The sequence below is a fragment of the Paenibacillus camerounensis genome, from assembly GCF_000723885.1.
In the GTDB taxonomy this organism is placed as follows: domain Bacteria; phylum Bacillota; class Bacilli; order Paenibacillales; family Paenibacillaceae; genus Paenibacillus_AQ; species Paenibacillus_AQ camerounensis.
Genome location: NZ_CCDG010000078.1, coordinates 1 through 57,671 on the forward strand (window position 1 = coordinate 1; position 57,671 = coordinate 57,671).

Below are 57,671 nucleotides of genomic sequence, written 5' to 3' on the forward strand. Positions count from 1 at the left end.
TGTCTGCCAGCTCCTCGATAATCCGCATCATCACGTACTTGAACAGGGAGAGATCCTTAGGATGAAACGTCTGGGACAATGCGCTATAACGGTCAATGCTGACCATCCCCATCACGAATGCCGCCTTCGGCCGGTGCCAATCCACAAAATCACAGGTGCTGTTCAGCTTGGAGAGGGACTGCACGGCGCCGGAGCGGATATCGAGGATAAGCTGCTTGCGCAGCAGCGGCTGGCTGTCCTGCAGATGCTTGCGCTCTTCAATGGAGAGCAGCATTTTTTCCCGGTCGGCTTCAATTTCTTTGCGGGCCTGGTCGAGAATCTCCAGCAGCTCCTGGTAACCTGAGGTTACCTTCAGCAGATAGCCCAGCGCCCCAAGCATAACCGCCTTACGGGCAAATTCAAACTCCTGAAAGCTCGACAAAATAATTACCTTAACCCGCGGCATCAGCCGCTTCAGCTCCTCCGTCAGCTCCAGCCCGTTCATCCGGGGCATTACGACATCCGTAATAACAATGTCAGGACTAAGCTGTCTGCACAGCTCCAGCGCTTCCTCACCATCCTCAGCCTCGCCAACGATCTCAAACCCATGCTCCTCCAGCGGAAAAGCATAACGGAACCGTTCGCGGATCAGCGCTTCATCATCCACAACGACACAGCGTATTTTATCCAGTACCACCGAATTAGTGCCCATCTGCGGGTGCTCCTTTCACTGCCGGGAATGAAATGATAATTGTCGTGCCGGCCCCCTCTGTGGTTTCAATCTTGAGGCCGTATGCATCGCCGAACTGCAGCTGCAGACGTTCATGGACATTGCGCAGACCCATCGATGAATAGCGGGGAAGCCCTGCGTCAGCGTCAGCATCAGAATCGGAATCAGTAGTGGAAGGGTCCAGCAGGCCGGCAAGACGGTCCGGAGCGATACCGGTACCATTATCCGCTACATACAGCTGCACGAGCCGGGAATTTATCTGCTTTCCGCCGACAATGATCTGCCCGTCACCGCGCCGTTTCTCTTTTATTCCGTGAAAAATCGCATTTTCCACTATCGGCTGCAGCGTCAGCTTTAATAGGCTATAGTCCAGAAGCTCATCGTCAACGTTATAATGAACCTCAAACTTGTTCTGATAGCGGATCTGCTGCAAAAACACATAATACTTCAGTCCTTGCAGCTCATTGCGCAAACTGGTCAGCGCCTCACCTTTGCCCATCGAATAATCCAGCAGATTAACGAGTGCATGCAGCACCTTGGCGATTTCATCCGTCCGCTTCAGATCGACCAGGGCATTGATGGAATTGAGCGTATTGTAGAGAAAATGCGGGTTAATCTGAGCCTGCAGCGCGCGGAACTCGTATTGCTTTTTCATCTTCTCTATTCTCAGCTTGTCGTCAATCAGCTCTCCGATATGGTCCAGCATCACATTAAAGGAATCGGCGAGGGTACGAAATTCATCCTTGCGCTTTAACTGGACACGCAGCCCCAGATTGCCTTTCTGGATGCGGCGCATCTGCAGAATCAGGCCTGAGATCGGACCGTCGATGTATCGGGCAAGAAAGAAGGAGATCACCAGCGACAGCAGGATGAAAAATAATACAAGATAGATAGCATAAGCTCTCAGTTGAGTGACCGGTGCGAGAATATCCTGCTTGCCGACAAAGCTGGCCAGACGCCAATCCTGCGAGTTAGGGCTGCCGAACAGAGCCACGAATTCTCCGCCGTTCTCCGCATAAAGCGGGTGGAAGCCCCCGGCATCCTGCTGCAGGTAATGTTGAATCTGGGGAAAAAGCCCGCTGTATTCATCCTGCCGTACCTTAACAGAGCTGAGTATTGGCTGGATTTCCGGGTTGAACAGTAAAATAGAGGTAGTAGGGGAGGGGTTCATGCCGGCAATCAGCTCATTGAGGGCCAGCAGATCAATATCCGCCGCAAGGATACCCTGAATCTCCATCCCCCTGTAAACGGTTACGGCCATGGTCAGGACAAGGCCTTTATTCTCCGACTGGTAAGGTCCGGCGGTCTGCAGAGAGGTCCAGCTGGTCCGGGCTCCGTTAAACAGCTTTTCCATAAAGGGCTCCGGCAGCACGGTGGTCTGCACCGTTTCGTAAATCGAATGATCAGGGGCAATGAAATACATGCCTCTTGAAAAAGGATACACGGAATACTGATACATGCGCAGAACACTGGTTACGCCTTCACGCGACTGGTCTGTTTCCGACAGCTTACCGGCCAGCTGGCCGAGCGGGGCTTTGATGTCCGAAAGAATCCGTTCCAGCTGCTCGGATTGACGGTCAGAATAGGATTTCATCTGGCTCATCTGTTTTTCGGTTAACAGGTCTGTAATATACCGGTAGGCGATCAGGCTGATCGACAGCGCAACCGTCAGCATGCAGGCGAGGATGATCACGAACATTTTGAAGCGGATTTTGTGCATAAAAAGCAGCAGCTTTCTCATAGCCGGCGTTCCTCCGCATGTTTGACCTGTAGGTCCAGTTTAACGACCCGTTTTCTCTGCTGTCAATGCACGAGGTAAAGTGGATAGATTTCTCCACCTTTTTGTAGCTGTGTGGGATATGAACCAGACTCCGGTCTAGTTCATGGTATCATCTATTAGTCTATTGATATTGTAACGCTGGGGGGCACCTTTTATTATCAGTTTACCCCCAATAAAGCCCCTTTTTATAATCTAAAAATCCTTAAAGCATTTGCTATGGCGTTAGACCGTGAACTAATCGGCGGCATTCCCGCCTATGGTTTAATTCCATACGGTGTGCTGGGAGCGAAGCTGGATTACCGCTCGGAGGTTAGTGATGAAGGCTACATCAGCGAGGATATTGCCCAGGCCAAAAGATTGCTGCAGGAAGGACTTAAAGAAGGGGGGCATACGAAGCTCCCAAGCTTTAAGATTAGCCTCAATGAAGGCTAAGATCATACTCAGGCGGCCAGAACACATACCGTTGAAAAGTGATCGCCACCCCGCCGCTCATTATCTAAACAACAAGACCAGCCTCCATATCCGGGGCTGGTCTTGTTTGTGGAGGCTTAAGGTGGGGGGGATCAACGGCAAAAATGCCTCTGATTTCAGCCGAAGCGGCTTGATTCGCGAAATGAAAGGCAAAAGTGCCTCTGATTTCACCGAAAGCGGCTAGATGCGCGAAATGAGAGGCAAGAATGCCTTTGATCGATGGCCCATCCAAACCCGCCTAAACCCCGGAACTCTTTTTAACGATGCCCGCTACTATCTCACCTGACTCCAGCATCATCCAGCCGGATCTCGGCCACCTCGCCGCTGCTGTTAACACACCAGAACTCCAGAGTCAGCTTTTGTTCCCGGTCAATATAGCCGATGATGTCTGCACCCTGTTCACCTGATTTGTAATATTTATTTCCGTAGAGCGCCAGTACTTTTTCTTTGGAGTCACCGGTATGTATGCCTTTCGCAGTCTGCAGAGGGTTATCCGGGCCGGAGATGATCAGCCGCATGATGGTACCCTTTTGTGAACCACTGTTAATGGAAGCAGTACTTAAGCCGCCTTCCCATCCATAGTAGTCGTACATTTCATTATTTTGTTTGTCCAGCGGCTGCTGATACATATCGGTAAAAGAACTGTTGCTGATGTTATCCCGTACCTTAACGCCGCCGATTGACTCCGCTGATAGGTCAGTAGACCGCGCCAGCAGCTGTGGCCTGATTAAGAAACAACTAATCAATAGTACTGCAATTAGTCCGGTAGCCGCACTCCACATCATTTTTTTAGTATGCATAATCCCTCCAACTTCAGAAATGTACATATAATGGAATAGTTTATAATGTCTATGTAAGCTTATCATAGATAAGTAATATGAAAAAGTTTACAGAAATCAATCGTTTTGTACACGCACGGCGTCTTACATATAGATACACGATATAGGGGGCCCCTATAAAGAAGCTGTATTCCTAAAGGAGAGGGGGAGCAGAATAGGATGGAGCATACCATGCATGAGATCCGTCAGGCGGATATTGCCTTATTAGATGAAGAGGCTTTTTTCAAACGGCTGTATGTCGAGCACCGCAAATTGTATGCCATTGCCTACAGTTATATGCGGAATGAAGCGGACGCGCTGGAAGCGGTGCAGGAGGCATCCTGCCGGGCTTGGATCAAGCGCAAAAAGCTGAAGGACGGGCAGTCCTTCACACCCTGGCTGATCCGGATTACCATTAACTGCTGTATGGACGAGCTGAGGCGCAAAAAACGGGTATTCCCGGCGGAAAGGCTGTCAGAGGAAGCGGCTCAGGAGATGCAGAGCAACGAGCGGATTGATCTGGAGCGGGCGATACACCGGCTGAAGCCGAAATACCGGCATACGATTGTGCTTAAGTATTACCAGGACATGACGGTGCCGCAAATTGCAGAGGTGCTGAAGAAACCGGAGGGTACGGTCAAAACCTGGCTCCGCGACGGGCTGAAGCAAATGCGTGCCTATCTGCAGAAATAAAGGAGGCGAAACAATGAAGGAATTAGAAGAGCAGCTTCTGCAGCAGAATGCAGATGAAGTGAAGCAGCTGACGGAGGCTATGCCGGAGATGAAGATTTATCAGGCGATGCAAAGCGGCGTCAGGACTGGAAAGCAGTTATCCCGGAGAAAAAGGCTGATGTCGGGTCTAAAAGTCACAGTGGCCGCTGCTGCGGTTGTTGTACTGCTGTTTGCTTTTCTGAAAATCCCTGATAAAGCTGTGGAATATACGGTCCAAACGGAAAATACGGCTAACACCGGGATGAATTTCAGCCAGATTGATGCTTCACTTATCAGGAATAAGCCCCTGCTTAATGCACTCAATCAGAATCTGCTCCAGCCGGTAAATAAAGGAGTGGAAAAAGCAGGCCTTAAGGTGGAAATTACAGGTGCAGTAAGTGACGGACGGCAGGTATACATTTTGTACAGTGTGCAGAATCAAACGAAACAGACGGTTACCCACGCCGAGTTCGGGCTGGAGCTTGGTGCCTTAAAGGCGGCTAACCTCGGTGCAAGCCTTGAGATGCTGGGTAATGACAGCCAGATACGCGCAGGAGAAACCCTGTACTTTGTCTATTCCAATATTCTTTCACCTGAAACAGATTATCCGGAGGAAGCAAAATACAACGTCGTCCTGACCCAAACCTCGGATATAGCATTAAGCTCCAGCAGCAATAAATACCGTACAAGTCTGGAGGTCTCCTTTAAGCTGGATACGGATATGCTTCAGGACCGCAACCGGTCATGGACTGCCAGGCAGGATCTGACTGTTGCCGGACAAAAGCTTACAGTCAACCAGGTGCTGTTTACCCCATTAAGCACATACGTGGATATTAAGGCGGATGAGCGTAACACCAGTCAGGTGTATGGACTGATTAATCCTGTTCTGATAGGCAGAAGCGGAGAAAAGATTATTAAGTCGTATTATCCGACCCTTATTACAGCGGACAATTCAGAGCTCTGGAATGACCGGTCCCGGTTCACGCTTGTGTATAACAGTAAAGAGTACCTTGCGCTGGATAGCCTGTCTCTCAAAACCTTCGGCATCGCAGCGGCCGATAAGAATAAGCTGAAGCTCGTTATTGATCTGAACAGGCGTCAGTTAATTGAGGCGCCAGACGGACTTTCAGTAAAAAGTCAGTCTGAATCAGCAAAATCAGGTGTGATTACCTTCCAGAACAAACGGGAATCCGTTGAGACGCAGGGCAGTTTCATAATGCGACTGGCAGAGAATTATACGGATGCAGACGGAAAAGTGTACACGAGACCGGGAGGGGAAGGGTTCTTTACACAATCAGTGTCCCGGGGTGCTAAAACCTTTGACGAGGAGTATGATTACAACTTTGGATTGCAGGCTATTGATTATCCGCAGCCGTTGACTGTTGAAATCGAGCGCTACTGGAATCCGGTGATGGATACGCAGTCGGTAAACCTGGTTCCTGAACATAAATAAATGTACTTTGCTGCAAGATATAAACAAGCCGATCCTGTTTAATAACAGAATCGGCTTGTTTGCCGTAGCAGTATTGTTATGCCTGACGGTTTAACGGAAATTGCTGAACCATCCCCAGTTGAAGCCCGAGGCTTGATCCTGCGAAGAACTGCCGGATGAATCTGACGCTGTGTCAGCTGCAGTATCCGCGGCAGGAGCAGTCTGTGGTGCGGTTTCTGTCTCGGTTATCGGCTTGGCCGTGCCGGATGTATTCTCTGCAGAACCGGCAGCTGAGCCGCTTTCGGCGTCTGTTTTTGAACCTGAGTCTGCTGTACTGATGTCTTGACTATCTGACGGCAGCACTCTCCGCGCAGTGGTGTAATGCTCATCCCACCAGCCGCTGTCCAGATCCGTAACGGTTACACCGCCTTCTCCATAAGTGTGCAGGATTTTACCGTCTCCGATATATACGGCTACATGATGGATGGGGGAATAGAAGAACACCAGGTCACCCGGCTGCAGCTGATTTCTGGCGATATAGGTTCCGTCGGTTGACTGCTGCTTGGAAGAGCGGGAAAGCGAAATGTCATGCTGCCCGAAAATGAACTGGGTGAACGAGGAACAGTCGAAGCTGCTCGTATTTCCTGCCTCAGCACCGTATTCATACTTGACTCCCTTGTACTTCATGCCGGTTGCGATAATCTGCTCAGCAAGGCTGGTATTGGAAGTTGCACTTACTGTACTTTTAGCAGTAGCGGTTGCTGCATAGGCTGTGCTGCTATTATCAATAAAGCTTGTCCCGGCTGTCAAAAGAGCCGTACCCAAGCTTACGCCAACGACGAGAACGCGGAACCGGTTATTACGTTTAGTTGTATACATGTGTTACCTCCTGTGTGAGTCTGTCTGGGAATCTTCTGAACCCACTCTAACACAGATAGAAATAACAGAAATTGCTAGAGAATGTAACTTCCCAGTAATGGCAAGGGGTTGACTGCATTTATTAAGAAATGATGACAAAATTTTAAACAAATTGTTCTTGACAGAATTTATGGAAGAAAATTCTTAGTCGTTGAACATATCACGCTGATTACTTTCCCGGAATTTCCGGGGAGAGATGCCGATGACTCTGGTGAACAGGATAGAGAAATAGTTGGCATTGTCATATCCGACCATCTTGGCGATCTCCCAGATTTTTTTATCGGTGACAGCCATCAGACGCATCGCTTCGCCCATCCGGCGCTGAATTAAATAGCTGATGGGAGAGATGCCGAAATTATTTTTGTACATATGTACCAGGTAATAGGAGTCGATGTGAAAAAGCTGGGCCAGATCGGCGAGTGTCAGCTTGCGCCGGTAATGAGTGTCCAGATAAACCTTGATCTGATTGGCAAGCGAAGCCTTTTCTTCCTTGGCAGTCCGGTTCTGTAAAAGAATCATCCGTTCCAGCACCAGCAGGATGGTCTCCAGCAGATGCTGGGAGATCCGCTCATAACCTTTGTTACGCAGTGAAAATTCATTGAACAGAACCTGAATCAGCATAGCTAGCTCCCCTGTATAATGATTGGCGCGGATCACCGGCTCCCAGCCGGGCGGAACGACCCAATCCCGGAGTCCGTCTACCGGATGAAGAAACCGGAAATTGAAGTAATAGGTAGACAGCGGCTGATCAGGGTGGGATTGCTCCTGATGCAGCGTACCCCGGTTATAGATAAGCACATCCCCTTTTTGCGCCGTATAGGCTTTACCGTCAATAACATAAGAGCCGGCACCATCCTCGATATAGATAACCTCATGCAAATCCTCATGCTTGTGCAGCGCAAACTTCCATTCCGGATTGGCACTCATCTTACCTGCGTAGATCAGCTCGCTGTTAAAAGCTCCGGTGTTCATGTTCATCAGCAATCCAGCGTTATCGTCCATACCGTATCCTGCTTTCATTAAAGGTTGTAATGACAAGATATATCATCTTTTTGGGAAAGACAACAATAACGTTTATTGTTCAGGTAACGGTTCGTTTGTACAATGAAGCTCAGGATGAAAAAGCGCTGGTTGCTCCATAATGATCTATGCCCCGTGAAAGCGGAAACAAATAGGGCGGAGCCTGTATTGAAAGCGCGAAACAATATATATAACATTTTTGCGTGAGGATTGAAGTCGATCTGATCTGCATCCGGGGGGAACTATGAAAAAAGTAAATGAACGCGGCCTGGTAATTTCTTTTACCTTTATGGCCTTTCTGCTTGGAACCACAGAGTACATTATTGTCGGCCTGCTGTCTGAGATTGCCGCTTCGTTGCAGATTACGTTAGCTGTTGCCGGCAGCCTGGTATCCGGCTTCGCCATTGCCTATGCCGTGGGGACACCGGTATTAATGACACTGGTCAGCCGGCTGCCGAAGAAGCAGACTATACTGGCCGCTATAGCCCTGATTGTTGTATTTAACCTCTTCAGTGCAGTATCCGGCACCTATGGACTGATGTTATTCACAAGGATTGCGACAGCGGTGCTGTGCGGTCTGGCAATATCGCTGTCCCTGTCGGCAGTCAGTGAAGTCGTTACTCCTGCCAAGCAGGGGAAATCCGTCTCCTATATTCTGGGCGGGTTTGGTATCGCGAACGTGCTGGGCGTGCCGATCGGCACCTTTGTAGGCCAGCATTTCGAGTGGCAGGCAGCATTTATTCTGACCGCAGTGATGGGCGTTGCCGCTTTTGTGCTGAATCTAATTGTTATTCCATCTAATCTGACTAACACCAAGGCCTCGCTGAAGGATCAGCTCAGGCTGCTTGCTGACAGACGTATTATTCTTGCCTTTCTGATTCCGGTATTCGGGACCGGTGCGGTCTTCAGCATCTACACTTATATCAGACCGCTCATGGATCAGGTAATGCATATATCTGCATCATCTGTAAGCTGGGTGCTGCTCGCTTACGGGCTTGCTACCATTTTCAGCACATGGCTCGGCGGGCTTGTCGCTTCCGGCAATGCACTCGGCAGATTGAGAATTGTATTTCTGGTGCAGGCGGCGATTTATGTGCTCTTTTTCTTTGCAGCACCTGTTCCGGTTCTCGGACTTGTCTTTCTGATTCTAAGTGCATGTGTGTCCAATATCCTGAATGTTACGGCACAGCTGTATCTGATCGAGCTGGCTGTTGAGCATTCTCCGGGTTCGCGGGACTTCGCGGCCTCGCTGAACCCGGTAGCGGCCAACACCGGCATCGCCGGCGGCTCAGCTCTCGGCGGGGTGGTGGTGGGAACGAGCGGGCTTGCCGCGTTGTCCTGGACGGCTGCAGGTATTGCGCTCGCCGCGTTCGCGGTAACGGCAATCAGCTACCGTCTGAAGCAACGGTCTGTCCATCGTAAGGCACATGCTGCGGCGGCGTAGAGACGTTAGTTCAAAATTTTCTGGGTGTTCTCTTGAAAATACCCTCCAAAGTGTCGATAACATAACAGGTAGACACAGAATATACACTTTTAGGAGATAATCATGGATAACCTTACTGCACTTGTATTAGCAGCACCGATGTTTAAACAGATTCACGCCCAGGATATTATGATCGGCATTACGGACAGGGAGATTTTTCATTACTATGCACCAAGCAAGGTGCTGGATTTCGGCCTGACTAAGGGCAGTCCTGTTCCGCCTGATGACCCCTCACTTGGCAATGCCCTTGCAGGACGTGCTACAACCAACCGTTTATCAGCCGAGCTCTATGGAGCTACAGTGATTTCCTCGGCCGTTCCGGTTTATGGAGCGGAAGGTGAAGTTATAGGCGCATTTGCGATTGCTTACACACTGGAGAATGAGGACCGGATGGAGCAGCTGACCGCGAATATCAATCTGATCAGCGGCCAGCTGGTAGATATGGTGCAGAATGTGGCTGCCCAGTCTGAGGAATTATCGGCAACAACAGCCCAGATTCTTGATAATTCACGGCAAACGGTTGAAGAATCGAAGCAGGTGAATAAGGTGGCGGGCTTCATCAGGGAGATCTCGGAACAGACCAATCTGCTGGGATTAAATGCGGCAATTGAGGCAGCCCGGGTCGGCGAGCAGGGAGCAGGCTTTGGTGTCGTAGCATCCGAAGTCCGTAAGCTGTCGGTCAACACCAAGGAAGCGACAAAGACGATTGAGGATTCACTGGCGCTGGTTCAGCGTTCTATCCGCCAGATGGAGCAGGAAATCGAAGCCATTGCCGCTTCTTCCGCTGCACAGGCGGAGCTGGTTACCCAGTTCAGCGATGTCATTGAACGGCTGAACGAAACCAGCGGCGAAATGACCAGATTCATTTCCTCGATCATCCAGTAAATAGGGATACTCAAAGATGCTTCAGGGCTGTTCAACGGCTGGCCTGGAGCATCTTTTTTGTGTGCGGCAATCTTAATGCAATCTTAATGCGGTGACTGAAGTTGTAATACAATGCTGATTTTGAGCATGATATACTAGCTAACAGCAACCATAATGCCGGAAAGGGAAGTAACATGGCACATCACAGCGTACAAACGAAAAAACGCGGCAGACTGAAAATCTTTTTCGGATATGCCGAAGGCGTCGGCAAAACCAGCGCCATGCTGAATGCCGCACATGACGAGCTGCGGGATGGTGCAGATGTTGTTGCCGGATTCATTGAAACGCACGGCCGTCCGGAAACGGGAGTCCTTCTGAACGGGCTGGAGCAGCTGCCTGTGCTGGAGCTCCGCTCTAATCCGTCAAGCCGTCAAGAACGTGAGCTCAATCTGGATCAGGCGCTGCGCAGGCGTCCGGAGCTGATTCTGGTAGATGAGCTTGCACATTATAATGCTGCCGGCTGCCGCCACAAAAAACGGTATCAGGATATCGAGGAGCTTCTGCGCGCAGGGATTAATGTATATACAACGATTAATGTGCAGCATATTGAAAGCCTGCATGATGTCGTTACTGCCATCACCGGCATAACCGTTCATGAGCGGATTCCGGACAGCGTGTTTGACGGAGCGGACCAGATTGAGCTTGTAGACCTTCCGCCTGACGATCTGCTGGAACGGCTGAACAAGGGGAAGCTGGCTGCAGAAGGATTGGCGGAACCGGGCGGTCCGGCGGCGTATCTTCCGGTTTTTGTCCGAACTAAACTAATCGCCCTGCGGGAGATTGCCTTGCGTTATACCGCCGATCAGCAGGAGCGGATCACCCGGGAATCCGGCAGCAGATCAGGCAAAGACACCTATTCGACCGCAGACCACATTCTTGTCTGTCTATCCTCTGCGGCCTCCAGTAAAAAGGTCATCCGCACAGCGGCCAGAATGGCGGAGGCGTTCCGCGGGTCTTTTACCGCATTATATGTGGAAACGCCAAAGAGCAAGGAGCTGACGGCAAAAAGTAAAGCCGAGCTCCGCGACAATCTGCGCCTTGCTGAGCAGCTCGGAGCCCAGCCGGCTACCGTGTACGGAGATGATGTAGCTGGACAAATTGCAGAATACGCCGTCTCCAGCAGGGTCACCAAGATCGTGATCGGCCGTTCCCGCAGCGGTAAAAAAAGATGGATTGCCAAAGGTAATCTTATTGATAAGCTGACAGAGCTGGCTCCGAATATCGACATACATATCATTCCGGATAACCAGCCTGCGCGGCATAAGCGTCCGTTCCTCTATGTCAGGCCACAGCGCTTTTCGCTGCCGGATGCATTGAAGACGCTCGGAATATTGGCAGTATGTACGCTGATCGGGCTATGGTTTCAATATCTGGGCTTCCGTGAAGCGAATATGATTATTGTGTATATCCTTGGTGTGCTGCTCAATGCCATCGTTACCAGCGGAAGACTCTACAGCGCGGCTAATTCGGTCCTCAGTGTACTTGTGTTTAATTATCTTTTTACTGAACCCTATTACTCACTGTTGGCAGCGGACTCCGGTTATCCGGTAACCTTTCTGGTCATGCTGACCGCCTCCTTCATCAGCAGTACGCTGACAACACGGATCAAGGAACAGGCCCGCCAGAACGCACAAAAGGCTTACCGGACAGAGGTGCTTCTGGAGACGAGCCGGATCTTACAGCAGGCTGAGGATGAAGAGGCCATTATTAATGAAACGGCTGTCCAGATGGTCAAGCTGGTGGACCGGACTGTTATTTTTTACCCTGCCGGGCAGGACGGGCTGGCTGATCCGCTGGTTTATCCGAAGCCGGAAGCTGACCTGGACCCGTCTATGTATACTGGTATGAACGAATGGGCTGTTGCCGACTGGGTATACAAGAATAATAAACGTGCAGGTGCGACAACGGATACTTTTTCAGCCGCCAGCTGTCTGTATCATGCAGTAAGGGCCGGAGAGACTGTATTCGCTGTAGCTGCCGTCGTGATGGATCAGGAAGAGCCGCTCGGGATTTTTGAGAAAAGCTTGCTGATTGCGATGCTTGGTGAATGTGCCCTTGCGCTTGAGAAGGAGCAGCTAAGCAACACGCAAAAGGAAATTTCCATCCAGATCAGACAGGAGCAGCTCCGCGCCAACCTGCTGCGGGGGATATCGCATGATCTGCGCACACCGCTGACCAGCATTTCCGGCAATGCCGGTATACTGCTGGCTAACTCAAACATGCTTAGCGATGCACAGCTAAGAGGGCTGTACACAGACATTTATGATGATTCGATGTGGCTGATTAACCTGGTCGAGAACCTGCTCTCCATCACCCGAATCGACAACGGCAGCCTGAACCTTAATTTCCAGGCAGAGCTGCTGGACGAGGTGATAGCTGAAGCGCTGCTTCATGTGAACCGAAGCAGTGTTGAGCATAACATACAGGTACAGCTGGAGGATGAGCTGCTGATGGCCCGGATGGATTCACGGCTGATCATACAGGTGCTGATTAATCTGGTGGATAATGCAATCAAATATACCCAGACCGGTTCCACGATAACCATCACTGCGGGACAGGAACAGCAGACGGTAAGGGTTAGTGTTGCCGACGACGGTCCGGGCATATCGGAAGAAGCTAAGGCCAAGCTGTTCGAAATGTTCTATACAGCAGATAATCTGCGGGGGGACGGCCGCCGCGGGTTAGGGCTGGGGCTCTCGCTGTGCAAATCCATTGTGCATGCCCACGGAGGAATGATAGAGGTTATGGACAATAATCCGCAGGGAGCGGTATTCACCTTTACCCTGCAGGCTGAAGAGGTGAACGTACTTGAATAAACCTTTGATTCTGGTTGTCGAGGATGATAAGCCGATCCGCAAGCTGATTACAACTACCCTTGAGACACAGGGCTATAAATACCATACGGCTGAGACCGGGGAAGCGTCCATTCTGGAGGCGGTATCCAGCCAGCCGGACCTGATGATTCTGGATCTGGGACTGCCGGATATGGACGGGGTGGAGATTATCCGCAAAGTGCGGGCCTGGTCGAATCTCCCGATTATCGTCGTCAGTGCGCGCAGCGAGGACCGGGATAAGATAGATGCGCTGGACGCCGGGGCGGATGATTATCTGACCAAGCCGTTCAGCGTGGAGGAGCTGCTCGCCCGCCTGCGGGTCAGCCTGCGCCGTATCCGCTATGACAGCGAGAAGCTGCAGAAGGATTCGTCCGTTTTTATCAACGGAAATCTGCGGATTGATTATGCTGCCGGCTGTGTGTACATGGGCGAGGAGGAAATCCATCTGACCCCGATCGAATACAAGCTGCTCTGTCTGCTCGCCAAAAACGCGGGGAAGGTGCTGACCCACAATTATATTTTACGGGAAATCTGGGGAAGCCTTACGTATGACGTACCAGCACTGCGTGTCTTCATGGCAACCCTGCGCAAAAAAATTGAAAAGCCGCCTGTACAGTCCAAGATTATTCAGACTCACATCGGTGTGGGTTACCGGATGCTGCAGAGCGGTGAGGAGAGCAAGATAACGCAATAACAGGATTAATGCCGGATTAACAAGGCCATACTCTTTTGAGTATGGTTTATTTGTTGTATAGGAAATGATACAATGCAAACAAATGTGGATAACTCCGATGAAAAATAAAGGAGGGGTGGACGTGAAGAATCAGGAGACATGGAAGAAACGACCTGATACCACCCCTCACATTGTATTCGTTTTTTCGCATACAATTGGCCAGTTTACCCTCATGGTGGCAGAATGTATTCGTTTTTTCGTATACATTAGGCCAGGGTATGTGCCTATATTCGCTATTTCAATACAGCTGCCAAGAACAATGAACTCCTTAAGTGGGTAAGACTAAATTAAAGTTAAGCAGCTGCTAAAAGTCAGCAAATTAGGTTCTTAAGTACTCTATATAGATCCACCCTTCGGGTGGATTTGTTCTGTTATTTTGAAGGCTTTATTAATGCAATCCCAATCGTCCGGGTGAAACTCTAATCCTGAACTAACGGCAGAAGTAGTACAATTGTTACATGAAGCATAATACACAGTGCTAAGGCAAAAGGAGTCCTTACTATGGAAAAAGGTTTACAATTAGCAGGTCTGGCTGCTGTTATGCTGGTGCTGCTCTATTCTGCCAAAAGTTTCTTTTACCGCCGTGATATAAGAATGTTAGGGCATTTGGAGGATGAGGCAGCTGTCAGGAAAGCTGAGGAGGTTGTGCAGGAGATGATCGGGCGCAAAAGTTGATTTTATGTCCGCTAAGCGATGTTTTTACTACCGATAATGTGTATAATAAACAAGACTATACTTATGACAGGAGCTGACAGGATAATGTAGGATTTCTTGCGCTTATATAAAACGATAAAACAGAGTTCCGCGGGCGTCTTTTGCTTTGCGTGTTTTATGCTTTATATGCAGGAAGGTCCTTAATCCTCTCACTCATAATAATAGCCTGAGCCGCCTTTTGCCTTGAGGACGGGTTAGCTGTATTTATTTGAGCTGTGAGAAGCTGGCCTTCTTGCAGCTCATTTTAGTTGTACAGGAGGTTATTATATGTCATTGATTAATGTGACTAATCTGACGTTTGCCTACGACGGCAGCTACGATAATATATTTGAGCAGGTGAGCTTTCAGCTGGATACGGACTGGAAGCTTGGCTTCACAGGCCGAAACGGAAGAGGGAAGACGACCTTTCTGAATCTGCTGCTCGGCAAATACGAATACAGCGGAACCATTTCGGCAAAGGTTGGCTTTGACTATTTTCCGTTCCCGGTGGAGCATCCGGAGTACCTGGTATCGGACATCTGTGATGAAATCTGCCCGGATGCGGAGCGGTGGCAGTTCACACGGGAGCTCTCGTTACTGCAGGTTGAGGCAGACGATGTGCTGTACCGGCCGTTTGAAACACTGTCTAACGGGGAGCAGACCAAAGTGCTGCTGGCAGCGCTTTTTCTGAAGGAAGACCGGTTTCTGCTGATTGATGAGCCCACTAACCATCTTGATATGGAGGCAAGGCAGCTGGTAAGCCGTTATCTCGGGAATAAAAAAGGCTTCATTCTGGTATCCCATGACCGCGCTTTTCTGGATAACTGTGTGGATCATATTCTATCCATTAACAGAACCGGAATCGACATTCAAAAGGGCAGCTTCTCCGATTGGTGGGACAATAAACAGCGGCAGGATGCCTACGAGCTGGCGGAAAATGATAAGCTGCAATCAGACATCAGACGTTTATCCGATGCTGCGAGGCGAACGGGCGGCTGGTCGGATGAGGTGGAGAAAAGCAAAAACGGTACCCGTAACTCCGGCTCCAAGCTGGATAAGGGCTACGTTGGGCATAAGGCAGCCAAAATGATGAAGCGCTCCAAATCGATAGAACAGCGCCAGCAGAGCGCAATAGAAGACAAATCAAAGCTGCTCAGAAACATTGAAACCTCTGACAGACTAAAAATCACACCGCTATCCTTTCACAAAAAACAGCTGGCTGAATTCGATCAGGTCTCGGTCTTTTACGGGGAGCGGACGGTGTGCAGCGGAATCAGCTTTTCAGTTGAGCAAGGGGAGCGGATTGCGGTCTCCGGTAAAAACGGCTCTGGTAAATCCAGTGTGCTCAAGCTGCTTACCGGTGAACTTAACGGCTATTCCGGTACACTCCGAACGGGCAGCCAGCTGAAAATTTCATATGTCTCCCAGGACACCTCCTATCTGCAAGGCAGCTTAACCGAATACGCTAGGAAGCATGAAGTTGATGAAAGCCTGTTTAAAGCGATTTTGCGCAAGCTTGATTTTTCCAGGGTCCAGCTTGAGAAGGATATGGCGTCCTTCAGCGGAGGCCAGAAGAAAAAGGTGCTGATTGCCCGGAGCCTCAGCGAACAGGCACATCTGTACATCTGGGATGAACCGCTGAATTTTATTGACGTTATTTCACGGATGCAGATTGAAGAGCTGCTGCTTGAGTCAGCGCCGACCCTGCTGTTTGTGGAGCATGACCGGGAATTCTGCCGGAATGTTGCCACGAAGACAGTTGCTTTGTAAAAGACCGGCTGGCCGGATATTTCGGCTGGCCTCTTTTTGCTGTAAACTATACAATAAAATCTAAAAAAAGGGGGCTGGCCGGCATGCTGCTGAAGTGCGGGGACATTCTATCATTGCGTACACTGAAGGAATTAAAGCTTGTCGCAGGCGAGGATGGGCTGGATCGGGTCGTTACCTGGCCCTATATTGTACAGACCAATTCTGTACGGATGTGGATATTTGGCGGTGAATTGCTGTTCTTCGGCGGCTTGGGACTGCGCAGCGATTATGACAGCCTGGTTCAGCTGCTGGAGGAGGCGGAGGAGAAACATGCTGCCGGCGTGATTTTTATGGCGAATGAAGTAATGACTCCGGAGCTGATCCGCTCGCTGAAGCCGGCCGCCGACCGGCTGGGAATGCCCGTGTTCGAGCTGCCCCGTGAATCGATTCTGGTGGAGATTACAAAGGAGATTTCCGGCAAAATTTTTGAAGAGGAGAATAAACCTCCGCTTGCCGAGCACCTGCTGGAACGGCTATGCTTCGGCAACGCTGAAGCGATTAATGAAATCGTAAATAATGCCGCCTATCTGGGGATTGATCTTAGCGTCCCGTATCAGGTGGCTGTCATTTATATTGATAATTTGAACGCTTATTTAAGTAGGATGGGCAGCGAGCATAATCATCCGCTCCCCAGCTTCCTTACGTTCTACCGCCAGGTTGCTGACAGCATTGTGAAACGGTATGATGCTTCTCTGCTGACTATGCATGATGACAACAGGATCTACCTGGCCCGCAAAATCGGCTCCGAGCAGGAGCAGTCCCAAATGCTGCAGAAGATTCATGGAATCTGTGAAAGCATCAATGGCTATTTCAAAGGACTTGATGTGTATGCCTGCCTTGGCGGCATCTATTCCTATGCAACCATCCGCAGCAGCTTCCTGGAAGCGGAAAGAAGCCTGGAGCTCACCTGCCGCCTCACAACCAAGAAACGTGTCTCACTTTATGAGGACCTTGGTGTATACCAGCTGTTTTTTCATATGAAGGAAGAGGAGCTGGAACGTTACTGCAGGCGCTGGATCGGCGAGCTGGAAGCCTATGACCGCAAAAGCGGGGCGGAGCTGATCCGGACGATGGATGTTTTTTTCAATCAGCGGATGAACCTGAACGACAGTGCGGCGGCCCTGTACATTCACCGGAACACGATGAACCTGCGCATCGCACGTGTGGAAAAAATCCTCGGCAAAAGCCTGAAGGATGCGGAAACACTGCACGGTCTGCTGGTGGGCATCCTTATTCGTAACTATTTGGACCGCAAGAGTGTATAGGGATACTCATTTGACTGTTTTATGGTCATTATAAGAATTCTATGGCAGCGCAATTCCGGAAAACGGAGTTGTACTGCTTTTTTTATGCTCTCGCATGTCATTATAGTTAACATTAGTTGAATAGAGAATAGAAGCCTCAAGCAGAAAAAAGGTAATAACATGTGCAACATGCACAGTGTAATAGCTTTTAAACCATATATTAATCACATTATATATTTAAAATTGTTATGTTACTATTAATTACACCAAACGACGGGAGGATGAAGAGTGTTAGAATACATAACATATCATCACGGCCCGCATCATTCTAGGGGGTAGGAATATGAGGAAAAGAAGGGTTTATACTGGAGCATTGGCAATGGTATTGACAGGTTCATTGGTTCTGGCCGGCTGCGGTCCAAAAACGGATAACAGCCCGGTGTCAGCCGCTGATCCGCAAAGCTCAGGCAATGCAGCAGCAGTCAAGACGTCCGCTACTATCAATATCGAATCCGAACCTCCTCAGCTGAGCTCCCTGCGCACAACAGATGTCGTATCGATGAATGTTCTGCGGCATGTTCAGGAAGGCCTGACCAGGCTGGATCAGAGCAATCAGCCTATTCCCGGTGCGGCAGAGAGCTGGGAGGTGTCCGGAGACGGACTGATGTATACGTTCCATCTGCGGGATATGAAATGGTCTGACGGCAGCAGTGTTGCCGCCTCTGATTTCGCTTTTGCCTGGAAGCTGATTCTCAGTCCGGGTTATGGAGCACCGTATGCTTATCTTCTGTACCCGATTGCAGGTGCACAGGATTACAATGCCGGCACCGGCAGTGAAGATGCCATTGGGATCAAGGTGGTGGATGAGAAGACCCTTCAGGTTACTTTGAGCCAGCCGACCGCGTATTTTCCTTTTTTGACCGCAGCTGCCTCTTATCTCCCGATTAATGAAGCGAATTACTCCAAACAAACCGCAGACGGCTATGGAGCGGAAGCGGCAACCCTGCTGTACAACGGTCCATGGAAAATTGACAGCTGGGAGCATAACAGCCAGATTACACTGGTTAAAAACGAAGATTATTACGATGCAGCCAGCGTTAAGCTGGATACCATCAATATGAAGATTGTCAGTGAAGCCGGCACTGCGTACAATATGTTCGCCTCGGGTGAGCTGGATACGGTAACGCTTCACGACGGAGATCAGATCCAGCAGGCCAAGAACGCCGGATATGAGGTTCTGACCAAGTCCGACGGGGCCACCTCTTATTTCGTATACAATACGCAGGATGCTATTCTCAAAAATAATAATGTCCGCACTGCGCTCACCTACGCCATCGACAGAACCTCCCTGATCAATAATGTGCTAAAGGACAGCTCAGTACCGGCACTCAGCTTCACGAACCCGGATGTCAGCGGCGAGAACGGCAGCTTCAAGGAGGAAGTAGGCGACTTACTGAAGGATAATGATGGGGCAGAGGCCAAGAACTATCTGGATGCAGGGCTGACAGAGCTGGGCTTAACCGCACTCCCGGCACTCACGCTGTTAATTGATGACCGGGGGGCGAAGAAGACGGAAGCTGCTGCTTATCAGGAATTCTGGAAAAAGAATCTCGGGATTGAAGTGGACATTGAAGTTATGCCCTATAAAGCGATGCGGGCCAAGGTGGACAGTAAGGACTTCCAGATTGCTATCGGCGGCTGGGGACCTGACTATAATGATCCGATGACCTTTCTCGATATGTTAGTGACCGGCGGAGGCAATAACAGCTCCTCATACAGTAATACCGAATATGATCAGTACATTACACAGGCAACCGTAGAAAAAGATCCGGCTAAACGGTTCGGGCTGCTGCGGCAGGCTGAAACCAAGCTGATGCAGGATTTGCCGATCGGACCTATCTATTTTATGAACCAGTCCTACGCGGTGCAGCCGGGGTTAAAGGGCGTTGTCCGCAGTGCGTTCCAGGATATCAACCTGTACTGGGCCTATTTTGAATAAGGGTTCATGGTATGAAATGAGGTGGAGGATTTGCTTCGATATATCGTGCAGCGTCTTGGCTTTGCGGTACTGACACTTTGGGTGCTGATTACATTGACTTTTGTCCTCATGCAGCTCCTGCCCGGAGATCCGTTCGTCGGGGACAGGGCGCTTACAGACAGTGTGAAGAATGCCCTTTATGCCAAGTATGGGCTTGATCAGCCGGTCTATATTCAATATCTAAAATACTTAGGTAACGCTGTCCAGGGAGATTTCGGCGACTCGCTGATCTATACCGGCAGACCGGTCAGTACGATTCTGGAGGAGGCCTTTCCTTTTTCAATCGATCTCGGTATACGGGCGCTCGTCTTTGCCGTCTTCGCTGGTATGCTGCTGGGGATTACCGCTGCGCTGAAGAAAGGAACGGGCTGGGATACGGTCTCGATGATTATCGCAGCAATCGGAATCTCAGTCCCCAGCTTCATCCTGGGCTCACTGCTCCAGTACTTCCTGGCGCTTAAGCTCTCAGGCTTCACGAACACACAATTCGGTTTCCGCCTGCTGCCGATCAGCGGGTGGGCCTCTGAACAGCATAAAATTCTGCCGCCGTTCGTGCTGGGACTCAGCTCGCTGGCGATTATCGCCCGGATGATGCGCAGCAGCCTGCTGGAGGTTGCCGGCCAGGAATATGTCAAAACGGCTAAGGCACGCGGCCTGTCCATGCCGCTGCTGGTTACCCGGCATATGCTGCGCAATGCCATACTGCCGGTATTAACCATTCTTGGCCCGCTCACGGCATCGGTGCTGACAGGAGCCTTTGTGGTGGAGAATATTTTTAATATTCCGGGCATGGGGAAATATTTCGTCAGCAGTGTGCAGACCAACGACTATCCGATGATTGCCGGAACAACACTGTTCCTCGGTGCTTTTCTGATCGGTGCCAATCTGCTGGTTGACCTGTCGTATACGCTTGTTGATCCGAATATCAAACTCTACAAAGCGAAAGTGTGAGGATATGCAATATAAAGCGGAAATGTTTGAATGGACCGGGCCGGCCAAAGAGGAACAGACGCTTTCCGGGAGCGGAGCAGCGGGATACTGGAAAGATGTCCGGCAGCGCCTGCGCGGCAATAAGGTCGTTACGAGCTGTCTAGTCATCCTGCTGCTGCTTGTAGCTGGGGCAATATTCGTGCCGCTGTTCAGCCGTTACAGTATTTCGGATCAGGATCTGAGCAGCACCAATCTGGGATGGATGACCGGAGGGCATCTTTTTGGGACTGACAAGCTCGGCCGTGACTTATTCGTCCGGGTCTGGTATGGAACGCGGATTTCGTTAATTATCGCTTTCTCAGCCGTGTTAATCGACCTGGTAGTCGGTATGGTCTACGGCGGGATTGCCGGATATTTCGGCGGTAAAACAGATGAGATCATGATGCGTGTGCTTGAGGTCGTTGTTGCTATTCCCTATATGATTATCGTGATTCTGCTGATGATTGTCCTGAAGCCTGGGGTAACTACGATTATTCTCGCTTACGGGGCAATCGGCTGGACGGGAATGGCCCGGCTGGTCCGGGGCCAAATGATGCAGCTGAAGGAGAAGGAATATGTGCTTGCTTCGCGCCTGCTGGGGGCGGGGTCATGGAGAATTATTTTCCGCGGACTGATCCCGAATTCCCTGGGAGTAATTATTGTTAATCTGACGTTAACCATTCCTTCGGCGATCTTTACGGAAGCCTTTCTGAGCTATATCGGGCTGGGGGTTCAGATACCGCTGGCCAGTCTGGGTACACTTGCCTCGGAAGGGATTACCAGCTTCCAGACCTATCCTGGCCTGTTGATCATCCCGGCAGTATTCTTATGTGTAACCATGCTTACCTTCAATCTACTGGGTGATACATTGCGGGATGTTATTGACCCTAAATCCAAAGAATAGAGGGATGCCTGATGGAAGATTCCCGGCGAACCGTGTTAACCGTCAAGGATCTTCAGATCTCGATCGCAACCGGCAGCGGTGAGCTGCAGGCTGTAAGAGGTGTCTCCTTCCACATTCAAGAAGGGGAGGCGCTGGTGCTGGTCGGTGAATCCGGCTGCGGCAAAAGCGTAACAGCCCAGACACTGATGAGACTGAATCCTGATCCTCCTGTTCATATTAAAGGCGGAGAAATCAGGCTGGCGGATATTGATATTGTCCAGGCAGATGAGAGGCAGATGCAGCAGATCAGAGGTTCTCTTGTTGGCATGATATTTCAGGACCCGATGACCTCCCTGAATCCGACAATGACGGTAGGGAAGCAGATTGGTGAAACACTGGAGATACATCACAAGCTAAAGCGGAAGTCACGATGGCAAAAAGCCGTGGAACTGCTGGATGCCGTGCGGATTCCCGGTGCGGCGGGGCGGGCACGGGAGTATCCCGGGGCGTTCAGCGGCGGCATGCGGCAGCGGGCGCTGATTGCTGCCGCCATTGCCTGCAAGCCGAAGCTTCTGATTGCCGATGAGCCGACGACGGCGCTGGATGTGACGATTCAGGCTCAGATTATCGATCTGCTGCGAAGCATTCAGCGCGAGAACGGAATGTCCATCCTGATGATTACCCATGATCTTGCTGTTGCGGCAAGCATCGCACAGCGGATCGCGGTGATGTATGCGGGCCGGATTGTGGAGACGGGTACGGTTCAGCAAATCTTCAATAACCCGCAGCATCCGTATACTTGGGGGCTGATGAATTCGGTACCCCGGCCGGATCAGGACAAGAACAGTGAGCTGATAACCATCGGCGGGACACCGCCCAAGCTGCTGGGTCCGGCTCCCGGCTGCAGCTTCGCTCCCAGATGCAAGTATGCGATGCGGATATGCAGCTCGGCTGACCCGGAGGAATTCGAGGTTGCTTCAGGCCACAGCTGCTCCTGCTGGCTGCTTCATCCGCAGGCCCCTGCTGCAGCCAGGGAAGTAAAGGAGGCTTATGCCATTGTCTAACCGTGAGGTGCTCTTAAGCATCAAAGGACTCAGAAAGTACTTCGCTGTCGGCAGCGGCCGGATGCTGCGCGCAGTGAACGGCATAGATCTTGATATTTATAGGGGAGAGACGCTTTCGCTGGTCGGGGAAAGCGGCAGCGGCAAATCTACGCTGGGCAAAGCCATTATGGGTGTATATCCGCCTACAGAAGGCAGTATTCATTATGCAGGACAGCCGTTCCTTGTTAAACGCAAGCAAGACAGGCTTGCCTTCTCCCGCCGGGCACAAATGATCTTTCAGGACCCCTATGCATCATTGAATCCCAGGAAGACAGTCGCGGCCATCATCGGGGAAGGCATGGATATTCACGGACTCTTCCGTGGCCGTGAGCGGCTGGAGCGGATCTGTGAGCTGCTGGAGCTGGTAGGCTTGCGGCGTGAAATGGCAAGCCGTTACCCGCATGAGTTCAGCGGGGGACAGCGGCAACGGATAGGCATTGCCAGAGCCTTATCACTCGGACCTGAATTTATCGTCAGTGATGAACCGATCTCTGCACTGGATGTCTCCATTCAGGCACAGATTGTCAATCTGCTGAAATCACTGCAGCGGGAGCTCTCTCTGACCCATCTGTTCATCGCCCATGACCTCAATATGGTCCGCTATATTAGCGACCGTGTAGCTGTGATGTACCTGGGCTCGATCGTTGAGCTTGCGGACAGCGGTGACATTTACGCTGAGCCGCTGCACCCTTATACACAAGGCCTGCTGTCAGCTGTACCGGTCATGAATCCCGATAACATCCGGCCCGCCGGACAAGAGTACCTTAAAGGGGAGATACCAAGTCCGGCAAGTGATATTCCCGGCTGCGCCTTCTGCAGCCGCTGTTCCCGGGCGATGCCGGTCTGTGAGACGGCAAGGCCTCAGCCTGTTGAGGCGGCACCGGGGCATACGGTAGCCTGTCATTTATATGCGAATTGATACTATTTATTGGAGGACTGATCTGCCATGTTATTTCAGCAATTGACACAGATAAGCGGCTTAAGCGGATATGAGGGTAAGGTAAGGGAGTTCATTGAAGAGCAGGTTGTATTACATGCCGATGAGGTTACTACGGATGCTATAGGTAACTTGATTGTCTACAAGCGCGGAAGCGGAGAGCATAAAAAGAAGATAATGGCCGCTGCCCATATGGATGAAGTCGGCTTTCAGGTTATCAAGATCGAGAAAAACGGGCTGATCCGGATTAAATTCCTTGGTTATTCCCATGTGAGAAGCGCCTTTATGTCCAGAATAATTTTCACTAACGGGACAGTGGGCATCATCGGAAGCAGTGTGCCGGTGGATGAGCTGAAGCATTTTACACAGCTGTATGTTGATATCGGCTTTTCCAGCGATACTGAAGTCAAAAAAGTTGTCAATGTAGGTGACAATGCGGTCTATGAGGGGCATTATACCGAGCTTCCGGGCGGGTATGTCGTATCCAAAGCCATTGATGACCGAGTCGGCTGCTATATGATGATAGAAGCGCTCAAGGCGCTGGAAGATTGCTACAACGATGTCTATTTCGTCTTTACCGTTCAAGAGGAGGTCGGCTGCAGGGGCGCGGTTACCGCCGCTGAACGAATTCAGCCGGATATCGGCCTTGCTGTTGACATCACTCCTGCCCATGATGTTCCCGGTGATCTGACAGGCAGCAATACCATCGGCGCAGGCCCGGCAATCAAGATCTCTGATACCTCTGTAATCTGTGATGAATATCTGGTATCTGCATTAAAAGACTTAAGCGTTCAGCATAGCCTTCCGTATCAGCTGGATGTTATCTATGTCGGCGGTACAGATGCAAGTTCAATTAACCGGTCAGGCTTCGGTGTAAAAGCTGCCGGCTTGTCTGTCGTAACCCGTTATCCGCACTGTGCAAATACTCTGTTGCAGATGTCGGATGTGGAGCACGCGATCACACTGCTGAAGCATTTTGTTAATGAGCCGTTCAAATTCTGAACAGCCCCCGCTCTGGAGCCGCCCCTATGTGCTGGCGATAGGGGCTAACCTGTGTATCGTGACCGCAGTTAGTATGCTTATGATCACCTTACCGCTGTATGTGCTGGAGCTGGGCGGCAGCGGTGTTATGTCGGGGATGGTTGTTGGCGTATACGCATTTTCGGCCCTGCTGTGCAGGCCGCTGACCGGGAAGCTGTCAGATGTCCGGGGGAGAAGGCCGGTCATGATAGGCGGAATTCTGCTGCTAATTACCGCTTTTCTTTTTATGCAGCTGGCAGTGTCAGTCCCGCTGTTGCTGGCAGTCCGCATCATTCAAGGGGTTGGCTTCAGTGCACATTCCACTGCTGCAGGAACTGTGATTGCCGATGTGGTTCCATCCTCAAGACTGACTGAAGGTATTGGCTATTACGGGGTTTCTAATACGTTGCCGACTGCCTTCGGACCTCCCCTGGGCTTATATCTGATTGCGGAGCATAGCTATAATCTGTTGTTCGGCACTGCGGCAGTCTGTGCTGTCATTGGACTGCTGCTGGCGCTGCCGATCCGTTATAAACTAGTCAAAAAGACTTATAACAACGATGAAAAATTATCTATATTTGAAGGGACAGCTGTATTCCCCGGGCTGGTGATGTTTTTCATTACGCTGGGACTGGGCGGGATCATGACCTTTCTGCCGCAATATGCGGCAGAAAGAAGGATAGAGGGAATTGGCCTGTATTTCACTGTCTATGCCTGTGCATTGCTGCTTAGCAGGCTGTTCTCGGGCAGACTGGCTGACCGCCGGGGAAGCCGCACGGTGATGGTTCCCGGACTGGTGCTGATCGCAGGCTCGTTTGTCCTTCTGGGCTTTGCCGGTTCTTTGCCGCTGACCCTGCTGTCAGCGTTAATGTTCGGTATCGGATTTGGCAGCGTGCAGCCGGCCATGAATGCTCTTGCGGTCCGCCGGGTCTTGCCGGAGAGAAGAGGGGCAGCCAGTGCGCTTTTTACAGCCTCAATGGATTTGGGGATGGGAACTGGTTCGATATTGTGGGGAGCCATATCACAGAAGCATGGGTTTACAACGGTGTATCTAATCTGTGCAGGCTGTGCAGCGGTCTCGGCCGGAGTGTATATGTTCCTGATCAGCAGGAAGCAGCATGGAGCCGTTTCCCGACAGTAGCCGGGGGAAGCGTGCTGAAACAGCAGCGCCGGCAGCGCTAAGGAGGATTATATAATGTATACATTTTCAAATAGAGTAGCTCAGCTAAGACCGTCGGCAATCCGTGAAAAAATGAAGCTCATGAGTAAACCGGGTGCGATCTCATTCGCGCAGGGTAATCCATCGCCCGAAACACTGCCTTACGAGGTGCTGCAGGAAATCTCGGCACAGCTGTTCAGGGATAATCCCGCTTCGTTCCTGCAATACGGATTGACTGAAGGATATGCTCCGCTGCGGGAGCTGCTTACAGAGCGGATGCAGGTACGCTTCGGCTGCGGCAAGGAATTCGATGAGCTGATTATTGTCTCGGGCGCCCAGCAGGGAATTGAGCTGGCCTGCAAGCTGTTCTGTAATGAAGGAGATGCTATTGTCTGCGAGAATCCGAGCTTTATCGGGTCACTTAATGCCTTCCGGTCTTACAACACAAAGCTGCTCGGCGTTGATGTTGAGCCTGACGGAATGAACATGGAGCAGTTGGAGCGGCAGCTGTCGAGCCACGGCAATATTAAAATGATCTACACCATTCCGAACTTTCAGAATCCTACCGGTGTTACCATGTCGCTGGAGAAGCGCAAACAGCTGTATGAATTAGCAGTCCGTTACAATATTTTGATCCTCGAAGATAACCCTTACGGAGAAGTTCGGTTCTCTGGTGAAGAGCTTCCGAATATCAAATCACTGGATACAGAAGGGCTGGTAATCTATGTAGGCTCCTTCTCCAAGGTGCTCTCGGCGGGCATACGGGTCGGATATGTACTGGCACCGCTGGACATCGCCCAGAAAATGACGGTGCTTAAGCAAAGTGCCGATGTGCATACCAATTTGTTTGCCCAGATGCTGGCTGATTCCTTCATGCGGAATTACGACTATGATAGCCACATCACACGGCTGCAGCAGATATACGGGCGCAAGTGTGCACTTATGCTGAAGTGCCTCCGGGAGAGCTTCTGGGACAGCATTTCATTCAATGAGCCGGAGGGAGGCCTGTTCATCTGGTGTACGCTGAAGGATGGCCTGTCCATGGAAGAATTCTCACGCAGGGCAGCAGAAGCCGGGGTTAGCTTCATTGCCGGCAATATGCTGGCTCTGAGTCCGGAGGACTGCCGTGATTCGTTCAGGCTTAATTTCTCTACGCCAAGCGATGTGCAGATTGTTGAGGGCGTAGCGAAGCTGGCGGATGCTCTGAACCCCGTGAAGAACTAAGGAGGAATAAGATGATAATTTCAACAGTGCCTTTGAATGAAGAAGTGATCCGCCATGTGCTGGAGCGGACCGGGGAGCAAATTACCGTATGTCCCGATCTTGCAGCCCTGCCTGCAGAGGTATTGCCGCAGGTGGATGTTATGGTCGCCCGTAACGAGACCTTTAAGCCGGAGCTGCTGGAGATGCTGAGCGGACTTAGATTCCTGTACATTATGAGCGCGGGTGTCGATAATCTCCCCTTTAATGAACTGATTGCGCGAAGAATTACTGTATGTAATGCCAGCGGTATTCACGGTCAGCAGATGAGCGAGCATGCCCTCGGAGTTATGATTGCCTTCAGCCGGAACATCGGCCTCAGCATCCGCAATCAGAGCAGCCGCCTATGGGGCGGACACAGCTCTCTGGATGAGTTGAACGGCAAAACGCTGCTGATTGTCGGTGCCGGCCGGATCGGTAAGGAAATCGGCAGACTGGCTTCTGCCTTCGGTATGCGGATTACAGGTGTGACCCGCCGTGCACAGCCGATAGAAGGCTTCGACCTGGTATATCCGATTTCCCGTCTGCATGAAGGGCTTGGCCAGGCTGACTATGTTATCCTGCTGACTCCGCTTACGTCTGAAACGGCCGGACTTATGGGGACTGTGGAATTTGCCGCGATGAAGCCGACGGCCGTCTTCCTGAATCTGTCACGGGGGGAGACAGTGGATGAGCCGGCGCTCATCTCTGCCTTGAAGCAAGGAATGATCGCCGGTGCAGGGCTTGATGTATTTCAGCAGGAACCTTTACCTGCTGAGAATGAGCTATGGGCGATGGAGAATGTCATCATTACACCGCACAGTGCCGGAATTACCCGTAATTACATTCACATGTCGATGATGCATTTTATTAAGAATCTGCTGCTGTTCAGAGCCGGCGGGGAGCTGCTGAGCCCTGTGGATCTGATTGAAGCGTATTGAGGCCGGTATGGACAATATAGAGCTCCATGAGGCGCTTGAGCGTTATTTCGCTGAGCACCGCGGCGAATTTATAGAGAGCATCTGCCGGCTGATTGCCGTACGCAGTGTGAACGCTCAGGCGGAACCGGGCATGCCTTACGGCAAAGGGCCGGCTGAAGCATTACAGCTTGCACTACAAATGGCAGAGCAATTAGGCTTGTCTACACATAATGCAGATAACTACGCCGGAACAGCAGATCTGAACAGGCATGAGACTAAGCTGGGTATTCTGGTTCATTTGGATGTCGTTCCCGAAGGTGAACATTGGAGGACTGATCCTTTTGAAGGGATTCTGCAGGACGGAAAGCTGTATGGAAGAGGGGCGAGTGATGATAAAGGTCCTGCTGTTGCTGCTATGTATGCCCTGGCTGCCGTAAAAGCGCTCGGTATTGAGCTAAATAGCAATGTCCGTCTCATATTCGGGACTGATGAAGAAAGCGGCTGCCGGGATTTGCGGTATTACTTTGCCCGTTATCCGGTACCGCCTTACCTGTTCACTGCGGATGGTGAGTTCCCTGTGCTTAACACGGAAAAGGGCGGTTTGTTCACCGCGTTCTCGGCTAAATTTCCGGCAACTGCGTTCATCGAAGAACAAGCAGGGATTATGTACGCCCGGGGCGGCAGCCGGTCTAATGTCGTTCCAGGAGAGGCTGAAGCTTTAATAAGAGGTCTTAAACAATCGGAAGTAACGGATGCTTTGCAGCATTTGATACCCATTCCGGGAGTGAAGGTCCAAGTCAGCAATTCCGGAACTGATGTACTTCTTACTGTCTTAGGCAAAAGCACCCATGCTTCCGAGCCGCAAAGCGGTTCCAATGCAGTGACAGCATTATTGGCGCTGTTGTCTGTTTTGCCCTTGCCGGATAGCCCCGGACTGAACGCTCTCCGGCATGTGGGACAGCTGTTCCCGCATGGTGATGTTCACGGACTTGCAGCCGGCATAGCCATGGAAGATGAACTATCCGGTAAGTTAACCGTCAATCTCGCCATCCTTGATTACACATCTGCCAGTCTGACCGGTGTTCTTGACTGCCGGCTGCCGCTCTGTGCAACAGAAGAGAATACACGCGATGTCCTGCTGTCGCGGCTGCAGCGGTTCGGTCTAGAGCTTAGTCCGGGCGGCTATAGTCCGGCTCATCATGTGCCGTCAGAATCACCTTTTATCCGGCAGCTATTGTCTGCCTACGAAGAGTACAGCGGCGTGAAGGGTGAATGTATGTCTACGGGTGGCTGGAGCTATGTGCATGGAATATCCGGCGGAGTGAATTTCGGTCCGGCAATGCCGGGTACACCAACGGGAATTCACGGGCCGGATGAATATGCCGTTATTGAAGATTTGCTGACCGCATCCAAGATCTATGCCCGGGTTATTATGGATCTTTGCGGTTCGAATCCAGCTCCGGTCTAAGCTTAGGATAAGAATATTGTCCATCACAAACCGTTTATCCTCAATTGCCAGTCCCGCGGATATCCTGTAGACTTCTACTGGATAATCACCGGGAAGGCATCCCGTCCCTGTGATTCAATTTCGCAGTAGGGAAGGATTCGAATATGACCTATAATCCGGATAATCAGCTTCCAGCTAAACTGACCATAACCATGTGGGATTTCTCCTGGTATACCATGACGCTCCCCGGGGAGCCTTATCATGATCTGGCGCCCCGGTTCGCCGAAGCGGTGGAGCGTGGCTACAACACTATCCGCATCTGCGCCATGCCGTTCCTGCTGTTTACCGCAGACGGCCCGCGGCCTGGTCTGCTGAAGTTCGGCAGTCTGGGGAAGGTTGGCCAGCGTACAAGATGGTACAACTGTCTGGGCGGAGCCGAGCTTGACGGACATGCCCATCTCCTTGAGCTGTTTAAGCAGGCCGAGGCGCATAACTGCTACATCATGCTGTCTTCGTGGGAATATCAGCAGAGCCCGAGCTTCTTGGCTCATCCGCAGCTGCGTGACGAGCTGGCGGCAATTGCACCTGAGGACCGGTTCATGGCGATTGCCAAATCCATGAGCCAGCTGATCCACTATGTAAAAGAGGCCGGCTACGGTAAACAGATTGTATACGCGGAGCTGCATAACGAGGTAGAGTTCGGACAGCTGACCGCTGTAGGAGCTGCCGAGGGCATTGCGTTCGAGAATGTACCGGCTAACCTGAGAATTATGCAGCCATACATTGAGGAAGCGGTAGGGTACCTGCGGGAGAGTCATCCGGATACACTGATGACTGCAAGCTACACTGTAAATGAAGAATATCCTAAGGCTTATGTTGCCCGCAATATGCAGGTTGGACATTATCACCTGTATATCAAAGGTGTGCTGAATGAGCTTATGCTGACCGCGGGTCTGGATGATCACAGCATTCCTTTCCCGGGTCCCTTTGTGCAGTCACTGCTACGCGAAGATGCTCCGCCGTTTGAAGAGTGGACCCTGCCTGCCGGTCAGGAGTGGCGGATGGAAGGAAATCCGGTTGGGATGCGGCTGATCTATCTGCATGACTGGGCTGATCCGGACAAGTGGGATCTGTTCCTGTATGACAGATACGGTGCCCACAAGATAGCGATGCTGCAGAAGGCAGACAAAGCCTTTGATGAAATTCATGAGTGGGCGGGACAGTCAGGGGTGCCGCTTGTAATCGGAGAAGGATATGTCGGCTACACGCCGCTTATGGCCGGGTTTGAAGAAGGGCCTGTAGGCAAATTTATTGCCGAATATGCTATACGCAAGGGGATGGCGCTTGGCTTCTGGGGCATGACGCTCTGCTCCAACTGTGCGCCGCATCACCCGTTCTGGAACGATATCGCCTGGCAGCAGAAATGGAACCGTTATATTATGGAAAGCTAAGTTAGACAGCAAGAATATAGGGCGGCTGCACATGTTCAAGAATGGATGAACATGTGCAGCCGCCCTTTTTGAAAATATAAGGATTTATATGTTTTACGCTATCAATAATCCTTATCTTTCTCGCAGGAACGGTTGCCGCCTCTCTGAAGGACGGCATAGCCGTTTCTGCTTGTCGCATTAAGCTTAATTTGTGTGTTTATGAAGTATAATTCCGGCCCAGACCCAGCTCGGTCAACAGCTGTCTATAGGCGATGGAGGTGCGGTCAGCCGGAATATGGGCTTCAGCAGTCAAGTCCAGCGGCAGATCCTCCGGTGTCTGGGCTTCAACCATGTCCCTGTCTTCCGAGAAGATCTGCAGGTTGAATTTTATCGTATCCTCAACAGGTACGCTCTTATCGAAATTCCGGGAAATCGGGCAGAACAGCCGTGTATAACGGGCAGATACCGGTGAGGCGCAGTTCAGGATCATCAGCTTCCCGTCCTCCGGGAAATGTACCGTAAGCGAGGCGGCGAAGGGAGGGAATACCCGGAAGGCGCGCAGCCACATGAAGCCTTCCGGCGCCGGATTCTCCTGGCCTTTACCGTAGTTGCTGACAGTGCTCCAGTAATCCGCAAACAGCTCATTACCTTCCCTTCTTACCTTGTACTGCGGAACCTCAGTGTTGTCGGGATCAGCGAACGAATTGGAATGGACGTAGGCGAAATGGGAAACATCCAGAAACCCTTCCATCTGGCGGCCGGAAGAACCCGCTATGTCAAAGCTGGGCGGCAAAATATTAATGAAATCAGGGTCATCCCAGCCGGGGAACTCAGGGATTTGCTCTTCTGTACCGGCCAGCGAAGTCCAGATTAACCCGTAACGTTCAATCGCCGGGTACGTAATTAGCTTAAGCTTAGGTGATATTTTGGCTTTAGGATGGGCCGGTACAGAGGTGCAGGCTCCTTCGCAGTTATAGCGGAACCCGTGATACGGGCAGACGATTTCATCATTCTCCACCCAGCCCAGACTTAGCGGAGCTCCGCGGTGAAAGCAGAGGTCACGGGCGATTACAACCTTGCCGTGGCTGCGGTAACAGACAAGCTTGACATCCAGCAGCTTCACGGATACCGGCTTATCCTGAATCTCATCAGCAATGGCTACCGGGTACCAGTACTCAGACAGAACCTGCCAGTCACTTGGTGTAAACGTACAGTCACGGGGAAGCTGCATCTGGAATTCGGCAAGCGCGTTAGTTTTTGTCATGTTAGGTTCTCTCCTTTGAGATGAAGGTATGGATGATGCAAGAAACCCCAGGCAGAAGAGGCGCAGTGCAATAGAGATCCGTATTCAGGACGTTCGAATACAGCTCTAACAGCTCATGCATCCTCTTGTAGCCTGGGGCAATTTACGGTTGCCTGGTCGAGACGCCCACTCCGATTAATGGGCTTATACAAGACGACTTATGTTATTTAATGTGACATTTATCATATAAATCATAATAATTCAGCATGCTTGTTCTTGTCAATGTTAAATTTAATAACATGTTATTCACTGATTCGAAAGAATGACAGTATAGGAATACAAAAAAAAGCCCGCAGATTCTTACTGTTAGCTGTGCTGCTAAATAAGCTAATCAGAAAAATCCGGGGCAATGCGATAGCTGTGTACCTGCTAGTTAACCCTTGGTGCACCAAGCAGGCTTTCTACAATATAATCAAGCTGTGCATTCAGCGAATAGATATCACTGTAATAGGACAAGCCGAAGTCAATGTTGATTAACCGGCCCGCTTTTACCGCAGGAATGCTGTTCCAGATCGGGTCCTGGGTGAGATCAGCCATTCCTTCATAGGAAGAGCGGAACATATAATCCCCGCTGTAGTCAGCAAGCACCTCGAAGGATACATCCTCACCTACGGCCTCCGTGGATGTCTCAACCTTCTCCTGGATGATTGCCGGAGCCTTCATGCCCAGATACTCATAGATAACCTGCGAGCCGCGTCCAAACTGCTTGCTTGTAACAACGGCCATGCTTCGTTTGCTGCCGCCCTCCATGATGGAGACGGTATGATCTAGAATGCCTGCTTCCTGCAGCTTCTGCTTGCTCTCTGCAACCTTGGCATGGAATCCTTCGAACAATGTTTTTGCCTCGTTCTCTTTACCCAATGCTTCTCCGATAAAAGCTACCCGTTCTTCAGCGGACATTGTCTCATAAGGGACCATTACAGTGGGCGCGATATCCTTAAGGACCTCATAGGTTTCGTCTGAAGGGACGATGATCAGGTCCGGGTTAAGCGAGAGTACTGCTTCGGGACTGGCTTCAAACCAGGTGCCCAGCTTTTGCACATCTTGTAACTCTTTCTCAAAGGCGGCTCCCTCCGAGACATCGGATACGCCGATCGGCTTAACTCCGAGGGCCAGCACATCGCCCAGAAGATAGAGAACTACTACACGCTGCGGATCAGCAGGAACCTCAATATCTCCTTTTACCGTAGTGATGGTGCGGGTCTGTGCCTCAGTTGCAGGTGTATCAGTGGCCGCAGGGGCGGTGCTTGCTGAAGGTGACGGGGACGTGCTGTTACTGCCGGATGCTGTATTGGTGTTCCCTGCCGCACAGGCGCTGAGTACAATGCTGAAGCATAACAGTAAGGTAATAAGTAATGACGGTCTCGCAGATTTAGACATGGATGACGCTCCTCCTGAATTGTATTGATAATGATTATCAACACTATACCCAAGAGAAGACATGCGGACAATGTCAAAACCGGACGCTTCCGATGTCATTTCCGGCCAGGGGGCATCGGCTTTTATTGAATTTTTATACCTTACAGGCGAAATCCCGAAATGCTTTTTAAACATCCGTCCGAAATAATAGGCATCCGGATGACCGATGGCTGTGGCAATATCCTGCAGGCTGGCGTCTGTACGGAGGAGCAGCTCACGGGCTTTTTCCATACGCAGACTGATCAGATACTGGTTGGGACTGGTATGAAGCTTCATCCGGAATAGTCTGGACAAGCTTCGCGGGCTGCTTCCGGCAGCTTGGGCCAGCTTGTCCAGGCTGACAGGAAGGCTGAGATTATTCTCCATATAACGGATTGCCGTCTCCAGCACATCCGGTTTCAGCGCCTGAACACCATGCACATGCAGCTGTCTTAACAGCTCATACACCCATTGATACAGCATTGTTTTGACATATAACTGCTCCAGCCTGCCGCCATTAAGCCAGTATTCATGCATAATTCTGAGCTTGTCCAGCAGAGGAAGCGGAGCATGCGGGCTGCACAGGTACTGGAGCTCGAACGGATTCTCTTGGTCCATGATTGACAGCAAATGTTTCCGTGCTGGAAGGGCGAGCCTGGCCCTGTAAAGGATCAGATAATATTCAATAATCTCCACAGACTGCATCAGCTCAAAGGTTAAACCCTTACCGCCGTGGATTACATTCCCTTCGCTTATCTGATGGCGGAGACCGTCCAGCGAAATCACTGCTTTCCCGCGGACTATGCATATAAAGGCACTGCAAGGCAGGCGGTATCGGATCGTTTGCTCACCGGGGCTGTATATACTTAGGCGGATATCCATTATTTCTACCGCAGCATGAGTCCAGAGTATAATATGTTCCTTCAGATTCATAAAATTGTTGAGCCCCCTTGCTTTGTATAGAAAGTATAACTGATAATGATTATCAGCGACAACGGGCACAGGCATAATCTTTTTAAAAAGAAATATCCTTAGTTCATTCGAAATAAATCGTTTATACTGGAGTGGCATTACCCAAGATTATCCATACCTTGTCTGAAAAGTAAGATTCCAATGTAATTTAAGGAGGTACAAACGTACATGCTGCAAGCCCCGGAAGTCATAATTGAAGAATATGAACCCTTAAGACACGCCAGATCAATCGCCGAGATGTGGAACAGAAGCTATGAAAGCTGGGGAGGCGACAACTCCTACCAGACTGAACAAAGTGTCATTGAAGAGCACGAGAACGGAACCCATCTGAAGCTTTTTCTAGCCGTAGCCGGCGGCGAGGTTATCGGCTACTGCAGCTTTTCCCACTATAAGGAAGATTCTGGAGCAATGTATATCCCGCTCTTGAATGTACGGCCTGATTATCACGGGCGCAAAGTCGGCAAACGGCTTGTCCTCCGTGCCCTTGAGGAGACGATCTCCCTGGGCTGGCCCCGGCTTGACTTGTATACCTGGCCAGGCAATACGAAGGCAGTTCCGACGTATAAGAAAAGCGGGTTCTTCTGGGAAAAACGGGATGATTCCACCCATCTGATGAACTTTATTCCCTCTGTCCTGCAGACTGCGGCTGTAAAGCCGTTCTTTGACAAGCTTGACTGGTATGCGGACAGCGTGCGTGAAATATCCGTTATGCCTGATGGACGTAAAGAAAACGGGTTTGACTACTTTACATATGAATGGCAAAAGGATGACCTGAAGCTAGTAATGGAATATGAACGGACCGGACGCGGCTTACGCCTGATTGAAACGGAGGATTACTTGATTCAGGCTTCTATTCCGCTGCAGCATCAGCTTCCCTTTGGCAGCAGCTATCCGGTAATCTATGAGGCAGTGAACAAGAGCGGCAAGCCGCTTACCCTGCAGATCAAGGGGACCAGCAATCCGAAAATCAGCTTTGAGCTGGAGGAGACGCGGAGCGTAGAAGCAACGGAAAAGATCGAAGGGCAATTCTTCGTTCATCCGGTTGAAGAGGAGCAGAATCCGTACCAGACACATCCGGTTATCGAGGCGGAGCTGCTGATCAACGGTTTGCCAGCGGTATTCAAGCTGGGAATTGAGCCGAAGTATCCGGTGAAGCTCAGACTTGCGCTGCCGGATCGGTCCATGCTCTATAAAGGCGAAGCCTTTGAGCTGGATGTAACGGCGGAGAATGAGTACGCAGCAGAGACACAATTCACCTTCACCCTTCCGGCGGACTCTATTCTGGCCTTCAGCAGGCCTGATGTACAGGTCACAGTTCCGGCGAAAAGCCGCACAACCGTGGCGGTGCCGGCGGTTCTTAAGGAGTATGGCATCTGGAATCATAAGGCGGAAATCACCGCTGCTGCAGACCACAGGGAGCCTGCGGTTATTGAGCAGGAAGTGAGTCTGGTATTTCCCGGCACACATTCAGCCTTTGGCGGCAGAACGGAAAAAGGATGGATAGTTAACAGCGGGCGCTATTCGGTAAGACTGGATAAATTCAGCAATACACTGGAGCTTTTTGAAGAAAGCCATAAGGCCATCAGCCTGCCGTTTCCGAAATTCGGACCCCCGTATACGAATGAGTTCAACAGGCTGACCGCTGAGCAGGTCACTCATTGTATGGAAGGTGAAGCCATTGTACTGGAAGCCCGTTACAGGCTGGATGCTTTACGCAAGGGGCTACAGTTAACAATGCTGGTCAGACTCTACAAAAACGGGATTATAGAGCGTGTTCATCAGATCCGTAATTCAGCTCAGACGGATTGGGCGGAGCCGCTCTATCTCAAGGAAAGCTTCGGCTTCAGTCTGGAAGGAGGCGTCATTCCTTACCGCGGCCGGTTCATTGATCTGAAGCACGGTGTGGATGCATCCAGTCCTGATTACTGGGATGTTCACGGACTCACAGAGAATTGGCTGTATGCGGATGACGGTTCGCTGCCGAGGGGGATCACCTGGCCGGCTGAACGCAGCTTGATCAAGGACAACTGGCTGTATGCTGTTGAGCACCCGCTCGGCAACCTTTCTTCCGGCAGTACCATCCAGACCGAACCGTTGCGGATTGCACTGGGCACCTGGAGCAGCTGGAAGGATTTCCGGTCGTTTGCCCAGCTTCGCGGATTGCCCCGTACTGAACAGCCCGGTACCGGACAGCAGCTCCGGTTAAGCCTGAACGGAGGGAACCCGTTCATAAGCGGGTCTGCCGAGCTGGCACTGCATGAGGAGAAGATGAGTTTCTTAGAGGGGGAGATTATCCTGTCTTCCAAGATCGACTCTGCCTTCAAACAGAGCCTCACGGTCACCGCTAAGCAGCAGCTGGCTGAAGCCGTCCTTACATTCACACCCGCAGAGAAGGTACAAGCCGATCTGCTTCAGATACACCTCGATATGGAAACCTTTGAGTCTTCAGAGAGCTATCTGATGTTACCTGTTGCGGATAATGAAGTCGGGCAGAACAGCAGTCTGACAGAGCACGGAGAGGTGCTCACAGCAGATAACGGAATCATACAGATTCAGGTTAACAGCAGCTTTGCGCCTGCGCTGTATTCCTTGCAGGTTCAGGGAGAAGAATGGCTTGACTCCGCTTACCCGGCACCTCAGCCCAAGTCCTGGTGGAATCCCTGGACCGGCGGCGTGTTCGCCGGAGTAGAGGGGCTGTCACCGCGCAGTCTGCTGGAGGAGCTGCGGGAAGCTGCTTTTACCCGGTTGACTGACAGCAAAGGCAATGCCTGGTCGGGTGTCCGGGTTAGTATCAGAATTTCTCATAACCGCAAATTCCAAGGGCTTACACTCAATCATTACTTTTTACTGCTGCCGGGTGTACCGGTGCTTGCTTCTGTAGTTCAAATCGTGCAGAATACAGGTGCACCGCTTCAACCCCTGACCCTGCAAACAGCAGGCTTCTATAAAACCGGCAGCGTACTGAAGAGCAGCAAAGGGACGGTGAAGAATCAGGCTGGTGAAACTATCACCTACAAGGCCGGGAGAGTTCAAAATGAAACAAAGAGCTCGGGCGGTATCATTCAATTCAGCTCAGATGAGCGGAAGCAGCGGATGAGCCAGGTTTCCAGTCCCGATAAGGCAGCACCCGAGCTGCTGGTTAATACGCATGTTATCTCCTCTTTTATAACAGAAAAGCTGTTCATGAGAGACGGGGATACGTTATTCAGCACACCGCAGTTTTATATATTCTCTGATCTGGATATTCCGGAGGAAGCCTTCCGGGATCTGTTATCCATCAAATTTAATCTGTAGCTATAAGAAAGGGACTATTCTATGAAAATCATCGACGCGCATGTCCATTATTCCAATATTGCGTCTTTTCACGAAACAGCACAGGAGCTGGCGCATATTGATTACTCGGAAAAGGGGCTGCTGGAGGAATTCCGGCGCTCCGGCGTTATCGCAGGTGTGGGAATGGGGGTTACGGAGACAGTAGCTGGAGCTTTTCCGGATAATGAGGCCCTGAGCCCGATGCTGCTGGATCTGACCGGAGAGCTTCCGGGTAATCTGTACACCTGTGTCGGTATTAATCCGCTAACCCTGCATCAGAACGGTCAACTGGAAGCGCTGGAGCAATCGCTGCGTCAGGATAATGTAGTAGGAATCAAGCTCTATGCCGGATACTACCACTTTAATGTCGGTGATGAGATTTATGCTCCGGTCTACAGGCTGGCGTCTGAATATCAGATGCCGGTAGTGATTCATGGCGGCCTTACTTATTCGGACAGAGGGCTGTTAAAGTACTCCCATCCGCTGTCGATGGAAGAGACATTCCTGAAGCACCGGGACATTACCTTTATGCTATGTCATCTTGGTGATCCCTGGGTAATGGATACTGCAGCACTGCTGGAGAAAAATCCGAACCTGTACAGTGATCTGTCCGGCTGGATTGTCGGCGACTCCGCCAAGGTAGACCGGCTGCTGACCGAACAGACCTATACGGATCATTTCCGCAGGGCAATTGTATTCGCCGAGAAGTATGACCGCCTGGTGTTCGGCACCGACTGGCCGCTTGTACCGCTGGAGGCGTACATCAAATTTGTGAAGCATCTGATCCCGGAAGCACACTGGGAGGATGTCTTTTACAACAATGCTTTGCAGGTGTTCCCTAAGCTGGGGCAGCTGATCGGCAATCTGAAATAATTCCGGCATCAGCAGCCATGCATGCCTGTTAAGAGAGGAAATCATCATGAAGAAGGTCATCATTATCGGAGCAGGCATTCTGGGAGCTTCAACCGCCTATCAGCTGGCTAAGCTCGGTGCAGAGGTGCTGATTATCGACCGCAAGGACAAGGGGCAGGCTACGGATGCCGCTGCCGGGATCATCTGCCCCTGGCTGTCTCAGCGGCGTAATCAGGTATGGTACCGGCTGGCTAAGGCGGGGGCGCGCTTTTACCCCGGACTGATCAGTGAGCTGGAGCTGGAGGGTGAAACCGAGACCGGATATGCCCGGGTTGGTGCGCTTAGTGTCCATAGGGACACAGACAAGCTTAAGCAGCAGGAGGAACGGGCAAGAAAACGGCTGGAGGATGCGCCGGAGATTGGCGAATTAACCTGGCGGACGGAGCATGAGACTCTTGAACAGGTTCCGCTGCTTGCTGAAGGCTATCATTCTCTGCAGGTGAGCGGTGCTGCGCGGGTGGACGGCCGTGCGCTGCGCGATGCGCTGCTGCGGTCAGCCCGGCGAAGCGGAGCCCGGCAGATAGAAGGGGATGCTGCGCTGCAATGTACCGGTAACCGCGTTACCGGAGTGGTGGTTGACGGGCAGATTTTCGCCGCAGATACTGTGATCATCTGTGCCGGTGCGTGGGCAGCTCCATTGTTGCAGCCGCTCGGCATTAAGCTTAAGGTCAGCTATCAGAAGGGCCAGATCATGCACGTAAAGGCAGCAGAGCATACGGACACCGGCTCATGGCCTGTTGTTATCCCGCCTACGGATCAATATCTTCTGTCCTTTGATGGAGGCAGAATCGTCATCGGAGCAACACATGAGAACAATATTGAAGACTATGATACCAGCGTGACAGCCGGCGGGATTCAGGAGGTTCTGAACAAAGGGCTGGAGCTGGCCCCTGGACTGGTCGATAGCACAGTTCAAGAGGTGAGGGTGGGCTTCCGCCCGTTTACCCCCGGCTTTCTTCCCGTGATCGGTGCAGTACCGGGCTGGGAAGGCCTGCTTGCAGCCAACGGGCTGGGGGCCTCCGGATTAACGATGGGGCCGTTTATCGGAAGCCAGCTGGCGAAGCTGGCACTGGGACTGAACCCGGACATAGAGCTTCAGGATTATGATCTAAGCAAAGCCATAGAACAGCAGGGTTAGTATAAACAACAAGGAGGGCGATTCAGTAATGAGCATCGTGGATATCATCAAAACCCGGAGAAGTGTCAAGCAGTTCAAGCCGGATCCGATCGGAGAAGCAGATCTTCTATCCTGGTTAGAGACTGCAAGCTATGCCCCCAACCACCGGATGAATGAGCCGTGGGAAATTGTGATGGTTGGAGCCGAAACAAGAGCGGAGCTGAAGCATAAGACGGACTTCGGCGGTGCGCCGGTTGTTCTTGCACTGTTGTCCAAGGCTGCGGCAACCCCGTTTGAGCGTGATGAGAATGTAATGGCGGTATCTTGTTTTGCCCAGAATTTTCTGCTGGCCGCACATGAAGCCGGAGCAGGCGCTTATTGGGCTTCGTTAGGCGCACTTCCTCATAACCGCAGTATTCTCAGTGTGCCGGAGGATTATGATGTGATTGGGGTGTTCGGAGTCGGTTATCCGGCTGAGATTCCGCCGCTCAAGCCGAGAACACCTGTATCCGTCAAAGTTACCACCCTTCCTTAGATTGAAAAAGCCGCGCTCTGCGCGGCTTTTGTGTTATCGGCCGGTTGCGGGGATTTATCTCCTGCAGGATTACAATCGCTTTCATGAATATGCACCTGCACGGGAACTCTAGATAATGAGGAAACGCTCAAATTCTAAAGAGAATGAGGACGGTATTCATGAATAAGGCTTCAGGTAATAGTAATGCACAGGAAAAGAAACTGAAATGGTGGCAGTTAAGCTTATTGGGCGTTGCCGGGACAATCGGCACAGGCTATTTTCTCGGCTCAGGATTGGCTATTTCTATTGGAGGTCCTTCTGTACTGCTTGTGTACCTGCTGGCGGCTGCCGGTACATATGTCGTTTTTGATGCGCTGGCCCAGATGACCGCGCAGCATCCCGAACAGGGCTCCTTCCGCTCCTATGCCAAAAAAGCATTCGGGAGCTGGGCCGGCTTCGGCAGCGGATGGGTATACTGGTTCTCCGAGCTGCTGATTATGGGCAGCCAGCTTACCGCTCTGTCGATTTTCTCGCGGTTCTGGTTCCCGGCAGTGCCGATGTGGACCTTTGCAGCGGGCTATGCCGTGCTCAGCCTAATCATCGTCTTTTTTGGAAACAAGGGGTTTGACCGGGTGGAAAATGTGCTGGCTGTAATTAAGGTGTCAGCGATCCTGATGTTTCTTGTGCTGGCTGCAGCGTTTCTGTCCGGCTGGATTGGCGGCGCCAAGTATACGCCGGACATGCCTAACGGCTATAAGGGCTGGCTTCCTGCTGGAGGCATCGGCCTGTGGTCGGCCTTTATTTTTGCCTTCTATGCTTACGGGGGAATAGAAGTGCTTGGCATTATGGCGAACAGGCTGGAGAACCCCGAAGAAGCACCCAAGGCTGGTAAGGTAATGCTTCTCTCGCTGGCTGCGGTATATGTACTCTCTATTGGCCTTGCCGTCATTATGGTTCCTCTCAGCGCCTTTAATCCGAAAGAAAGCCCGTTTATGCTGGCGCTGAGCAGCGACCGGCTGGCTTTTGTGCCGCATCTGTTCAACGGCGTGCTGATTATTGCCGGCTTCTCGACAATGACCGCTTCATTGTATGCGATTACCTCAATGATGATTACACTGTCGCAGGAAGGGGATGCCCCGCGGATGTTCGCTAAGAAATGGAAGGATAAATATCCGTTTCTTGCGCTTTGCCTGATTGCTGCCGGATTAACCGGAGCCATTATGATGTCGCTGTGGCTGCCTGACCGGGTGTATGAATACATCACAACAGCTGCCGGGCTGATGATCCTCTATAACTGGTCATGGATTCTTCTATCCTCCGGTAGGCTGCTGAAGGGAGGCAAGCTAAGCGGACTGAAGCGCTGGAGCGGACTTGTCCTGATTGCTGCTGCGGTTGCCGGCACCCTTTTTCATAAAGTCAGCCGTCCGGGTTTCTACATCAGTCTGCTGATTGTAGCGTTAATCGCACTTAGTGACTTCATTGTCCAGCGGGTGAAGCGCAAGCATGAGGTTACCTCAGCGCAGAAGGATACAGAATATGTGGATGTTGAAACAGCCGGACATCAAAGTCTCCCGGGCTCTGAATTCAGGATAAAAGGGATCAGGCTGCGTAAAAGCAAAGTCTAGTGGAAGAATAGCAGCCGGGCAGCCTGTACCCCGAAGTACAGGCCGAAACCGATGAGCGACAGGCCGGATAATACGGAAATAGCCCGCAGCACACGAGGAGTCAGGAGTCTGCGGAACATACTGGATGCGGCAGCCATCGAACAATCCCACAGCAGGATACCCAGTACGATACCGCCGCTGTATATCAGCAGCTGCTGCATAGGGAATTCGCTGGCTGCTTTGGCCAGTACTGAACCGTAAATACCCAGCCAGAACAGGATGGAGAGCGGATTGAACAGGGACATCAGGAAGCCGGACAGAAAGGATCTGTACAGTGAAGTATCGCTGCTGTCTCTTAGACGGGCTGTCGATACTTCACCTGAGCTGCGGATGCCGTCGAATCCCGTGTAGACAAGCACAAAGAAGCCGAACAGCCACAGAAACGCTTTGACAAACGGCGCATCCAGCAGATGAATCATGCCGAAATAGACGAGCAGCATATAAATGATGTCTGCACTGACAGCGCCTAGCCCGAGTATCCATGCGTGCAGGAATCCGCCGCGCAGGCCTTTATCCAACTGGGCTGCATTTATCGGTCCGAGGGGTGCGGAAAGGGATAAGCCAAGCAGCATATACGAGACAAATGAATGAATGTTGTCCTCCTCCTTTTCTAGTACTAGCCTATTCGGATAAAGCTTATAATTGACAGAATCTTTTCCTTGATTATGGATTGCTGTTCAGAACGTTAGTTCGTATAATAAGGATTAATATGAAATAGCTGAAGAAGAGGTGTTTGGATGAAAAAGAGTATTATGGCATACTGCCAGGACAAGCAAGGGGCGGTCAAGGAATATCCTTTCGGTCCGGAACCGGAGGTTTATAAGGTAGGCGGTAAAATGTTCGCGTTTATTTATGAAGGCGAGGAGGATACATTCAGGATCAATCTGAAGTGTGATCCGGTTATTGCCGGGAATCTGCGGGAGCAGCTTGAGTCCGTCAAGCCGGGCTACCATATGAACAAAAAGCACTGGAATACCGTTATCGTTGACGGTTCCCTGTCCCTTTCAGAAATTCATGATATGATCGACCATTCGTATAGTCTTGTAGTCAGTAAGCTTCCAAGAAGCCAGCGGGATCTGCTGCAGGAACAGCAGGAATGACGCCTGTCTCGGCTCAAGTGCTGAGTAAGGCTGAACGTATCCGTTTATAAGTACATATACAGAAGACGGACGACAGGAAGTCCGACAACAAGAGAGCCGAGGTGCATTCGATTGAAAAAGAGAACCGCTATATTCCTGCTGGCTGTCTTATTGACAGCAGGCTGCTCGGCTGCGGCAGACGAGCAGCAGCATTCGGCAGAAGACCGGCAGGAGAGCCCGGCTGATGAGTATACCTCTGCACAATCCGCAGCACCTGCCACACCTGAGACAACGGACAATGCGGGAGCAGCGCTTAATGAACCTGAGGTTGTGGCCGCAAATCTTGAAGTGCCGTGGTCCATTGCCAAAGCCGGCGATATCTTGTATCTGACAGAGCGTCCCGGAAATATTGTCAAAATAGACAACGGGAATGTTGAACGGCAGGAGGTACAGCTGGCTAAAGAAATCGCGACTGCCTCAGAGGCGGGGCTGCTGGGGCTGGTGCTTGATCCTGATTTTGCAGGCTCGGGACTGGCCTATGCCTATTACACCTATACTGACAGCTCAGGTCAGTTCAACCGGATTGTGACGCTCAGACAGGATAATGGAATCTGGAAGGAGGAAGCATTGCTGCTCGATAAGCTTCCAAGCGGCTCTGTTCACCACGGGGGGAGGCTTGCCCTTGGTCCGGACGGCAAGCTGTATGCTACGGCAGGAGATGCCGGTGACAGGGATATTGCCCAGGACACCGGTTCATTGGGCGGCAAAATCCTGCGGCTGAATACCGACGGTTCAGTGCCGGAGGATAATCCGTTTGCGGGCTCCTATGTCTACAGCTATGGGCACAGGAATGCCCAGGGGCTTGTCTGGGCCGGAGACGGCGTGCTGTATGCAAGTGAGCATGGCCAAAGCAGCCATGACGAGGTGAATGAGATAGAAGCCGGGCTTAATTATGGCTGGCCGGTGATAGAGGGCAGTGAAGCGCAAGAGGGAATGGTCTCTCCGTTGTTCACATCCGGCAGTGACCATACATGGGCTCCATCCGGGATGGCTTATGCAGAGGGCGTTTTATATACAGCAGCGTTGAGAGGGACTGCCGTTCTTGCATTCGACCTCGAAACAGGAGAGGAACGTGAGGCCATAACCGGATACGGCCGGATCCGCGACGTGATGATCGACGGTGATATGCTCTATTTCATTAGCAACAATACCGACGGGCGGGGCAGTCCCGCGGATGAGGATGATAAGCTGTACCGCGTGCCGCTGCCGGCATTGTGAGCGGCTGACTGAGCTGATCAGGGCATGTGCGCTATTCATGTCCGCTAAGGGGAATGAAAAAAATCTGGAGAGCACAGCGATTGGAACAACGGTCTGTTCACGGAGCGTCCAGTCAAAAAGCCTAATATATCCTGCGTAAAAATAGGGCTGTCCCCAGCAGCCATTTCATGGCTTTTGGGATAGCCCCTTCTTTTTTTTTTGAATATAAAAGGCTAAGTATCACAATTTGCACTCCGTTAGCGCATACCGCAACCTATTCCTCCATCATTCCGGTTATATAGCTGTCCTTCAGCGACCTGTCCGCAGATTCCTTGTTCTGATCATAGGAGCGCTTGTAGATGCAGGAGTAGATCACATTTAATACATATTCGAAGGCCATTTGCGAGGAAAAGGTGCCGATCTTCGCATGCTTTACTTCATCTCCGGGAACATATATACAGGCTGTGCTGAGCTTCGCCAGCTCACTTTGATCAGAGGCTGTAATGGTGATAATGGGAACATTCTGCCCGGCGAGATGCCTGGCTGCTTTTAAATAAATTGGCGAATTCCCGTGATAGGTCAGAAAAACCGCACAATCCTCCTCCGTCAGATTAACGGTATGGTAGGCCCATTCGTACAGCTCGGTGGCAATCACAACGTATTTGTTGATTTTGATCAGCTTATTCTGCAGGCTTCTGGCCCGGATCTGTGAATCCCCCAGCGCATAAATGAAAATCCGCTTCGCCTGATCCAGCATTTCTGCTGTCTGCGCCAGCACGGCATCATCCATATACGCGAAGGTTTTGCTGATGGTCTCCTTCATTAATTCGGCGATTTCCCCGGCTACCTGGAGCGGTGATTCCTCATGGCCAAAGGGATAGTTGGGATCGACCGTGGACGGAAGCTGATTCTCCTGCTGGAATTCACGGGCAAGCTTCAGGCTGAAGGCCTTGAACCCGGACAAGCCGAGCTTGTGTGTCAGGCGGGTGATTGCCGAGTGGGAGGTATAGGTAGCTTTTGCAAGCTCCTGAATGCTAAGCTGCAGCATATTTTCCTTGTGCAAAAGGATGTAGGCTGCGATGCTCTGTTCGTTAGGTGTAAAATCCGGCATGTCCGATAATTGCTTCAGCAGCTTCAACAAAGATCACCTCATTAAACATTTTGTTCAATCCTGGACGGGGCTGGATGCACCGTTTTGGTCGTTTGTACCGTTTTGACCGGGGAAGCTTCACACCTGTACAAGTTCCTTTATAATAAACGAAAAAGAACCCAGGGGGAATCAACATGCTAACCATCGGCTACATCGGCAACGGAAAAAGCACCAACCGCTATCATCTGCCTTTTGCCCTGAACCGGGATCATCTGAAAGTAAAAACCATATATGCCCGCAATCCGCACAAAGCCGGGTGGGATAAGATTCCCGGTGTACTGTATACAGATGAGCTGGCTGCAGTGATGAACGATCCGGACATTCAATTGGTGGTTGTCTGTACACATCTTGATACGCATTACGAATATGCCAAAATGGCGCTGGATCACGGCAAGCATGTGCTGGTCGAGAAGCCGTTTATGATGAGCGCAGAGGATGCGAGGTCTATTTTTGAGTATGCCCGTGAGAAGAATCTGATTATCCAGTGTTACCAGAACCGGCGGTATGATTCCGATTTTCTGACGACGAAGCAGGTTATGGAATCGGGCAAGCTTGGTGAGCTTCTGGAGGTAGAGATGAATTACGACTACTACCGCCCGCAGACGCCGGAGTCGGTTACCAGTTTCTCCAAATACAGCAGCTTCTTATACGGGCATGGCGTTCACACGGTAGATCAGGTCGTTTCAACCTTTGGAACGCCGGACCGGGTGCAGTATGATGTACGGCAGCTGCTCGGTAACGGCAGAATGAATGATTATTTCGATCTGGATTTCTACTACTCTTCGCTTAAGGTTTCGGTCAAATCGAGCTTTTTCCGCCTCAAGCCGCGCCCGAGCTTTGTTGTGTACGGTAAGAAGGGGGTGTTCGTCAAGCAGACGATTGACCGCCAGGAGGAGCATCTGAAGCTGTTTTATCTGCCAAAAGGGCATGCCGATTTCGGGTTAGATACGCCTGAGCATTATGGTACGCTGACCTATCTGGATGATGAAGGCCATTATCATGAAGAGAAAGTAGTGTCGGCTAAAGGGGATTACGCCCGGCTCTATGACGATATTTATGAGACGATTGTAGGCGGTGCCGACAAATCAATCTCTGACGATGAGACCATAGCCGTCATGGAGCTGCTTGAGCAAGGAATTGAGGGGTGCAGCTGAGATGAAGCTTGGAATTGCAGGAGCGGGAAATATCGTACTGGATCTGCTCAGTTTCGTGCAGGATATACCCGGGATCAGGCTGGAGGCCATTTGCTCAAAGCCGGAGCATGAGGACAAATTATTAGCGCTGCAAAAGAAACACGGGATCTCACGCATCTATCACAGCTATAACGGTATGCTGGCGGATGACGACGTGGACACTGTCTACATTGGTCTGCCGAACCACCTCCATTACACTTATGCCAAAGAAGCGCTGCTAAGCGGCAAGCATGTCATCTGTGAAAAGCCGTTCACCTCCAACCTGGAAGAATTTCTGGAGCTGGAGCAGCTTGCTAAGCGAAGCGGGCTGATTCTGCTTGAAGCGATCTCCAACCAATATCTGGGCAGTTACCTGCTAATGAAGGAATATCTGCCCAAGCTGGGTCAGGTCAAAATAGTAGAATGCAATTACTCGCAGTATTCCTCGAGATACGATGCCTTCCGGGCTGGAGAGGTGCTGCCGGCTTTTGACCCCGGGATGTCCGGCGGAGCGCTGATGGATATCAACATTTACAATATACATTTCGTGATCGGCTGCTTCGGCAGTCCGCAAAAGGTGCAATACTCCGCTAACATGGACCGCGGAATAGATACTTCAGGAGTCCTGCTGCTGGATTACGGCGGGTTCAAATGTGTCTGTATCGGAGCCAAGGACAGCACTGCGCGTAATGCTGTAAACATTCAGGGAACAGACGGGTATATTCACCTTTCGGGCTCGGCGAACAGTGTGGACGGTTTTGAATATACTGCGAACAGGCAGCAGCCGGTCAAGGTAAACCGGAAAAACCATGAGCACCGGATGTACGATGAATTTATGGCATTTGAAGCGATGATCCAGGGTAATGACAGGGAATCAGCGAACCGGATGCTGGAGCACAGCCGCAGGGTTATGCAGGTTGTGGAGCAGGCGAAGCAATCGGCAGGCCTGGTGTTCGGGTCAGATCAGAATCAATAGAGATATAAGCCGTGCGGGCAACCGTACGGCTTTTTGGCTACAACGCTAAGATTGTATCGTTGTTAGTATTGTTATTGCAGTTATTATATAAATTGATAACGATCCTGTGACGGGCTATAATGATACCCAGGACTATATATGATTAGGAGTGGGATTCTTGCATACTATGATCAATCTTAAAGGCAAGTGGAAGCTGCAGCTGGATGCAGACAAACAAGGGCTGGTATTGCCGTTCTCCGATACCATTGATTTACCGGGAACGACCTCATTTGCACTTAAAGGGCCGAAGAATGAGAAGACTCTGATCAGTGCGCTTACGGATGAATATCTGTTTGAGGGGCAAGCCTGGTTCTCCAGAGAAATTGAAATACCTGAGGAGCTGGCAGGCAAAAGCTGCAGGCTGTATTTGGAGCGGACCCGGATGACAACGCTCTATCTGGACGGTGCGGAAATCGGCAGCCGGGACAGTCTGAATACCGCCCACATCTATGATTTGGGCAAGCTGGCGGCGGGCAATCATACCGTGACTGTCTGCGTCAGCAACACAGGATATCCCACCAAAGGCGGGCATTTAACCTCAGAGGATACCCAGACCAACTGGAATGGCATTACCGGGCGGCTGGAGCTGCAATTTTTCGGGGAAGCTTACTTAAGTGATATCCGGCTTACTGCTGATGTAGCTAACCGTTCAGTCCGGATTACAGCCATCCTTAATGGAAGCGCTGAGACTGAGCTGAACATTACGGCTGTAAGCTTTAACGGGGCTGAGGGAGCCGGTCATTCGGCTGAAGAACAAATCTACACCGTTGAACCGGGACCATTCAGCATTAATTATAGCCTGGGAGCAGATGCGCTGCTCTGGAGTGAATTTGCGCCTAATCTCTACAGGGTGAAGCTTACATTGAACAGCGGCGGGGATAGTACTCCGGCAGACCATAACGAACTGATCTTCGGCTTACGGGAGTTCAAGGCGGACGGCGATAAGTTTGCAATTAACGGACAGAAGACCTTTCTGCGCGGCAAGCATGACGGCCTGATCTTTCCGCTGACCGGCTATGCGCCGACGGATGTGGAGGCATGGGTGAGAATTCTCGGGATTTCCAAATCTTATGGAATCAATCATTACCGGTTCCACACCTGCTGTCCGCCGGAAGCAGCCTTTACCGCAGCAGACCTGCTCGGAATCTACATGGAGCCTGAGCTGCCGTTCTGGGGCACCATTACGGAGCCGTCTGACGATAATCACAATCAGGCTGAGCAGGATTATCTGGTTAGTGAGGGCTATGCCATTCTGCAGGCATTCGGTAACCATCCGTCCTTTGTAATGATGTCTCTCGGTAACGAGCTGTGGGGCAGCAGAGCCAAGATCGACTCCATTCTGAAGGAATATAAAGCCTTTGACAGCAGACCGCTTTACACGCAGGGCTCGAATAATCACCAGTGGGTGCCGGAAATTCTGGAGCATGAGGACTTTTTCTGCGGAGTCCGGTTCTCCAGAAGCCGCTTGTTCAGAGGCTCGTATGCGATGTGTGATGCGCCGCTGGGTCATGTTCAGACCGCTGTTCCAAGTACAATGAAGGATTACGACGACCAGTTCGTCCCGCCGGCGCAGGTGAAGGATGCCGACGAAGGCGCGGGAGCCGGTGGTGAGATCCAGATCCAATACGGCACAGAAGCCAAAACCGTTCAGGCGGACGACGCCTCAGGTGAATGGATTCCGCATATTCCGGTTATCTCGCATGAGATCGGCCAATATGCGACCTTCCCGGATTTTGAGGAAATCGCTAAATACAGCGGGCCGCTGAAGGCTAAGAACTTCGAAATCTTCCGGGAACGGCTTGAGAAGAACGGCCTTGGCCATCTTGCGGCCCAATACTTTGCAGCTTCAGGAAAGCTCGCGGCAGCCTGCTACAAGGAAGAGCTGGAGGCAGCCTTCCGGACCAGACGGCTTGCCGGATTCCAGCTGCTGGATCTGCAGGATTTCAGCGGACAGGGGACCGCACTGGTCGGTATACTGGATGCATTTATGGACTCCAAAGGGATGATCACGGCGGAGGAATGGCGGACCTTCTGCAATGATGCAGTCCTGCTGGCCAGATTCCCGAAATTCAACTATGTGAGCGGAGAGCTGTTCCATGCGGATGTTGAACTCAGCTGGTTCCGCGGCGCTGCGCCGGACAGACTGGAGCTCAGCTGGGAGCTTGGCGGAGACAATGGAATTTTGGGAAGCGGCACTGCTGTAGCGGATAGTGCAGCTGAAGCCAATTATTATCAGATTGGTGTGGTTGATTTATTGCTGCCCGCTGTTGATGCAATGACAGCCGTTAGGCTGAACCTGCAGATTGCCGGTACGGACATCCATAAGAGCTATGACCTGTGGATCTATCCGGAACTGACCAGTACCGGACTAGACGGAGTGCATGTATTCAAGGAACTGGGAGCTGAAGCACAGGCGCTGCTTGAACAGGGCGGAAATGTGCTGCTGATGCCTAACCCGGATTCACTGAACAATGCCGTTCAAGGCTTCTATAGTACCGATTTCTGGTGCTATCCGATGTTCCGCTCCATCTCTGAGAGTATGAACCGGCCGGTGCCGGTCGGCACGATGGGGCTGCTGATAGATAACAGCCATCCCGTGCTCCGCAGCTTCCCGAGTGAAGAACACTCCACTTATCCATGGTGGAGTATTATCGAGCATTCCAAGTCGCTGATACTGGACGGCACGGATCAGAGCTGGAGTCCGGTTGTCCGGACGATCGACAATTTCGAACGCAATCACAGGCTGGGCTTCCTGCTGGAATGTCGTGTAGGTACCGGAAAGCTGCTAATCTGCCCGCTTGATGCCGATAAGGCAGCGGAAACTCCAGAAGGCAGACAGTTCCTGGCCAGCCTGACCGGTTATATGGGTTCTGAGGAGTTTAATCCTGAATATGTGTCAACGATAGAGGAGCTGCAGCGGATGATTCAATAAACGGATAGAACCGGCTGAGGGTGCGGGAATTATTCCTGATCCTTGCCGCATAGTCCGGCCTGGTGCCATTTACCAGTTCTATGCCTGCAAAATAGTGTTAAGGTAAAGGACAGCAATGGATACGAGGTGATAGGTTATATGATTAAGAAACACTGCTTGTTCTGTGATGCGATTGTTCCCATTGAACGTGAAGGGGAATACGACCGCTATCTGGACTGCTCCTGCTCGCCGGGCGGGTACTATGATCTGCATAAGGACAGCTATGATGAGATCAACGCACTGCCGCATTCCGTCAAGCGGGATTTGCTGCACATCATATCGGCTTACATTAGAGAGAAGACGGATCGCGGCGAGGCAGTATATTTGTCGGCCGGAGATCTGGAGCCAATTGCAGGCAGCCCCCTAACTCCAGTGACTATTGAGGATAAGGGGACCCGGCTGCTGCAGTTTCTTTACAGGCATTCGGATGCTCCCGGTGATCCGGTTATGATTCATCCGCTGTCGTCCAGCTATAACCTGACCTATTCCCCTAATCTGCAGGAATTGGTCTATATCATAGACAAGCTTGGTACTGAACAGCAGCTCGTCCGCGAAGGGATGAATTTTCAGCTTACACAGCAGGGCTGGAATGAAGCCGCTGCAAGCGCAGGCGGCAAGAAGCTGAAGCCCTGCTGTGTGCTGCTGGGCGGAGATGAAGAGCATTACAGCCTGTGGCAGGCTAATCTGCTGCCCGTAATCGGCCAATATGGATATCTGCCGGATATTCTCAGGCATCCGGCCCCGGCGGAGAACGGACAGTATACGCTGGGACAGCTTGCAGAGAGCCGGCTGGTTGTTGCGGATCTGACCGGACAGCCTGCCGGTGTCTACTTCGCCGCCGGCTACGGGCTGGGGCTGGGTATTCCGGTAATCTGGACTGTACACAGCAGCAGTTCGGCACAGCTTGATGTCCTGCTGCAGGACATCCGTCCGCTGGTATGGGATACAGTGGAGGAGCTAATCGTGCTCATCCGGCAGAAGCTTACTAAGTAACAACGGGCCCGGTAGGATAGCCGGGCTTAAACGTAGAACAGCCAGTGCCGAATCTGAGAAGATTCGTTACTGGCTGTTCCTCTATATCTTGAGTAGAACAAGTGAATAATTGAAGCAGGCGGAGGGGGCGGTTATTAATTCAACTGCCATTCATGAAGCAGCATGATTGCAGCACCGGTCGCCACGGCTTCATCCCTAAGAGCGCCTTGCGTGAATACGGGACTGTATTCAGGATAACGGTACGTATTCTTTTTGGCTACTTCTACGGCTGTGGTGAATACCAGCGGATCAGCATTGACCAGCGGACCGCCGAGAATGACATATTCCGGATGGAAGGTATTAATCAGGTTGGCCAGTCCGATGCCCAGATAATGCGCGGTTTCGGTAAACTGCTCCTTAACAAGGATATCCCCCTGTGCAAGCGCCTCAGCCAGTGCAGGGAACGTAAGCCGCTCAGGAGCAAGGCCGGAGAGCAGGCTGCTGCGGCCTCCGGCAAGCTGGCTGCGGATGCGCTCCTCAAGTGAGGGGATGGACACATAGGCTTCAAGCGCACCGTAGTTTCCCTTATCCCGCAGCCGCGGGCCTTCCGTACGGATAATCATTTGTCCGACGGCCCCCTCGGTGTCAACAGCACCGCGGATAATTTGGCCGCCGGACATCAGGCCGGAACGGATATTAACCCCGGCATGGACATAGAGCGCATGCTCCACCTTCTCTTCGCGGAAGGCCCAGTGCTCGCCAATCAGAGCCGTATTCGCTCCATTGTCGAGTCTTGCCGGAACACCCAGCCGTGCAGTAAGCAGCTCACATACCGGAACATTCTTCCAGGAGGGGGAAGGAAACAGCTCGGGTTCCAGAATGACTCCGTTTCTTTGGTCAAGCGGGCCGACGGCACCAATACCGATCCCTAATAGCTGATCTGCTGTAATGCCTTCTCTGTCCATAAACGTCTCAGCCGCCTCTCCTACAAGCTCTACCAGCCGCCCGGGCGTCATACGGGTATCCATCTCCCAGCGTGTCAGCGACAATGTCTTCAGATGCAGATCGTATAGCCCAAGCTTGGAGTAGAGCCGTGATATTTCAAGTCCCAGCAGGTAGCGGTGCTTGGGGTTGGTCTGGAACAGAATCGGCTTTCTTCCGCCGGTGGAGCTGCCGAATCCCGAGACGATGATCAGTCCCTGGGAGATCATATCTTCAAGCAGCCGGGTCAGGCTGCTGCTGGCTACTGCGAAATGCTGGAGCAGATCGGCCTTCGAAACGGTACCATGCTCGAATATCCGCTCATATACCTGTTTTTTGATTGAAGGCGCAGTGTGCGTAATCATATGTATTCAATCTCCATTTCCAAGTCAAATAGTCGGGTTATTTCAAGTATAGCCGGGCACACCCTTTTTTTCTAGTCAATCCGCTGAAAGCTGTAAAATTTGCTTATTAAAAAAAGGATTTTCAGAAAAGCTGTCGAAATTTTCCGGGTAGAGGGACATTTGTCATTGCAAACTCTGCCATTCCCTACTACATAATACGCATTTGCGCTGCGCGAAAGGAACGTCTCCATGTTTGCTTTTATCCGTACAAGTCTGATTGCCCGGATTCTCTGTGTCACAGCAGCCGTTATTCTGTGTATTACAGCCGGGAACATCGCCATTCAACGGGCGAACACCGGGTCTGCCGTACAAGGGACCATCAGCAGCTACAACATGAGCATTGCCGGCAGTTATGCTGCACAGCTCGATGCCGAAAGATACAGCAGCTTTCTGGCAGATCCGCAGGAGACGGACCTCTATTGGTCGCTGCGGAACGAGCTGGACCAATTCCGTCAATCCATCGGAGCCCGCTATGTATACTTTGTCAGGCTTGATGAAGCCGGCCAGCCGCTGCTTATGATTGACGGCAGACCGCAGGGAGACCCGCTGGCCTCGCCGATTAATGAGCAGACCGATATGCCGGCAGCTGCGGTAGAGGCGGTACAGGCCGGAGCCAATGCCAGCTCCGGGCTGATCACAAATCCGGAATACGGAGATTATATCTCCGCCTATGTACCCATCAACAACGCTCAGGGTGAGCTGATCGGTGCTCTGGGTATCGATACTGATGTCTCAGTCCTCAGTACTCTGACCCGGGATGTCCTGCTGCAGAGCCTGCCGCTGTACGGTATCATCTTGGCTGTTTCGCTGGCTGCACTAGTTGTACTTGCCTGGTTCGTGACCCGGTCGCTGAGACCGCTGCATACGATAACTGCAGGCGCAGAAGCAATGGCTGACGGGGATCTGGCAGAAGCCTCCCTGATCCTGCACGGCCGGCCGGTTACATCCAGGGATGAAATTGGTACTGCTTATAAGGCAATGCTCAAGATGTCGGAGGAACTGAATACGAGGATAAGCGGTATGGTCTCCAACGTGTCAACAGCCTCGGATTACCTGTACGGGACATCGGAGACCTTCAGCCGAAATGCTGATGATGTGCTGCGGATGAGTGAGACGGTCAACGGTAAGATCAGCGATATATTTGCCGGAGCCAATACGCAGACAGAAGGTGCGGAGAGCAGCGCACTGGCGATGGATGAGATGGCACAAGGCATTGAACGGATATCGTCTGCGGCAGCTTTTGTATCCGGTACTGCTGTAGAAGCGCTGGATAAGTTCAATACTTCTCAGGCGGCGGTGTCAGAGATGAACCGGCAGATGAAGTCCATCGCAGAATCTACAGACGAGACACTGAATATGGCCGGCCTGCTCCAGAGCTATGCAGCAGAGATTGAAGGGGCGCTTGCTGCCATCAGGCAGTTCGCTGACCAGACTAAGCTGCTGGCGCTTAATGCATCCATTGAGGCGGCCAGGGCCGGGGAGCATGGGCGCGGCTTCACGGTCGTTGCCGGTGAAGTGCGTAAGCTGGCGGAGGGCTCCTCAACTGCAGTGGAGCGTGTTGCGGATCTGCTGACCCAGATAGGCAACGCCTCTTCGGGTATCGGTACCCGGATGGCTGAAGCCTCCAGGGAAGTAACGGAAGGTGTACATATGTCAGCCGGGGCGGAGGCTGCGCTGCTTAAGGCCTCCGGTGCATTCCGTGAAGTGGCAGAGCAGATCATTGATGTCTCAGCTACAGCCCAGCAGCTTTCTGCGGGCTCAGAGGAGGTTGCCGCCGCAGTTGGAAGCATGGCTATGATTGCCGGAGGTGTATCAGAGCAGACCCGTCAGATCCGTGAGCTGACAGATCAGCAGCTTGAGAAGATTAGAGAGGTATATGAAGCTTCAATGGTAATCAGTACGAACACCAGCGATATGCGGGAAGCAATCCGCCAGGTCCGGGTGTAAGTACCCGAATCTGTCTATTGCTCTACGGCTGCAGCCTCCCGAACAGGAAGGTGCAGCCGTTTTTATATGCCTGCCCGGCGCATTTGTGCGCGTTCTGTCAAGTATTCACCTGAAGCTGAACATGTTATAGTAAACTTTGGGAAACGGTAGATCTGTCACTTCCCATAACAATAACAGGAGTGGATTCCATTTATGATCTCTCGCAAAATTTACCGGGGAATATGGAAAGAGGGACAGGCGGCGGACGGCCTTGCAGCCCTGCAGGAGGATGCTGCAGCCAAACAGCTGGTTGAGGAAGGCAAGCTGATGACAGTAGCTGCATTTTCCTGGCAGAACAACGTTTTTCTCTATTATGAATGCACCGGAACAGAGATAGAGCCTGCCTTAGTGGCTGGTACGGCCGGACCCTATCTGATTGACTGGGAAGGGGAAGCGTCTCCCCGGAAGTGGATTGAAATGATTGATGTCTTTCATTTCAATGAACCGGCCGGCTATGAGCATTGGCTGCGTAAGGCGGCAGTAGAGCGTCGCGGGGGCAGAGTTGCCCATCTGAAGCGTGAAAAGGCAGCCAGCTATATTTATTATCATTATCAGCTGCAGGAGGAGCGGGCATTCCACGGCAATAAATACGATATCATCGCTATGCATGAGAATCTGCTGTTCGGCTATCAGGAATTTCCGTCGGAAGTGGAAGAGCCTGTAGTCCCGGGTAGGCTGAATACCACAGGAACGCCGGTACCGTGGGAAGACTCCCGGATGGATCTGCATTTCCAGCCATGGGAAGACGGCTATTTGTATTTCAAACCGGTTGAGACCCTATTCGCCTACTACATAGAAGGCTAAGCCTCGAATAGAAGTGTTGTAACCGCTTCATATAATGCTGCAGGAGGTCGATCGGACAGATGAATGAGAAGATGAGCAGCTCCAGAGTCACCGGATTTCTTAGGGCAGAGGGCAGAACGGTTGTGAACGGCAAGGGCGAAGAGGTGCTTCTCACCGGCTGGGGGCTTGGCAATTGGCTGCTTCCGGAAGGGTATATGTGGACTACTGACGGCAACGGCAGATTTGACCGTCCGGCGCGGATTGAAGCTGTAATTCGTGAACTGGCGGGAACGAAATACGCAGAGCAGTTCTGGACTGTATTCCGTAACCGTTACATCACCAGAGATGACATCAGGCTGATGGCAGAGCAGGGTTATAATTCTGTGCGTATTCCGTTCAACTGGCGTGTTCTAATGGAGGATGAGCCGGGAATCACCTGGAAAGAGGAGGGGTTTCGGCTTCTTGACCGTTGTCTGGACTGGTGTGAGGAATATAAGCTGTATGCCTTTCTGGATCTGCACGGGGCTCCGGGCGGACAGACCGGAGCGAATATCGACGACTCGGTTGATGATGTGCCGAGACTCTTCACGGATACAGACAGCTGGAACAAGGGGATCGCGCTGTGGAGACAGCTAGCTGAACGGTACAAGGACCGCTGGATTGTCGGCGGCTACGACCTGCTGAATGAACCAATCAAGACACCGTCTGGCGGACAGGATTTTGACTATCTGGTTCCTAAGCTGGTCCAGTTTTATGAGGAGGCGGTTGCAGCCATCCGGGTTGTGGATGATAAGCACATGCTGTCTATCGAAGGGCATCACTGGGCGACAGACACAAGTATTTTCCACAAAAAATATGATGACAATATGATCATTCATTTTCACCGGTATGCCTGCTACCCGGATCTCAGCTCATTCACGGAATTCCTGGAAGTGTCTGAGCGGTTGAATGCGCCGCTGTGGCTGGGTGAGAGCGGTGAGAATCTGAACGAGTGGTATACCGCCATTTATCCGCTGGCTGCTGAACTGAATATCGGGTACAACCTGTGGCCGTGGAAAAAGATGGACAATACCAGCTCACCATACTCTGTTGAATTGCCGGAAGGCTGGGACCGGATTATGGACTACACCAGAGGCGGTGTTCATCCGGGTTATGAGCGGGCTGCTGCAATTCTGGATCAGTATCTTGAGCATATCCGGGTTGAAAATTGCCGGTACAATGCCGATGTAACCTATGCTGTGTTCAGAACGCCGGGCTGTACTGTCCGGGCAACCGATTTTGACCAGCTGCCGGGTAAAGGGGAGGCGTTCAGCGGGCTGCGGATTGATGGAACCCCCTTTAAATACCGGACTGGGACCGGGATGCAGATTGTCGAGGAAATAGGGCGGGAGGATTTAACTAAACGTTTCTTCTTCGACATTTTGTGGGACAGGTTCGCTCTTGAGCTTGAAGGCGGAGAATTCGCCGTTTACACAATTAATGACACCCGGGAAGAGAGCAGCGTCTCCTTCACCTATAGCTGTGATGAGCCTGCGGCTGTAGCGCTTTTTCAGGATAAACGGGAAATAGCTTCATTGACACTTCAGCCCGGTGAGTATAAGCAGACCCTAGCGGCGGTAGGGTTAGCGGCTGCGGGAAGCTCGAAGGTCATGATTCAGGTCATATCAGGAACGGTGCGACTCGGCCGGATTATTTTTGCCTGAAAAAATAAGCAGCGCTTCTCCGTCATCCGGGGAAGCGCTGCTGTGCGCAGGGACGTTACATTGCGGTGTGATGCCGCCGCTGTATGTACAGGCTGACAGGCAGCCTATTGCATAAAGCGGAAGCTTTTTTGACGGCCGTCTCCGAAATAGAGGATGTTATCAAGCTCTGACGCCTGAAGTCCGCCTTCCTCATTCAGTACATCTCCGGCAACATACCGGCCCTGAATTTTGGCGAGAATGTTAGTAATTCCCTTGAACTGGTCATGCTCATTAACATCGATC

At 51.5% G+C, this 57,671-nt stretch carries 45 protein-coding genes, 1 pseudogene and 1 riboswitch (1 of these 47 running past the window's edge); of the genes and pseudogenes, 35 read left to right on the forward strand and 11 right to left on the reverse strand.

Features of this window, described 5'->3' with window-relative positions:
- Window positions 1-691 (reverse strand): response regulator (locus BN3772_RS25350; protein WP_157643651.1); only part of this gene is annotated, 691 nt, incomplete at its 3' end.
- Window positions 681-2,450: a cache domain-containing sensor histidine kinase gene (locus BN3772_RS25355; protein ID WP_042203108.1), complete on the reverse strand. Its 1,770-nt coding sequence runs from the start codon at window positions 2,448-2,450 to the stop codon at window positions 681-683. The genes BN3772_RS25350 and BN3772_RS25355, both read right to left, overlap by 11 nt.
- Before the next feature lie 255 nt (window positions 2,451-2,705).
- Here BN3772_RS25355 and BN3772_RS25360 point away from each other — a divergent pair, with 255 nt between their 5' ends.
- The gene (locus BN3772_RS25360) at window positions 2,706-2,921 is read left to right on the forward strand and encodes a hypothetical protein (protein ID WP_042203109.1); all 216 of its coding nucleotides are present in this window, start codon (window positions 2,706-2,708) and stop codon (window positions 2,919-2,921) included.
- Between the two features lie 317 nt (window positions 2,922-3,238).
- On the opposite strand, the gene BN3772_RS25365 is transcribed toward BN3772_RS25360, so the two are convergent.
- Window positions 3,239-3,760 carry a hypothetical protein gene (locus tag BN3772_RS25365; RefSeq protein ID WP_042203110.1) on the reverse strand — a complete coding sequence of 174 codons (522 nt, stop codon included), beginning with the start codon at window positions 3,758-3,760 and terminating at the stop codon, window positions 3,239-3,241.
- A gap of 198 nt (window positions 3,761-3,958) precedes the next feature.
- On the opposite strand from BN3772_RS25365, the gene BN3772_RS25370 reads away from it, so the two are divergent.
- Window positions 3,959-4,471, forward strand: a complete 513-nt coding sequence (locus BN3772_RS25370; RefSeq protein WP_086074754.1) for a sigma-70 family RNA polymerase sigma factor — start codon at window positions 3,959-3,961, stop codon at window positions 4,469-4,471.
- A gap of 13 nt (window positions 4,472-4,484) precedes the next feature.
- Window positions 4,485-5,942: a DUF4179 domain-containing protein gene (locus BN3772_RS25375; RefSeq protein WP_042203111.1), complete on the forward strand. Its 1,458-nt coding sequence runs from the start codon at window positions 4,485-4,487 to the stop codon at window positions 5,940-5,942.
- A 336-nt stretch (window positions 5,943-6,278) separates the two neighbouring features.
- Here BN3772_RS25375 and BN3772_RS25380 read toward each other — a convergent pair.
- Both BN3772_RS25380 and BN3772_RS25385 read right to left on the reverse strand, forming a co-directional pair.
- Window positions 6,279-6,800, reverse strand: a pseudogene (locus BN3772_RS25380) (C40 family peptidase); the annotation flags it as partial.
- 183 nt (window positions 6,801-6,983) lie between these two features.
- Window positions 6,984-7,841, reverse strand: a complete 858-nt coding sequence (locus tag BN3772_RS25385; RefSeq protein WP_042203112.1) for a helix-turn-helix domain-containing protein — start codon at window positions 7,839-7,841, stop codon at window positions 6,984-6,986.
- A gap of 262 nt (window positions 7,842-8,103) precedes the next feature.
- Between BN3772_RS25385 and BN3772_RS25390 the strand changes: the two genes are divergently transcribed.
- The 18 genes from BN3772_RS25390 (at window position 8,104) to BN3772_RS25475 (ending at window position 30,745) form a co-directional block, all read left to right on the forward strand.
- Entirely contained in the window at window positions 8,104-9,303 is a 1,200-nt protein-coding gene (locus BN3772_RS25390) for an MFS transporter (protein WP_042203114.1), read from the forward strand.
- A 102-nt stretch (window positions 9,304-9,405) separates the two neighbouring features.
- Window positions 9,406-10,227, forward strand: coding sequence for a methyl-accepting chemotaxis protein (locus tag BN3772_RS31600; RefSeq protein WP_042203115.1), 822 nt, complete (start codon window positions 9,406-9,408; stop codon window positions 10,225-10,227).
- 173 nt (window positions 10,228-10,400) lie between these two features.
- Window positions 10,401-13,082, forward strand: coding sequence for a sensor histidine kinase (locus BN3772_RS25400; protein ID WP_042203116.1), 2,682 nt, complete (start codon window positions 10,401-10,403; stop codon window positions 13,080-13,082).
- On the forward strand, window positions 13,075-13,794 hold the full coding sequence (locus BN3772_RS25405) for a response regulator (protein ID WP_042176729.1): 720 nt from the start codon (window positions 13,075-13,077) through the stop codon (window positions 13,792-13,794). Before BN3772_RS25400 ends, BN3772_RS25405 begins: the two co-directional genes overlap by 8 nt.
- Window positions 13,795-14,334: 540 nt before the next feature.
- A complete protein-coding gene (locus BN3772_RS30775; protein WP_157643653.1) occupies window positions 14,335-14,508 on the forward strand; it encodes a hypothetical protein in 174 nt (57 codons plus the stop codon).
- A 306-nt stretch (window positions 14,509-14,814) separates the two neighbouring features.
- The gene (locus tag BN3772_RS25415) at window positions 14,815-16,296 is read left to right on the forward strand and encodes an Lsa family ABC-F type ribosomal protection protein (RefSeq protein ID WP_042203118.1); all 1,482 of its coding nucleotides are present in this window, start codon (window positions 14,815-14,817) and stop codon (window positions 16,294-16,296) included.
- An 83-nt stretch (window positions 16,297-16,379) separates the two neighbouring features.
- On the forward strand, window positions 16,380-17,600 hold the full coding sequence (locus BN3772_RS25420; RefSeq protein WP_042203120.1) for a PucR family transcriptional regulator: 1,221 nt from the start codon (window positions 16,380-16,382) through the stop codon (window positions 17,598-17,600).
- Between the two features lie 322 nt (window positions 17,601-17,922).
- Window positions 17,923-19,578 carry a peptide ABC transporter substrate-binding protein gene (locus BN3772_RS25425; protein ID WP_042203121.1) on the forward strand — a complete coding sequence of 552 codons (1,656 nt, stop codon included), beginning with the start codon at window positions 17,923-17,925 and terminating at the stop codon, window positions 19,576-19,578.
- A 30-nt stretch (window positions 19,579-19,608) separates the two neighbouring features.
- Entirely contained in the window at window positions 19,609-20,568 is a 960-nt protein-coding gene (locus BN3772_RS25430) for an ABC transporter permease (RefSeq protein ID WP_042203122.1), read from the forward strand.
- A gap of 4 nt (window positions 20,569-20,572) precedes the next feature.
- Window positions 20,573-21,490 (forward strand): ABC transporter permease, encoded by a 918-nt coding sequence (locus BN3772_RS25435; protein WP_052380689.1) that lies wholly within the window; start codon window positions 20,573-20,575, stop codon window positions 21,488-21,490.
- A gap of 11 nt (window positions 21,491-21,501) precedes the next feature.
- Window positions 21,502-22,533 (forward strand): ABC transporter ATP-binding protein, encoded by a 1,032-nt coding sequence (locus BN3772_RS25440; RefSeq protein ID WP_042203123.1) that lies wholly within the window; start codon window positions 21,502-21,504, stop codon window positions 22,531-22,533.
- Window positions 22,520-23,491, forward strand: coding sequence for an ABC transporter ATP-binding protein (locus BN3772_RS25445; RefSeq protein ID WP_042203125.1), 972 nt, complete (start codon window positions 22,520-22,522; stop codon window positions 23,489-23,491). The genes BN3772_RS25440 and BN3772_RS25445 overlap by 14 nt, the downstream gene beginning before the upstream one ends.
- Window positions 23,492-23,518: 27 nt before the next feature.
- Window positions 23,519-24,511, forward strand: coding sequence for a M42 family metallopeptidase (locus BN3772_RS25450; protein WP_042203126.1), 993 nt, complete (start codon window positions 23,519-23,521; stop codon window positions 24,509-24,511).
- Window positions 24,492-25,670 carry an MFS transporter gene (locus tag BN3772_RS25455; RefSeq protein WP_042203127.1) on the forward strand — a complete coding sequence of 393 codons (1,179 nt, stop codon included), beginning with the start codon at window positions 24,492-24,494 and terminating at the stop codon, window positions 25,668-25,670. The genes BN3772_RS25450 and BN3772_RS25455 overlap by 20 nt, the downstream gene beginning before the upstream one ends.
- A gap of 54 nt (window positions 25,671-25,724) precedes the next feature.
- On the forward strand, window positions 25,725-26,912 hold the full coding sequence (locus BN3772_RS25460; RefSeq protein ID WP_244444838.1) for an aminotransferase-like domain-containing protein: 1,188 nt from the start codon (window positions 25,725-25,727) through the stop codon (window positions 26,910-26,912).
- An 11-nt stretch (window positions 26,913-26,923) separates the two neighbouring features.
- Window positions 26,924-27,868 (forward strand): D-2-hydroxyacid dehydrogenase, encoded by a 945-nt coding sequence (locus BN3772_RS25465; RefSeq protein ID WP_052380691.1) that lies wholly within the window; start codon window positions 26,924-26,926, stop codon window positions 27,866-27,868.
- Window positions 27,855-29,315: a Sapep family Mn(2+)-dependent dipeptidase gene (locus BN3772_RS25470; protein WP_052380692.1), complete on the forward strand. Its 1,461-nt coding sequence runs from the start codon at window positions 27,855-27,857 to the stop codon at window positions 29,313-29,315. The genes BN3772_RS25465 and BN3772_RS25470 overlap by 14 nt, the downstream gene beginning before the upstream one ends.
- Window positions 29,316-29,458: 143 nt before the next feature.
- Complete coding sequence (locus tag BN3772_RS25475; RefSeq protein ID WP_042203129.1) at window positions 29,459-30,745, forward strand: cellulase-like family protein; 1,287 nt, start codon at window positions 29,459-29,461, stop codon at window positions 30,743-30,745.
- Window positions 30,746-30,941: 196 nt separating this feature from the next.
- Here BN3772_RS25475 and BN3772_RS25480 read toward each other — a convergent pair whose 3' ends face one another.
- Window positions 30,942-31,988, reverse strand: coding sequence for an aromatic ring-hydroxylating oxygenase subunit alpha (locus BN3772_RS25480; protein ID WP_042203130.1), 1,047 nt, complete (start codon window positions 31,986-31,988; stop codon window positions 30,942-30,944).
- A 108-nt stretch (window positions 31,989-32,096) separates the two neighbouring features.
- Window positions 32,097-32,199: riboswitch (purine riboswitch) on the reverse strand.
- A 197-nt stretch (window positions 32,200-32,396) separates the two neighbouring features.
- Window positions 32,397-34,358 (reverse strand): AraC family transcriptional regulator, encoded by a 1,962-nt coding sequence (locus tag BN3772_RS25485; RefSeq protein ID WP_042203132.1) that lies wholly within the window; start codon window positions 34,356-34,358, stop codon window positions 32,397-32,399.
- Window positions 34,359-34,565: 207 nt separating this feature from the next.
- Here BN3772_RS25485 and BN3772_RS25490 point away from each other — a divergent pair, with 207 nt between their 5' ends.
- The 5 genes from BN3772_RS25490 to BN3772_RS25510 all read left to right on the forward strand — a co-directional run bounded on the left by BN3772_RS25490 (window position 34,566) and on the right by BN3772_RS25510 (window position 41,877).
- A complete protein-coding gene (locus tag BN3772_RS25490) occupies window positions 34,566-37,691 on the forward strand; it encodes a GNAT family N-acetyltransferase (RefSeq protein ID WP_042203133.1) in 3,126 nt (1,041 codons plus the stop codon).
- A 21-nt stretch (window positions 37,692-37,712) separates the two neighbouring features.
- Window positions 37,713-38,582 (forward strand): amidohydrolase family protein, encoded by an 870-nt coding sequence (locus BN3772_RS25495; RefSeq protein ID WP_042203134.1) that lies wholly within the window; start codon window positions 37,713-37,715, stop codon window positions 38,580-38,582.
- Window positions 38,583-38,628: 46 nt separating this feature from the next.
- Entirely contained in the window at window positions 38,629-39,759 is a 1,131-nt protein-coding gene (locus tag BN3772_RS25500; protein WP_042203135.1) for an NAD(P)/FAD-dependent oxidoreductase, read from the forward strand.
- A gap of 28 nt (window positions 39,760-39,787) precedes the next feature.
- A complete protein-coding gene (locus BN3772_RS25505; protein WP_042203136.1) occupies window positions 39,788-40,273 on the forward strand; it encodes a nitroreductase family protein in 486 nt (161 codons plus the stop codon).
- Between the two features lie 158 nt (window positions 40,274-40,431).
- Entirely contained in the window at window positions 40,432-41,877 is a 1,446-nt protein-coding gene (locus tag BN3772_RS25510; RefSeq protein WP_042203137.1) for an amino acid permease, read from the forward strand.
- Here the strand turns inward: BN3772_RS25510 and BN3772_RS25515 are convergent.
- Window positions 41,874-42,509, reverse strand: a complete 636-nt coding sequence (locus BN3772_RS25515) for a LysE family transporter (protein ID WP_086074757.1) — start codon at window positions 42,507-42,509, stop codon at window positions 41,874-41,876. The two genes, BN3772_RS25510 and BN3772_RS25515, sit on opposite strands and share 4 nt — an antisense overlap.
- Window positions 42,510-42,653: 144 nt before the next feature.
- On the opposite strand from BN3772_RS25515, the gene BN3772_RS25520 reads away from it, so the two are divergent.
- Together BN3772_RS25520 and BN3772_RS25525 are read left to right on the forward strand one after the other, a co-directional pair.
- Window positions 42,654-43,016, forward strand: coding sequence for an MmcQ/YjbR family DNA-binding protein (locus BN3772_RS25520; RefSeq protein WP_042203139.1), 363 nt, complete (start codon window positions 42,654-42,656; stop codon window positions 43,014-43,016).
- 111 nt (window positions 43,017-43,127) lie between these two features.
- Window positions 43,128-44,273: a PQQ-dependent sugar dehydrogenase gene (locus BN3772_RS25525; RefSeq protein ID WP_042203140.1), complete on the forward strand. Its 1,146-nt coding sequence runs from the start codon at window positions 43,128-43,130 to the stop codon at window positions 44,271-44,273.
- Window positions 44,274-44,526: 253 nt separating this feature from the next.
- On the opposite strand, the gene BN3772_RS25530 is transcribed toward BN3772_RS25525, so the two are convergent.
- A complete protein-coding gene (locus tag BN3772_RS25530; protein ID WP_042203141.1) occupies window positions 44,527-45,390 on the reverse strand; it encodes a MurR/RpiR family transcriptional regulator in 864 nt (287 codons plus the stop codon).
- A 146-nt stretch (window positions 45,391-45,536) separates the two neighbouring features.
- On the opposite strand from BN3772_RS25530, the gene BN3772_RS25535 reads away from it, so the two are divergent.
- The 4 genes from BN3772_RS25535 (at window position 45,537) to BN3772_RS25550 (ending at window position 51,553) form a co-directional block, all read left to right on the forward strand.
- Entirely contained in the window at window positions 45,537-46,556 is a 1,020-nt protein-coding gene (locus BN3772_RS25535; RefSeq protein ID WP_042203142.1) for a Gfo/Idh/MocA family oxidoreductase, read from the forward strand.
- Window position 46,557: 1 nt separating this feature from the next.
- The gene (locus tag BN3772_RS25540) at window positions 46,558-47,550 is read left to right on the forward strand and encodes a Gfo/Idh/MocA family protein (RefSeq protein ID WP_042203143.1); all 993 of its coding nucleotides are present in this window, start codon (window positions 46,558-46,560) and stop codon (window positions 47,548-47,550) included.
- A 166-nt stretch (window positions 47,551-47,716) separates the two neighbouring features.
- On the forward strand, window positions 47,717-50,521 hold the full coding sequence (locus tag BN3772_RS25545; protein ID WP_244444841.1) for a glycoside hydrolase family 2 TIM barrel-domain containing protein: 2,805 nt from the start codon (window positions 47,717-47,719) through the stop codon (window positions 50,519-50,521).
- A 138-nt stretch (window positions 50,522-50,659) separates the two neighbouring features.
- The gene (locus BN3772_RS25550; protein ID WP_042203146.1) at window positions 50,660-51,553 is read left to right on the forward strand and encodes a hypothetical protein; all 894 of its coding nucleotides are present in this window, start codon (window positions 50,660-50,662) and stop codon (window positions 51,551-51,553) included.
- Window positions 51,554-51,687: 134 nt separating this feature from the next.
- Here BN3772_RS25550 and BN3772_RS25555 read toward each other — a convergent pair whose 3' ends face one another.
- Window positions 51,688-52,878 carry an ROK family protein gene (locus BN3772_RS25555; protein ID WP_042203147.1) on the reverse strand — a complete coding sequence of 397 codons (1,191 nt, stop codon included), beginning with the start codon at window positions 52,876-52,878 and terminating at the stop codon, window positions 51,688-51,690.
- Between the two features lie 228 nt (window positions 52,879-53,106).
- On the opposite strand from BN3772_RS25555, the gene BN3772_RS25560 reads away from it, so the two are divergent.
- The 3 genes from BN3772_RS25560 (at window position 53,107) to BN3772_RS25570 (ending at window position 57,389) form a co-directional block, all read left to right on the forward strand.
- The gene (locus BN3772_RS25560; protein WP_042203148.1) at window positions 53,107-54,864 is read left to right on the forward strand and encodes a methyl-accepting chemotaxis protein; all 1,758 of its coding nucleotides are present in this window, start codon (window positions 53,107-53,109) and stop codon (window positions 54,862-54,864) included.
- A gap of 192 nt (window positions 54,865-55,056) precedes the next feature.
- Complete coding sequence (locus BN3772_RS25565; RefSeq protein WP_052380693.1) at window positions 55,057-55,707, forward strand: hypothetical protein; 651 nt, start codon at window positions 55,057-55,059, stop codon at window positions 55,705-55,707.
- 59 nt (window positions 55,708-55,766) lie between these two features.
- Window positions 55,767-57,389: a glycoside hydrolase family 5 protein gene (locus BN3772_RS25570; protein ID WP_042203149.1), complete on the forward strand. Its 1,623-nt coding sequence runs from the start codon at window positions 55,767-55,769 to the stop codon at window positions 57,387-57,389.
- A 104-nt stretch (window positions 57,390-57,493) separates the two neighbouring features.
- On the opposite strand, the gene BN3772_RS25575 is transcribed toward BN3772_RS25570, so the two are convergent.
- A protein-coding gene (locus tag BN3772_RS25575; protein WP_042203150.1) for a flavin reductase family protein crosses the window boundary here: on the reverse strand, window positions 57,494-57,671 show its final stretch. 359 nt of this gene lie beyond the right edge of the window; only the last 178 of its 537 coding nucleotides appear in the window; the start codon falls outside the window, past its right edge — the gene reads right to left on this strand; the stop codon is at window positions 57,494-57,496.

Excerpts from the sequence above, each read along its gene's own strand:
- BN3772_RS25355 (WP_042203108.1), bottom strand. The coding sequence starts at position 2,450 with ATGAGAAAGCTGCTGCTTTTTATGCACAAAATCCGCTTCAAAATGTTC.
- BN3772_RS25360 (WP_042203109.1), top strand. The coding sequence starts at position 2,706 with ATGGCGTTAGACCGTGAACTAATCGGCGGCATTCCCGCCTATGGTTTA.
- BN3772_RS25365 (WP_042203110.1), bottom strand. The coding sequence starts at position 3,760 with ATGCATACTAAAAAAATGATGTGGAGTGCGGCTACCGGACTAATTGCA.
- BN3772_RS25370 (WP_086074754.1), top strand. The coding sequence starts at position 3,959 with ATGGAGCATACCATGCATGAGATCCGTCAGGCGGATATTGCCTTATTA.
- BN3772_RS25375 (WP_042203111.1), top strand. The coding sequence starts at position 4,485 with ATGAAGGAATTAGAAGAGCAGCTTCTGCAGCAGAATGCAGATGAAGTG.
- BN3772_RS25385 (WP_042203112.1), bottom strand. The coding sequence starts at position 7,841 with ATGGACGATAACGCTGGATTGCTGATGAACATGAACACCGGAGCTTTT.
- BN3772_RS25390 (WP_042203114.1), top strand. The coding sequence starts at position 8,104 with ATGAAAAAAGTAAATGAACGCGGCCTGGTAATTTCTTTTACCTTTATG.
- BN3772_RS31600 (WP_042203115.1), top strand. The coding sequence starts at position 9,406 with ATGGATAACCTTACTGCACTTGTATTAGCAGCACCGATGTTTAAACAG.
- BN3772_RS25400 (WP_042203116.1), top strand. The coding sequence starts at position 10,401 with ATGGCACATCACAGCGTACAAACGAAAAAACGCGGCAGACTGAAAATC.
- BN3772_RS30775 (WP_157643653.1), top strand. The coding sequence starts at position 14,335 with ATGGAAAAAGGTTTACAATTAGCAGGTCTGGCTGCTGTTATGCTGGTG.
- BN3772_RS25415 (WP_042203118.1), top strand. The coding sequence starts at position 14,815 with ATGTCATTGATTAATGTGACTAATCTGACGTTTGCCTACGACGGCAGC.
- BN3772_RS25420 (WP_042203120.1), top strand. The coding sequence starts at position 16,380 with ATGCTGCTGAAGTGCGGGGACATTCTATCATTGCGTACACTGAAGGAA.
- BN3772_RS25425 (WP_042203121.1), top strand. The coding sequence starts at position 17,923 with ATGAGGAAAAGAAGGGTTTATACTGGAGCATTGGCAATGGTATTGACA.
- BN3772_RS25435 (WP_052380689.1), top strand. The coding sequence starts at position 20,573 with ATGCAATATAAAGCGGAAATGTTTGAATGGACCGGGCCGGCCAAAGAG.
- BN3772_RS25440 (WP_042203123.1), top strand. The coding sequence starts at position 21,502 with ATGGAAGATTCCCGGCGAACCGTGTTAACCGTCAAGGATCTTCAGATC.
- BN3772_RS25445 (WP_042203125.1), top strand. The coding sequence starts at position 22,520 with ATGCCATTGTCTAACCGTGAGGTGCTCTTAAGCATCAAAGGACTCAGA.
- BN3772_RS25450 (WP_042203126.1), top strand. The coding sequence starts at position 23,519 with ATGTTATTTCAGCAATTGACACAGATAAGCGGCTTAAGCGGATATGAG.
- BN3772_RS25455 (WP_042203127.1), top strand. The coding sequence starts at position 24,492 with ATGAGCCGTTCAAATTCTGAACAGCCCCCGCTCTGGAGCCGCCCCTAT.
- BN3772_RS25460 (WP_244444838.1), top strand. The coding sequence starts at position 25,725 with ATGTATACATTTTCAAATAGAGTAGCTCAGCTAAGACCGTCGGCAATC.
- BN3772_RS25465 (WP_052380691.1), top strand. The coding sequence starts at position 26,924 with ATGATAATTTCAACAGTGCCTTTGAATGAAGAAGTGATCCGCCATGTG.
- BN3772_RS25475 (WP_042203129.1), top strand. The coding sequence starts at position 29,459 with ATGACCTATAATCCGGATAATCAGCTTCCAGCTAAACTGACCATAACC.
- BN3772_RS25480 (WP_042203130.1), bottom strand. The coding sequence starts at position 31,988 with ATGACAAAAACTAACGCGCTTGCCGAATTCCAGATGCAGCTTCCCCGT.
- BN3772_RS25485 (WP_042203132.1), bottom strand. The coding sequence starts at position 34,358 with ATGAATCTGAAGGAACATATTATACTCTGGACTCATGCTGCGGTAGAA.
- BN3772_RS25490 (WP_042203133.1), top strand. The coding sequence starts at position 34,566 with ATGCTGCAAGCCCCGGAAGTCATAATTGAAGAATATGAACCCTTAAGA.
- BN3772_RS25495 (WP_042203134.1), top strand. The coding sequence starts at position 37,713 with ATGAAAATCATCGACGCGCATGTCCATTATTCCAATATTGCGTCTTTT.
- BN3772_RS25500 (WP_042203135.1), top strand. The coding sequence starts at position 38,629 with ATGAAGAAGGTCATCATTATCGGAGCAGGCATTCTGGGAGCTTCAACC.
- BN3772_RS25505 (WP_042203136.1), top strand. The coding sequence starts at position 39,788 with ATGAGCATCGTGGATATCATCAAAACCCGGAGAAGTGTCAAGCAGTTC.
- BN3772_RS25510 (WP_042203137.1), top strand. The coding sequence starts at position 40,432 with ATGAATAAGGCTTCAGGTAATAGTAATGCACAGGAAAAGAAACTGAAA.
- BN3772_RS25520 (WP_042203139.1), top strand. The coding sequence starts at position 42,654 with ATGAAAAAGAGTATTATGGCATACTGCCAGGACAAGCAAGGGGCGGTC.
- BN3772_RS25535 (WP_042203142.1), top strand. The coding sequence starts at position 45,537 with ATGCTAACCATCGGCTACATCGGCAACGGAAAAAGCACCAACCGCTAT.
- BN3772_RS25540 (WP_042203143.1), top strand. The coding sequence starts at position 46,558 with ATGAAGCTTGGAATTGCAGGAGCGGGAAATATCGTACTGGATCTGCTC.
- BN3772_RS25545 (WP_244444841.1), top strand. The coding sequence starts at position 47,717 with ATGATCAATCTTAAAGGCAAGTGGAAGCTGCAGCTGGATGCAGACAAA.
- BN3772_RS25550 (WP_042203146.1), top strand. The coding sequence starts at position 50,660 with ATGATTAAGAAACACTGCTTGTTCTGTGATGCGATTGTTCCCATTGAA.
- BN3772_RS25555 (WP_042203147.1), bottom strand. The coding sequence starts at position 52,878 with ATGATTACGCACACTGCGCCTTCAATCAAAAAACAGGTATATGAGCGG.
- BN3772_RS25560 (WP_042203148.1), top strand. The coding sequence starts at position 53,107 with ATGTTTGCTTTTATCCGTACAAGTCTGATTGCCCGGATTCTCTGTGTC.
- BN3772_RS25565 (WP_052380693.1), top strand. The coding sequence starts at position 55,057 with ATGATCTCTCGCAAAATTTACCGGGGAATATGGAAAGAGGGACAGGCG.
- BN3772_RS25570 (WP_042203149.1), top strand. The coding sequence starts at position 55,767 with ATGAATGAGAAGATGAGCAGCTCCAGAGTCACCGGATTTCTTAGGGCA.